Origin of the sequence: Azonexus sp., assembly GCF_047638095.1 — a bacterium.
In the GTDB taxonomy this organism is placed as follows: domain Bacteria; phylum Pseudomonadota; class Gammaproteobacteria; order Burkholderiales; family Rhodocyclaceae; genus Azonexus.
Genome location: NZ_JBLJBW010000004.1, coordinates 1 through 56,445, shown reverse-complemented (window position 1 = coordinate 56,445; position 56,445 = coordinate 1). Strand labels below are relative to the sequence as shown.

The 56,445-nt window shown below is 58.7% G+C and carries 51 protein-coding genes and 1 pseudogene; 28 read left to right on the top strand and 24 right to left on the bottom strand.

The window, feature by feature from the left end:
* Nucleotides 1-154 precede the first annotated feature (154 nt).
* Nucleotides 155-943 carry an enoyl-CoA hydratase gene (locus ACM62Q_RS01855; protein ID WP_415033278.1) on the bottom strand — a complete coding sequence of 263 codons (789 nt, stop codon included), beginning with the start codon at nucleotides 941-943 and terminating at the stop codon, nucleotides 155-157.
* Between the two features lie 163 nt (nucleotides 944-1,106).
* Here ACM62Q_RS01855 and ACM62Q_RS01850 point away from each other — a divergent pair, with 163 nt between their 5' ends.
* Together ACM62Q_RS01850 and ACM62Q_RS01845 are read left to right on the top strand one after the other, a co-directional pair.
* A complete protein-coding gene (locus ACM62Q_RS01850; RefSeq protein ID WP_415033277.1) occupies nucleotides 1,107-1,625 on the top strand; it encodes a hypothetical protein in 519 nt (172 codons plus the stop codon).
* A 2-nt stretch (nucleotides 1,626-1,627) separates the two neighbouring features.
* Nucleotides 1,628-1,825: a hypothetical protein gene (locus tag ACM62Q_RS01845; RefSeq protein ID WP_415033276.1), complete on the top strand. Its 198-nt coding sequence runs from the start codon at nucleotides 1,628-1,630 to the stop codon at nucleotides 1,823-1,825.
* 138 nt (nucleotides 1,826-1,963) lie between these two features.
* Here ACM62Q_RS01845 and ACM62Q_RS01840 read toward each other — a convergent pair whose 3' ends face one another.
* Nucleotides 1,964-2,254, bottom strand: a complete 291-nt coding sequence (locus ACM62Q_RS01840; RefSeq protein ID WP_415033275.1) for a DUF1778 domain-containing protein — start codon at nucleotides 2,252-2,254, stop codon at nucleotides 1,964-1,966.
* A gap of 188 nt (nucleotides 2,255-2,442) precedes the next feature.
* Here ACM62Q_RS01840 and ACM62Q_RS01835 point away from each other — a divergent pair, with 188 nt between their 5' ends.
* Together ACM62Q_RS01835 and ACM62Q_RS01830 are read left to right on the top strand one after the other, a co-directional pair.
* Nucleotides 2,443-2,772 (top strand): helix-turn-helix domain-containing protein, encoded by a 330-nt coding sequence (locus ACM62Q_RS01835; RefSeq protein ID WP_415033274.1) that lies wholly within the window; start codon nucleotides 2,443-2,445, stop codon nucleotides 2,770-2,772.
* Nucleotides 2,772-4,067 (top strand): type II toxin-antitoxin system HipA family toxin, encoded by a 1,296-nt coding sequence (locus ACM62Q_RS01830; RefSeq protein ID WP_415033273.1) that lies wholly within the window; start codon nucleotides 2,772-2,774, stop codon nucleotides 4,065-4,067. Before ACM62Q_RS01835 ends, ACM62Q_RS01830 begins: the two co-directional genes overlap by 1 nt.
* Before the next feature lie 491 nt (nucleotides 4,068-4,558).
* Here the strand turns inward: ACM62Q_RS01830 and ACM62Q_RS01825 are convergent, their stop codons facing one another.
* On the bottom strand, nucleotides 4,559-5,722 hold the full coding sequence (locus ACM62Q_RS01825) for a porin (RefSeq protein WP_415033272.1): 1,164 nt from the start codon (nucleotides 5,720-5,722) through the stop codon (nucleotides 4,559-4,561).
* A gap of 357 nt (nucleotides 5,723-6,079) precedes the next feature.
* Here ACM62Q_RS01825 and ACM62Q_RS01820 point away from each other — a divergent pair, with 357 nt between their 5' ends.
* Entirely contained in the window at nucleotides 6,080-7,162 is a 1,083-nt protein-coding gene (locus ACM62Q_RS01820; protein ID WP_415033271.1) for a Fic family protein, read from the top strand.
* A gap of 84 nt (nucleotides 7,163-7,246) precedes the next feature.
* Here ACM62Q_RS01820 and hrpA read toward each other — a convergent pair whose 3' ends face one another.
* The 6 genes from hrpA to ACM62Q_RS01790 all read right to left on the bottom strand — a co-directional run bounded on the left by hrpA (nucleotide 7,247) and on the right by ACM62Q_RS01790 (nucleotide 22,668).
* Nucleotides 7,247-11,275, bottom strand: a complete 4,029-nt coding sequence (hrpA, locus tag ACM62Q_RS01815; RefSeq protein WP_415033270.1) for an ATP-dependent RNA helicase HrpA — start codon at nucleotides 11,273-11,275, stop codon at nucleotides 7,247-7,249.
* 28 nt (nucleotides 11,276-11,303) lie between these two features.
* Nucleotides 11,304-14,513, bottom strand: coding sequence for a hypothetical protein (locus ACM62Q_RS01810; RefSeq protein WP_415033269.1), 3,210 nt, complete (start codon nucleotides 14,511-14,513; stop codon nucleotides 11,304-11,306).
* 82 nt (nucleotides 14,514-14,595) lie between these two features.
* A complete protein-coding gene (locus tag ACM62Q_RS01805; protein ID WP_415033268.1) occupies nucleotides 14,596-18,111 on the bottom strand; it encodes a hypothetical protein in 3,516 nt (1,171 codons plus the stop codon).
* Nucleotides 18,112-18,123: 12 nt separating this feature from the next.
* Nucleotides 18,124-19,395: a hypothetical protein gene (locus ACM62Q_RS01800; RefSeq protein ID WP_415033267.1), complete on the bottom strand. Its 1,272-nt coding sequence runs from the start codon at nucleotides 19,393-19,395 to the stop codon at nucleotides 18,124-18,126.
* A 193-nt stretch (nucleotides 19,396-19,588) separates the two neighbouring features.
* The gene (locus ACM62Q_RS01795) at nucleotides 19,589-20,884 is read right to left on the bottom strand and encodes a hypothetical protein (protein WP_415033266.1); all 1,296 of its coding nucleotides are present in this window, start codon (nucleotides 20,882-20,884) and stop codon (nucleotides 19,589-19,591) included.
* 2 nt (nucleotides 20,885-20,886) lie between these two features.
* Nucleotides 20,887-22,668 (bottom strand): hypothetical protein, encoded by a 1,782-nt coding sequence (locus tag ACM62Q_RS01790; protein WP_415033265.1) that lies wholly within the window; start codon nucleotides 22,666-22,668, stop codon nucleotides 20,887-20,889.
* A gap of 216 nt (nucleotides 22,669-22,884) precedes the next feature.
* On the opposite strand from ACM62Q_RS01790, the gene ACM62Q_RS01785 reads away from it, so the two are divergent.
* The 5 genes from ACM62Q_RS01785 (at nucleotide 22,885) to ACM62Q_RS01765 (ending at nucleotide 27,939) form a co-directional block, all read left to right on the top strand.
* On the top strand, nucleotides 22,885-24,228 hold the full coding sequence (locus ACM62Q_RS01785; protein ID WP_415033264.1) for a response regulator transcription factor: 1,344 nt from the start codon (nucleotides 22,885-22,887) through the stop codon (nucleotides 24,226-24,228).
* Between the two features lie 93 nt (nucleotides 24,229-24,321).
* Nucleotides 24,322-24,987, top strand: a complete 666-nt coding sequence (locus ACM62Q_RS01780) for a response regulator (RefSeq protein WP_415033263.1) — start codon at nucleotides 24,322-24,324, stop codon at nucleotides 24,985-24,987.
* Nucleotides 24,984-25,820 (top strand): sensor histidine kinase, encoded by an 837-nt coding sequence (locus ACM62Q_RS01775; RefSeq protein WP_415033262.1) that lies wholly within the window; start codon nucleotides 24,984-24,986, stop codon nucleotides 25,818-25,820. The genes ACM62Q_RS01780 and ACM62Q_RS01775 overlap by 4 nt, the downstream gene beginning before the upstream one ends.
* An 89-nt stretch (nucleotides 25,821-25,909) precedes the next feature.
* A complete protein-coding gene (locus ACM62Q_RS01770) occupies nucleotides 25,910-26,218 on the top strand; it encodes a DUF485 domain-containing protein (RefSeq protein ID WP_415033261.1) in 309 nt (102 codons plus the stop codon).
* The gene (locus ACM62Q_RS01765; RefSeq protein ID WP_415033260.1) at nucleotides 26,218-27,939 is read left to right on the top strand and encodes a cation acetate symporter; all 1,722 of its coding nucleotides are present in this window, start codon (nucleotides 26,218-26,220) and stop codon (nucleotides 27,937-27,939) included. The genes ACM62Q_RS01770 and ACM62Q_RS01765 overlap by 1 nt, the downstream gene beginning before the upstream one ends.
* 167 nt (nucleotides 27,940-28,106) lie before the next feature.
* Here ACM62Q_RS01765 and ACM62Q_RS01760 read toward each other — a convergent pair whose 3' ends face one another.
* The 6 genes from ACM62Q_RS01760 to ACM62Q_RS01735 form a co-directional block, all read right to left on the bottom strand.
* Nucleotides 28,107-28,331, bottom strand: coding sequence for a YdcH family protein (locus ACM62Q_RS01760; protein WP_415033259.1), 225 nt, complete (start codon nucleotides 28,329-28,331; stop codon nucleotides 28,107-28,109).
* Between the two features lie 137 nt (nucleotides 28,332-28,468).
* Nucleotides 28,469-29,038: a phasin family protein gene (locus ACM62Q_RS01755; protein WP_415033258.1), complete on the bottom strand. Its 570-nt coding sequence runs from the start codon at nucleotides 29,036-29,038 to the stop codon at nucleotides 28,469-28,471.
* Nucleotides 29,039-29,134: 96 nt separating this feature from the next.
* Nucleotides 29,135-29,689 (bottom strand): phasin family protein, encoded by a 555-nt coding sequence (locus ACM62Q_RS01750; RefSeq protein ID WP_415033257.1) that lies wholly within the window; start codon nucleotides 29,687-29,689, stop codon nucleotides 29,135-29,137.
* Nucleotides 29,690-29,848: 159 nt separating this feature from the next.
* On the bottom strand, nucleotides 29,849-30,463 hold the full coding sequence (lptA, locus tag ACM62Q_RS01745) for a lipopolysaccharide transport periplasmic protein LptA (RefSeq protein WP_415033256.1): 615 nt from the start codon (nucleotides 30,461-30,463) through the stop codon (nucleotides 29,849-29,851).
* Nucleotides 30,460-31,044 (bottom strand): LPS export ABC transporter periplasmic protein LptC, encoded by a 585-nt coding sequence (lptC, locus tag ACM62Q_RS01740; RefSeq protein ID WP_415033255.1) that lies wholly within the window; start codon nucleotides 31,042-31,044, stop codon nucleotides 30,460-30,462. Before lptC ends, lptA begins: the two co-directional genes overlap by 4 nt.
* A gap of 25 nt (nucleotides 31,045-31,069) precedes the next feature.
* Nucleotides 31,070-32,068, bottom strand: a complete 999-nt coding sequence (locus ACM62Q_RS01735) for a KpsF/GutQ family sugar-phosphate isomerase (protein WP_415033254.1) — start codon at nucleotides 32,066-32,068, stop codon at nucleotides 31,070-31,072.
* Between the two features lie 53 nt (nucleotides 32,069-32,121).
* Here ACM62Q_RS01735 and ACM62Q_RS01730 point away from each other — a divergent pair, with 53 nt between their 5' ends.
* Nucleotides 32,122-34,092, top strand: coding sequence for a cation:proton antiporter (locus ACM62Q_RS01730; RefSeq protein WP_415033253.1), 1,971 nt, complete (start codon nucleotides 32,122-32,124; stop codon nucleotides 34,090-34,092).
* On the opposite strand, the gene ACM62Q_RS01725 is transcribed toward ACM62Q_RS01730, so the two are convergent.
* The 7 genes from ACM62Q_RS01725 to ACM62Q_RS01695 are packed head-to-tail and all read right to left on the bottom strand — an operon-like array spanning nucleotide 34,075 to nucleotide 42,570.
* Nucleotides 34,075-34,659 (bottom strand): prepilin-type N-terminal cleavage/methylation domain-containing protein, encoded by a 585-nt coding sequence (locus ACM62Q_RS01725; protein ID WP_415033252.1) that lies wholly within the window; start codon nucleotides 34,657-34,659, stop codon nucleotides 34,075-34,077. The two genes, ACM62Q_RS01730 and ACM62Q_RS01725, sit on opposite strands and share 18 nt — an antisense overlap.
* 34 nt (nucleotides 34,660-34,693) lie before the next feature.
* Nucleotides 34,694-35,395 (bottom strand): type II secretion system protein, encoded by a 702-nt coding sequence (locus ACM62Q_RS01720; protein ID WP_415033251.1) that lies wholly within the window; start codon nucleotides 35,393-35,395, stop codon nucleotides 34,694-34,696.
* Entirely contained in the window at nucleotides 35,376-37,001 is a 1,626-nt protein-coding gene (locus ACM62Q_RS01715) for a hypothetical protein (protein WP_415033250.1), read from the bottom strand. Before ACM62Q_RS01715 ends, ACM62Q_RS01720 begins: the two co-directional genes overlap by 20 nt.
* The gene (locus ACM62Q_RS01710; protein WP_415033249.1) at nucleotides 36,998-38,095 is read right to left on the bottom strand and encodes a hypothetical protein; all 1,098 of its coding nucleotides are present in this window, start codon (nucleotides 38,093-38,095) and stop codon (nucleotides 36,998-37,000) included. The genes ACM62Q_RS01715 and ACM62Q_RS01710 overlap by 4 nt, the downstream gene beginning before the upstream one ends.
* On the bottom strand, nucleotides 38,095-39,321 hold the full coding sequence (locus tag ACM62Q_RS01705) for a type II secretion system F family protein (RefSeq protein ID WP_415033248.1): 1,227 nt from the start codon (nucleotides 39,319-39,321) through the stop codon (nucleotides 38,095-38,097). Before ACM62Q_RS01705 ends, ACM62Q_RS01710 begins: the two co-directional genes overlap by 1 nt.
* Nucleotides 39,311-40,969, bottom strand: a complete 1,659-nt coding sequence (locus ACM62Q_RS01700; protein ID WP_415033247.1) for a GspE/PulE family protein — start codon at nucleotides 40,967-40,969, stop codon at nucleotides 39,311-39,313. Before ACM62Q_RS01700 ends, ACM62Q_RS01705 begins: the two co-directional genes overlap by 11 nt.
* Nucleotides 40,966-42,570, bottom strand: coding sequence for a type II and III secretion system protein (locus ACM62Q_RS01695; protein WP_415033246.1), 1,605 nt, complete (start codon nucleotides 42,568-42,570; stop codon nucleotides 40,966-40,968). Before ACM62Q_RS01695 ends, ACM62Q_RS01700 begins: the two co-directional genes overlap by 4 nt.
* Nucleotides 42,571-42,799: 229 nt before the next feature.
* Between ACM62Q_RS01695 and ACM62Q_RS01690 the strand changes: the two genes are divergently transcribed.
* The 13 genes and pseudogenes from ACM62Q_RS01690 (at nucleotide 42,800) to hisD (ending at nucleotide 51,981) form a co-directional block, all read left to right on the top strand.
* Nucleotides 42,800-43,591, top strand: coding sequence for an ABC transporter ATP-binding protein (locus tag ACM62Q_RS01690; protein ID WP_415033245.1), 792 nt, complete (start codon nucleotides 42,800-42,802; stop codon nucleotides 43,589-43,591).
* Nucleotides 43,584-44,378, top strand: coding sequence for a lipid asymmetry maintenance ABC transporter permease subunit MlaE (mlaE, locus tag ACM62Q_RS01685; RefSeq protein ID WP_415033244.1), 795 nt, complete (start codon nucleotides 43,584-43,586; stop codon nucleotides 44,376-44,378). Before ACM62Q_RS01690 ends, mlaE begins: the two co-directional genes overlap by 8 nt.
* A complete protein-coding gene (mlaD, locus tag ACM62Q_RS01680; RefSeq protein ID WP_415033243.1) occupies nucleotides 44,375-44,845 on the top strand; it encodes an outer membrane lipid asymmetry maintenance protein MlaD in 471 nt (156 codons plus the stop codon). The genes mlaE and mlaD overlap by 4 nt, the downstream gene beginning before the upstream one ends.
* Complete coding sequence (locus tag ACM62Q_RS01675; RefSeq protein ID WP_415033242.1) at nucleotides 44,842-45,561, top strand: VacJ family lipoprotein; 720 nt, start codon at nucleotides 44,842-44,844, stop codon at nucleotides 45,559-45,561. The genes mlaD and ACM62Q_RS01675 overlap by 4 nt, the downstream gene beginning before the upstream one ends.
* Before the next feature lie 15 nt (nucleotides 45,562-45,576).
* Entirely contained in the window at nucleotides 45,577-46,203 is a 627-nt protein-coding gene (locus tag ACM62Q_RS01670) for an MlaC/ttg2D family ABC transporter substrate-binding protein (RefSeq protein ID WP_415033241.1), read from the top strand.
* Nucleotides 46,203-46,481: an STAS domain-containing protein gene (locus ACM62Q_RS01665; RefSeq protein WP_415033240.1), complete on the top strand. Its 279-nt coding sequence runs from the start codon at nucleotides 46,203-46,205 to the stop codon at nucleotides 46,479-46,481. Before ACM62Q_RS01670 ends, ACM62Q_RS01665 begins: the two co-directional genes overlap by 1 nt.
* A gap of 13 nt (nucleotides 46,482-46,494) precedes the next feature.
* Nucleotides 46,495-47,184 (top strand): annotated as a pseudogene (locus ACM62Q_RS01660) (ABC transporter ATP-binding protein); the annotation flags it as partial.
* 29 nt (nucleotides 47,185-47,213) lie between these two features.
* Entirely contained in the window at nucleotides 47,214-47,966 is a 753-nt protein-coding gene (locus tag ACM62Q_RS01655; protein WP_415033239.1) for an ABC transporter permease, read from the top strand.
* Between the two features lie 54 nt (nucleotides 47,967-48,020).
* Nucleotides 48,021-48,263: a BolA family protein gene (locus ACM62Q_RS01650; RefSeq protein ID WP_415033238.1), complete on the top strand. Its 243-nt coding sequence runs from the start codon at nucleotides 48,021-48,023 to the stop codon at nucleotides 48,261-48,263.
* Nucleotides 48,256-49,506, top strand: a complete 1,251-nt coding sequence (gene murA / locus ACM62Q_RS01645) for a UDP-N-acetylglucosamine 1-carboxyvinyltransferase (RefSeq protein WP_415033237.1) — start codon at nucleotides 48,256-48,258, stop codon at nucleotides 49,504-49,506. The genes ACM62Q_RS01650 and murA overlap by 8 nt, the downstream gene beginning before the upstream one ends.
* 214 nt (nucleotides 49,507-49,720) lie before the next feature.
* Nucleotides 49,721-49,924, top strand: a complete 204-nt coding sequence (locus ACM62Q_RS01640; RefSeq protein ID WP_205201796.1) for a cold-shock protein — start codon at nucleotides 49,721-49,723, stop codon at nucleotides 49,922-49,924.
* 104 nt (nucleotides 49,925-50,028) lie between these two features.
* The gene (gene hisG, locus ACM62Q_RS01635; RefSeq protein ID WP_415033236.1) at nucleotides 50,029-50,676 is read left to right on the top strand and encodes an ATP phosphoribosyltransferase; all 648 of its coding nucleotides are present in this window, start codon (nucleotides 50,029-50,031) and stop codon (nucleotides 50,674-50,676) included.
* Complete coding sequence (gene hisD, locus ACM62Q_RS01630) at nucleotides 50,677-51,981, top strand: histidinol dehydrogenase (protein WP_415033235.1); 1,305 nt, start codon at nucleotides 50,677-50,679, stop codon at nucleotides 51,979-51,981. It begins immediately after the preceding gene.
* A 10-nt stretch (nucleotides 51,982-51,991) separates the two neighbouring features.
* On the opposite strand, the gene ACM62Q_RS01625 is transcribed toward hisD, so the two are convergent.
* The gene (locus ACM62Q_RS01625; protein WP_415033234.1) at nucleotides 51,992-52,510 is read right to left on the bottom strand and encodes a hypothetical protein; all 519 of its coding nucleotides are present in this window, start codon (nucleotides 52,508-52,510) and stop codon (nucleotides 51,992-51,994) included.
* Nucleotides 52,503-53,588, bottom strand: a complete 1,086-nt coding sequence (hisC, locus tag ACM62Q_RS01620) for a histidinol-phosphate transaminase (RefSeq protein WP_415033233.1) — start codon at nucleotides 53,586-53,588, stop codon at nucleotides 52,503-52,505. Before hisC ends, ACM62Q_RS01625 begins: the two co-directional genes overlap by 8 nt.
* A gap of 79 nt (nucleotides 53,589-53,667) precedes the next feature.
* Between hisC and hisB the strand changes: the two genes are divergently transcribed.
* The 4 genes from hisB to hisF form a co-directional block, all read left to right on the top strand.
* Nucleotides 53,668-54,255, top strand: coding sequence for an imidazoleglycerol-phosphate dehydratase HisB (hisB, locus tag ACM62Q_RS01615; protein ID WP_415033232.1), 588 nt, complete (start codon nucleotides 53,668-53,670; stop codon nucleotides 54,253-54,255).
* Nucleotides 54,256-54,903, top strand: coding sequence for an imidazole glycerol phosphate synthase subunit HisH (gene hisH, locus ACM62Q_RS01610; RefSeq protein ID WP_415033231.1), 648 nt, complete (start codon nucleotides 54,256-54,258; stop codon nucleotides 54,901-54,903).
* A gap of 39 nt (nucleotides 54,904-54,942) precedes the next feature.
* On the top strand, nucleotides 54,943-55,683 hold the full coding sequence (gene hisA / locus ACM62Q_RS01605) for a 1-(5-phosphoribosyl)-5-[(5-phosphoribosylamino)methylideneamino]imidazole-4-carboxamide isomerase (protein ID WP_415033230.1): 741 nt from the start codon (nucleotides 54,943-54,945) through the stop codon (nucleotides 55,681-55,683).
* Between the two features lie 15 nt (nucleotides 55,684-55,698).
* Nucleotides 55,699-56,445 (top strand): imidazole glycerol phosphate synthase subunit HisF (hisF, locus tag ACM62Q_RS01600; protein WP_415033229.1); only part of this gene is annotated, 747 nt, incomplete at its 3' end.

The following is a 56,445-nucleotide window of genomic DNA, read 5'->3' as shown; positions in this document are numbered from 1 at the left end:
AATGGGTGGATGGACGCGGATAGACGCGGATCCAAGGCGATTCACGGGTTTGTCCGTGTCATCAAATTTGGTTCGCGTAAATCCGCGTTCAATGCCGTTTTCCAGCATTTCTTGCACAGCGGCCAGAAAGCTCGGCGAGTCCGGCGGGCTGGGTTTAGCAGCCTTTGTAGCAAGGTTTGCGTTTTTGCATGAAGGCGTCGATGCCTTCGCCGGCGTCTTCGCTCATCATGTTGCAGGCCATGACTTCGCCGGCGTAGGCATAGGCTTCGGCCAGGTCCATTTCCAGCTGCTGGTAGAACATGCCCTTGCCGGTGCGGATGGCGACGGCGCTTTTCGCCAGGATATTGCCGGCCAGCGCCTCGATTTCCGCATCCAGCGCATCGGCAGGGACGACACGGTTGACCAGGCCCTTGGCGCGGGCTTCCATGGCGTCGATGAAATCGCCGGTGAGCAGCATCTCCAGCGCCGCCTTGCGCCCCAGATTGCGCGCCAGGCCGACGGCGGGCGTGGAGCAAAACAGGCCGACATTGATGCCGGAGACGGCAAATTTCGCCACATCGGCCGCCACCGCCAGGTCGCACATCGATACCAGCTGGCAGCCGGCGGCGGTGGCGATGCCGTGCACGCGGGCGATGACCGGCTGCGGCATGCGGGTGAGGGTGAGCATGACCTCGGCGCATTGCTTGAACAACGCCTGCATGTAGGCCTTGCTGTGATTGGCGCGCATCTCCTTCAGATCGTGCCCGGCGCAGAAGGCTTTGCCGGCCCCGGCGATCACCACCACACGTACCTTTTCATCGGCGGCGATGGCATCAAGCTCTTTTTGCAGCGCGCCCAGCAAGGCTTCCGAGAGCGAATTGAACTGGCCGGGGCGGTTCAGGGTCAGGGTGGTCAGGCCGTCGGCGCGGTCGGCGCGCAGCAAAAGGCTGTCATCGTGATTCATGCGGTCTCCTTGGTGGGTTATTGGTGAGTGGCTGAATGTACCCGAGAGCCGCCGCCTGTGCCAGCCCGCGCCGTCGGTGCGGGGCGCTTTTGCCGGCTTGTGTCTTGGCCTTGCTCATTCTGTCGCGTTGGATGCCGCCAAGAAAAGCTGGTAGCCTACAGCCATGACCAAAGCCAAACACGACGAGTACGACGATATTCGACAAGCCTTCTATGAGTTCTTGCATCTGCGGATTTTGCATTTGACAGGGTTCGTAGTCGAGGTTTCGGCCGCCGAGTATTCCTTAGTGGAACAGGCTATGGATTGGCGTAATCGACGGTATCCGTGGGATTGGTTTGAGATAAAGCGGAGGTTCCGCAATATCCCGGCCCGGTTCGAGCTGGCGGTTAGCGTGAATGGTGAGTTGTGCGGGCTAATGATTGGGAAACCCTCTCGTGGACGAAGGCATGTATCTGCTTACTTCCTGGAGGGGAACTCAGACCAAAACCATCCACTCAAAGGACAGGTGCTCCCCATCCTGTTGGACGGGTTGGCCCTGTACGGCGAGGCGCTTGGTTGTTCGTACATTCGCCTGATTCAGCCGGTCGATGGCTTGATTTCGCGGTACGAACAGGCTGGCTTCACAGTTGCAACCGACAAAATTCATCGCATATACTGCGAGAAATCCCTGAAAAGGAGCTAAACATGGCAGCAGTCTTGGAAAGAACGCCCCCTCCGCAAGCCACTGCGTTTGTGCGGGATGCTGTTGCTCGTATGCAGGCCGCTCCGCGCTTCTTCAATCAGGAAGAGTGGAATGCGCTTGCGTCGTATGATGGCCCTGTTGTTTCTGGTGACCCTGAAGGTCGCATCCCGGAAAACTTGGAAGCAGACGACAACGAGTAAATACTCTACGCAATCTCAAAACCCCCGCGCAGTCTCTGCTGGGGGTTTTTCCGTTTACGGGATACTGGTCAAAAGGGCTAGAATTTGCTGCTTTCATCGGAAAATCCGAAGCCCCAGCTTTTCCTGTCGTGCCTGTCGTCAAGCGGTAGAACCAGCATCGTTCTTTAACCCCAGATAGCGGGCTTGCGCCTGAAGAAATTTTTCATTGCGCGGCGGCGGATTCTCAATCATCTCCAGCAGCCGCAAAGATTCGCGTCGAGTCAGGACAATCGCTGATTCGCTTTCAATGAGTTTTTCAGCCTTTTCGAGAGCCGCTTGAACGACAAACTGGTTCAGCGTCGCGCCAACGAGGTCCGCTGCCGCTTGCAGTTTTTCCTGCACATGGTCAGTGATTCTCGTGGTGAGCCGCTTTCCTGTCTGAGCGAGCATGGCAGCCTCCTTGGTGGGCAATGGTTGATGGCTCTCAGTATAGAGGCGTGGCCTCATTTTGTCGCCATTTGGCGACTTGTGCGGCTGGGGAGTTGCTCTTTTCGGTGTGGATAGGGTTAAGGTTTTTTTCGATATAATGATTCTGTTGAGGCCTTAAAGCCATCATTATCGTTCCAAAGAGAATTCTTATGCTTGATCTCCCTGTCCCTCTTCCTGTCGAGCGGGCCATTCGGAAGCTTGGCAGCGACATTTCGCGCGCGCGCCGGCGTCGCCGCATCTCTCAGGCTTCTCTGGCCGAGCGTATGGGGGCGTCCCTGTCTACCGTGCGCAGGATGGAGAAAGGCGATCTGCGCGTCCCCATCCACTTTTTCGCCCGCGCACTGCATGTTTTCGGCGAGATTCAGGCGCTCGAGCGCCTGCTGGATACGCCGAATGATGAAATCGGCCTGATGCTGATGGACGAGCATTTGCCTCAGCGGGTGCGCAGCAAGTCAGGCAGCGTATCGGGGGCGCTGTGATGGCTGTTGCCGCACCGATTCGCCAGCAGGTTCAGGTCGGCATCGGCAAGGCCGGTCTTGCTTTGGGCGAACTCATCTATGTCCGGCAAGGCCGGCGTGAACATTGTGCCTTTGCCTACGATGAAGCTTGGCTGGCTAATTCGGCACGCTTCAACGTATCGGCCGATCTGCGGCTGGCTTCTGGCCACCAGCCACACAGAGCTGCGTCGGCTCACGATTCCGTGTTCCATGGCGCAATTGCCGATACGGCACCGGATGCCTGGGGCCGGCGCGTCATCGCCCGCGACCATGCCAAACGCCGCAAGTCTGACCCGCATTTGGCACCGCTCACCGAACTGGATTATTTGCTGGCGGTGGATGATTTCAGCCGACTAGGCGCTTTGCGCCTGCGCGATCTGGACGGGGATTGGCAGCGTACAGTGCCTCCGGGGCAGCGCAGCACCTCGCCGATGATCGAGCTGGAACGCATCTATCAGGCCAGCCGGGCCGTCGAGCACGGCCAGGAAACCGCTGAGGATTTACGCTATTTGCAGGGTAAAGGGACTTCCTTGGGGGGGATGCGGCCCAAGTGCACTTTGGTGGATGAAGAGGGGCGGCTGGCCATCGGAAAATTTCCGAGCGTCAGCGACGCGCGTAGCGTGACGCGTGGCGAAGTGCTGGCCTTGAAATTGGCGGCGCTCGCGGGCATCGATGCCGCGCCTGCACGCATCGTCTTGCTCGCGGAGGTACCCGTTGCTGTCGTCCGCCGCTTCGACCGTGACGAATCCGGTGGCCGCATTCCTTATCAGTCGGCCGCCTCGATGCTGCAAGCATCGCGTGAAGAAGATCGCAGCTATACCGAAATTGCCGACATCATTCGTGCCTGCGGCCACAGCCCGACCCGGGATTTGCATCAACTCTGGCGTCGCCTCGTGTTCAACCTGCTGCTGACCAACGTCGACGATCATTTGCAAAATCATGGTTTCCTGCACGTCGAGCACGGCTTATGGCGCATCGCGCCAGCCTTCGATATCAACCCTTTTCCGGATAAGGCGCGGGAGTCCAAAACCTGGTTGTCCGAGGAAGATGGGCCGATCACCGATGTGCCCATGCTGCTGGCCCGCGCACCCTATTTTGCCTTGGACGAAAAACAGGCGATGCTCATTCTGGCCGAGGTTCATGGTGCCTTGGCGAACTGGCGACAAATTGCTCTCTCCGCAGAGGTCGGGCTGCGCCCCAAGGATCTGGATGATTTTACCGCCGCTTTCGAGCATGAACAGATGGATGCCAGCACGGCCCTGCTCCGCCGGGCCTGAGGCGGAACACGGCAGCAAACGTCAATTCGGCCATACACCATGTGGCCCCGCGCCGTCGGCGCAGGGTGATCTTGTCGGCAGAGGTAGTTTCCTGCCGCCAGTTTGGCGCGTTCGGCTGCCATGCAGACATCGCAGTATTGCGCGAGGTTTGCCAAAAGCTGCCGCTGCTCATCGCTAAATGATTGAAAAATCACGGTTTATCCTGTTTTGTCAAGTTTTGCTGTTTTCAGGATAATCTTTGTTTATTCAATTTACTCGCCCTGTGTATCGACAGGCGTTTTCTGCGGGGCGATCTTCTCCAATACGGCAAATGCCGCAGATTCAGGGGGCTGGGGATCGGCTTGCTGTTCAATCCGACCTCTGAGCACTTCAGCCGCCGCGCGGTTCTTCTGCTTGGCGGCGGACGGGTGAGCAGCTTGCTGGCTGGAAAGGTGAACGCAAAACAGCCGCCCGTAGGCGGCTGTTTCTGGTTCTAAGCTAGCAGGGCTAGATTAGAAGGCGTGACGCAGGCCGACGCCGTAGTAGTTGGCGTCCAGGCGGTTGGCGGTACCGGGAGCAATACCATTGACGACAACCAAGGAGCCGTTGTACTGGCTGTTGTTGAAGTCTTGGGTTGCGAAGGCGGCGTAAGCCGTGGTGCGCTTGGACAACGAATAGGTGGCAGCCAGGCTGAATGCCTTGTCCTTGTTGTCGCTCAGGTTGTTAGCACGCTCCACCTTGGCTTGGGCGTATTCACCGATGACGGCGATCTTGGCGGTGACCGGCACGGTGGCCGAAACGACCCAGCGCTTGTTCTTCAGGTTGCCCTGGCTGACACCAAGCCCATTGAGACCCTGCTCAAGCTTGGCTTGCTGGTAAGCAGCTTGCAGTTTGACGACGCCAAAGTCGTAACCCGCACGCACACCCCATTCTTTTGCATCAGAGTTTTTGGCATTGGCTACGCCGAAAGCATTGAGCGGGGTCAGGGCGGTAGCAGCACCGGTTTTTTCAACAGAAACCAAACCGTACACCAAACCAGCGGTCAGCGGGCCGCCGTCGTAGTTGACAGCCAGCAGGGTGGCGCTATTGTCAGCGCGGTCGTCTGCGGCAGCGCTTTCGCTCAGGCGAGCATGATTGATAGCAAAGGTCGCGCCACCGAAGGAGGGCGAGATGTAGGCAACGGCGTTGTTGGCACGGCTGACGGCGTTGAGCAGCGGGAAATTGTTGGCACCAGCAACAGGACCGCCAACCAAGTTGACTGCGCCGATAGCGGTCGAGCCCGCCAGAGCCGAGCCGGCAACGGTGAAGTCCAGGCCGGCGGTTTGCAGACGGCCGGCAACGGCGGTACCGAAGCCGCCGGTCAGGCCGACGAATTGTTGGCGAGCATTGGCAACGCCGCCGTTAGAGACACCGATACCGGTGTTGTTGTCCAGCAGCAGGCCGTATTCCAGGGTGAAGATGGCCTTCAGGCCGTTGCCCAGGTCTTCTGCGCCCTTGAAGCCGATGCGCGAGGTGGACAGCACGCCGGAGTTGATGTTGTTCTGGTACTTGAAGTGGTCGCGGTCGACACCGACGTAACCGACGTCAGCGATACCGTAGATGGTGACATTGGTTTGCGCGAAGGCAGCGCCGGAAGCGGCAGCGGCGATGGCCAGAGCGATGAGTTTCTTTTGCATCAGAAGATCTCCTAGATGGTTAGTTTTTGGTGGCTAGCGAAAAGAAGTTTTCGTTATCCACCAAGCTTTACCTCTCAGAACGAGAAGTTGAGGGGCATTCTGCAAGCATGGGCCGGGGGCGGCAAGGCCAAAGCGCGGTGTTCGGGATGTTTTGTTAAGTTTTGTTGTGCGAGCGCAACAGGTTTTTTTGCTTAGTCTGCTTTCAGCCGAAAAGCGCACTCCTTTACGACGTGGTATGCCTCAAGCACAAAATTCATGACGGGCTCCAAGGCGGCAACGCCCCTTGCAACACGTTCTTGCTGCAATGTTGCAATTTATGTTGCAGAGATGCAACATCTCACGCAACATCATTAGGGGATGAATATGCCGCTTACTGAGCGTCAGCAAAAAATCATCGATGCGTTTCTTGAAGCGCCGGAGGAAACAAGGTCTGTTGCAGACTTTGCGGAATTCGGCGTGGAGAGGACTACGGTCTTTCGTGACATCAAAAAGCTCGTACAGGCCGGATTGCTTCAGCTTGAAGGGAAAGCATACCGTGTCAATACTGACTCAGATGCTTACCTGCGTTGGGATTTGTCTCGCGCTCCGCATCATCGGGAGACAGTGCGCTACAACCCAAGGCTGCTTGGCGATTACCGCCCGAATTCGACGTTTCTGCTAACAGACAATCAGCTCTTGGCGCTTGAACAGGCAGGCAAGGTAGAAGGAATTGCAGAAGCCAAAGAAAAGGGCAAGCTGTATGAGCGTGTGTTGGCATCCTTGTTGATAGATTTGACCCACGCATCAAGCAACTTGGAAAACGTCAATATTTCATGGCTCGACACCAAAACCCTGATTGAATTCGGAGAGCGCCCTGAAGGCTTGACGGAAAAGCAGATGCGAATTGTGCTCAACCACAAGGAAGCGATTTCGTTCCTGAAGGAACATGGCTCAGGCTTGTCCTTTGCAAAACGAGATTTGCTGGACATCCATTCCTTACTCATCAAGGGCTTGCTCGGTGACACCTCTGCGGTGGGTGCTTTGCGTTCGGTTGTGGTTAAGTTTGACGACAGCAAATACCTGCCGCCAGATAATCCGCACCAACTCAAGGCGATCTTCGACGAGTTCTGCGAAAAGGCTGACGCTATTGCAAACCCATATGAACAGGCATTCTTCGCCATGGTGTTCATCTCTTACATCCAGCCGTTTCAGGATGGCAATAAGCGAACATCACGCATTGCGATGAACATTCCGCTGGTGAAGCATGCCCTTGCGCCGTTCTCGTTCTCAGACATTCGGGGCCGGGATTACACGTTTGGGTTGTTGGCGTTTTACGAAAGAGGAAAGCACAGCTTTTTGGCCAATACTTTTACGGCAGCCTACCAAAAATCTGCGGCTCGTTACGGTGACCTTGTGTCGCACATCAATGACGGTGGCCTGCTGGGCACTATCTCAACTTAACTTTTCACCCCGCGCGTAGTTTTGTGGCTGGAAGCCCCTCCGTAAGTTGATCACAGCGAGCGAAGCGCAACTGCAAGGTGCTCTTCACAGAAGGTAGGATGTCAAGCCTTCCCACTGTTTGTGCAGCCGTTTGACCGATACCGGCACCGGCGTGCGCAGCTCTTGGGCGTAGAGGCTGACGCGTAATTCTTCCAATAGCCAGCGGAATTGTTCGAGCTTGGGGTCGATATTGCCCAGCTTGGCCAGCTGTAGGGCGCGCCGTTCGTAATTGCTCCACAAGGGGGCGTAGTCCTTCATGGCCTGGGCATCGCGCGCCAGGTCGTTGCTGCCGCCGGCCTTGAGTTTGTCGAGGCGCACACCAATGGCTTTGAGGTAGCGCGGGTAGTGCTGCAGGCGTTCAAACGGCGTTTCCAGAATAAAAAACTTGCCCATGAGCCGTTTCAACTGCGCATCGATATCTGCAAACAGCGCAGCCTGCGTCTTGAAGGCGGGCAGGCGTTTGACGAGGGTTTGCCATTCGCTGAGCACCGTGCCGACTAGGCGGCTGATTTCTTGCAGGATCAAGCCCAGGCGCGCCTTGGCTTCGTTGCAGCGCGCTTTGAAGGCTTCCGGCCCTGTCGGCAGGGGCTCGGCCAAGCAGGCGCGAGCAACGCTGAGTTTAATGATCTGTTGTTTCAATTCATCGCTCGTCCCGAGGCTCATGAATTGCATGGCCATGGCGGTGAGGCCAGGAAGGTTTTTGTCGAAATATTTGAGCTGCTCACGAAACTGCAGCATGAAAAGACGGGTCAGGCCCTGGCGATGCACGGCGGCGGCTTCTTCGGCGGAATCAAAGACTTTCAGGCTGAGGCTTTCGCCCTCGTCGATCAGGGCGGGGTAGCCGATGATGCTTTGCTTGGCGCTGCCGTTGCCGACCTGAACCTCCATCAATTCCGGCAATTCGCCAAAGGTCCAGTCGGTCAGCTGGGTGTATTCCGACGGCGTTTCGTGCAGTTCGGCGAATTCTTCCTTGGCGTCCTTGCCCCATGCGCTGCGCAAGGCGAGCAGGCTGCGGTTCATGTCGAGCTGCCGGCCGTGTTCGTCGATTAGCTTGTAGTTCATTAAGAAGTGCGCCGGCAGGGCGTCCGGGCGGAAGGCGTCGGGCGTTACCGCCCAGCCGCGCGCGTTCAGGCCGCGCGCGGTGAGGATGAATTCGATCAGCGGGGGGATGATGCCTTGGTTGAGCTTGCGTTCATTGCCGGCCAGGGCGCTTAAAAATTCTTCGACAAACTCCGGCACCGGCACCAGCTTGGCGCGGATTTTTTGCGGGAGGGTCTTGATCAGCTGGGTGAGTTTTTCTTTGATCAAACCGGGCACCAGCCATTCCATGCGGGCTGCCGGAATCTGGTTGAGCTGCGCCAGTGGCAGCGTGAGCGTGACGCCATCCTTGGGCGAGCCGGGTTCAAAATGGTAAGTGAGCGCGTACTCCATGCCGTTCAGCTTGAGCTTGTGGGGAAAGGCTTCGCTGGTGACGCCGGCCGCCGAATGACGCATGAGATCGTCTTTGGCGAGAAATAGTAATTTTGGCTCGTCCTGCTCGGCGCTTTTACGCCAATGGTCGAAGCTGATGCCGTTATGAACGCCTTCTGGAATCAGTTGATCGTAAAAAGCAAAAATCAGTTCGTCGTCGACCAGAACGTCTTGCCGGCGCTGTTTGTGCTCGATTTTTTCGATCTCGCGGATCTGCTTCTGGTTGTGCTGAAAAAAGGGCCAGCGCTTGGCAAAGGATTCTTCGATTTCCTCGCCGACCAGGCCTTGGCGGATGAAAATTTCACGCGCTTCCGCCGCGGCCAGCGGCCCGTAATGGATGCGCCGTTTGGGGTTGAGCACCACGCCGTGCAAGCTCGTGCGTTCCCAGGCGGCGACCTGCATGGCTTTCTTTTCCCAATGCGGATCGAAATACTGGCGCTTGATGAGGTGAGCGCCCACTTGCTCGATCCAGTCCGCTTCGATGCGGGCGACACAGCGGCCAAAGAGGCGGGTCGTCTCGGTGATTTCGGCCGCCATGATCCATTTGCCGGCCTTTTTCTGCAAAGGCGAGGCGGGATGGATGAGGTAACGAATGCCGCGCGCGCCGAGGTAGTAGCCGGATTCGTCGGACTTGCAGCCGATGTTGCCGAGCAGGCCGCTGAGCAGCGCCATGTGGATTTGCTGGTAGCGGGCCGGGGAAAGGGGGGAAGGAGGGGCAGGGAGGGGCGCGGCCTCAGCCTTTTCGGCTCCCAACCAGCCTAATTCGGCCACCATGGCGTGCAACTGCCCGTGCACCTCGCGCCATTCGCGCAGGCGCAGGTAGGAGAGAAAATGGGCGTGGCAGCTGTCCACCAGCGATTTGTTCGATTTTTTGTGTTCGACGGCGTGCTGAAACCAGTGCCAGAGTTTCAGCCAGCTGAGGAATTCGGATTTTTCGTCGGCGAATAATTTGTGTTTTTCATCCGCCGCCTGCTGGCGTTCTTGCGGGCGCTCGCGCGGGTCTTGCGTGGATAGGCCGGCGGCGATGATCAGCACTTCCGGCAGGCAGGCAAGATCGCGCGCGGCGACCAGCATGCGGCCGATGCGCGGATCGAGCGGCAGTTTGGCCAGCGCTTCGCCGACCGGGGTGAGCTTGTCCGCCGCATCGAGCGCGCCGAGTTCGTGCAGCACGGCATAGCCATCGCCAATCGCCTTGGCGGGCGGCGCTTCAATGAAAGGAAAATGCTCGACCTCGGTCAAACGCAGCGATTTCATGCGCAAAATCACGCTGGCGAGTGAGGAACGCAGAATTTCCGGATCAGTAAATGCGGGCCGGGCGTTGAAATCGGCCTCATCATACAAACGGATGCACACGCCGGCCGCGACCCGGCCACAGCGCCCGGCACGCTGGCGGGCGGCGGCCTGGGAAATTTTTTCGATCTGTAACTGCTCGACCTTGTTGCGGTAGGAATAACGCTTGATGCGCGCCAAGCCGGTGTCGATGACAAAACGGATGCCCGGCACGGTGAGCGAGGTTTCCGCCACATTGGTCGCCAGCACGATGCGCCGCTGGTTACCGGCAGGCTTGAAAATGCGATCCTGCTCGCCGGCGGACAGGCGGGAAAAGAGCGGCAGAATCTCCGGCGCATGCCCCCGGCTCAAACCGGGCCGCGCCAGCGCGTGTTTGCGTAAAGCCTCCGCCGCCTCACGAATTTCGCGCTCGCCGGGCAGAAAGACGAGGATGTCGCCGGAACCCAGGCGGGCCAGTTCATCGGCGGCATCGACAATGGCGTCGTAGAGGTCGCGTTCATCGTCTTTCTGGTCGATATCCTCGACCGGGCGGTGGCGCAGCTCGACCGGGTAGAGCCGCCCGGAGACTTCGATCACAGGGGCGGGTTTGCCGTGCCGGCTGAAATGCTGCGCAAAACGCTCGGCATCGATGGTCGCCGAGGTGATGATCAGCTTCAGGTCCGGGCGCTTGGGCAGCAGTTGTTTGAGATAGCCGAGTAAAAAGTCGATATTCAAACTGCGCTCATGCGCCTCGTCGATGATGATCGCTTCGTAGGCGTTGAGGTAGGGATCAGACTGCGATTCGGCGAGCAGGATGCCGTCCGTCATCAGCTTGATCCAGCTCTCCGGCGTCGATTTGTCGTGAAAACGAATTTTCACGCCCACCCCCGCCCCAACCTGGGTCTTCAGCTCCTGCGCCAGACGCGTCGCCACCGAACGCGCCGCCAGCCGGCGCGGCTGCGTATGGCCAATCAAACCACGCGCGCCAATGCCGAGATCAAGGCAAATCTTCGGCAACTGCGTGGTTTTGCCCGAGCCGGTTTCGCCGCAGACGATGATGACCTGGTTGTTGGCAATCAGCTCGGCGATATCTGCGCGCTTTTCGTTAACCGGCAGATCGGGCTGGAATTCCGGCTTGGGCAGCTTCTCGCGCCGTGCCGCAAGCGCCGCCTGCGACTGCGCCAGAGCATCGGCCAGCGCCGCCTCTGCCGCCTGTCGCGCCGCGCCTGTGGCGCGCCCCGCGTCCCGCCGCAGACGGTGCAAACGGCGCGCATCGGCGGTGAGGGGGGGCAAGGTATCTGCTATAGGTCGTGAACGAAAAGTCTGCTGCGCCATGGCGCGCGATTATAAGCGCAGCCCCTCTTCAGCGAATCCACTGATTACCACTCAAGGTGCGCAAGATGCGCGGCTTGCCATCAACCAGGCCGACGATTTCGACAACCGCAGATTCCTCGACATGTTCCAGATTCTGGCGGCGGTTGTGCCCGATGATCTTGAGTTGATAGCTGACCTGGCTGGTGCCGTCGTTCAGCGCACGGACATTAAACCCGGAAACGCGGTACTGAATCTGTTCAAACACCTTGAAGCTATTGACCAGGGCATCTTCTGCGTCCCGTTTGTCGGCACCGTCACCACCGGTCCAAGCATCATCGAGCAAGGCCATCAAGCTTCGATGGTTGCCCTGCCCATAGGCGGTGATGAACTCTTGGTACAGCTTCTGGATTTGTTCATTGCTGGCGGGGTGGAACTTGCCGGGCGTGGGCGTTTCGTGTCCGCTCAACTGTTCTTCAATTTCCTCCAGCAAGCGCTGAATTTGCGCTGCTTCGTTGTCTACCAGGGATTTTTTGCTGTTTCCATATTTTTTTCTGGCCTCGTCGAGCGCCTTGCGCAAACGCTCAACTTCCTGCCGGTAGGCAGTCCCTTCACCGATTGCAAAATTGTGCACTTGCGCCTTGAGTGCATTCAAAGTGGAGAGCAAATTCGCGGCCGAAGTGTATTGGGTTTTTCTGGCCAGTTTCTCCAGCACTTTTTTGAGTTCTTTCAGGCGATTCAGGATGGTCAGGTTGAACGCATGCTCCGGTTCAAAACAGCCAAAATCCTTTTCGTGCGTATCGAGAAGGGTTTTGTACCACTCCTGCAAGCGTTTGAGGTTGTCTGCATCGACCCCGTTCTGATCGAGCATGTTTTCGGCCTCCGCCAAAGCCGCCTTGCTCATCGCATCGCTTTCCCTCAGGGCTTGTTGCATCGTGTTGAAAAAATCAGGCAGCGTCATTTGAAGACTATTGCCCGTCGTCATTGCATCCAGGAATGAAATCAGCGCATTGCGCCCCAGCAAAGGCGGGCCTTGCGCGATCTTGTTCAGTTCTGCCTGGATTTTATTGTCCATGGCATCTACTTGCTGATGCAGAGCAGGCTTGTTGATCTTGCTCCACTCCGACTTCGGTGCATCTGGTATTCCCGTCGAGTTGCTGCCCGAATGGGTGCCTTGTGCTGTGTTCAGTTTCTCCGCTGAACGATCGGCCAGGGGGGAAAGCCGTTCTCTGAGGCGATCAAGGCCTTGGCAGGTCTTGGGAGTGCCGCTGAGCGTTTTTTTTATGTAGGTCGGAGTGATCCGATAATTTTCTCCGCCTGTTTTTTCCAGAACCCCGGAATTGACCAAAGATTTCAAGTCGCTGAAATAGGCGTCACGCGCAACCGAGGCTTCTTCCAGAAGTTTTAGATGATCCGGGCCAAGCGCCAGAAATTCGCGGGCCGCCGCCTCATAACTGGCGCGGCGATCCGCAATTTCTTTTTTTGCGTCCGCCAAGGTTTTCTCTTGTTCTTTCTTTTCCTGCGCTAAGGCAAGAGCTTGTCGCTGATGTTCTTGGCGCTGACGTTCCACCTCTTCCTTGAGGCGCGCGAGCACTTGGCTCACGAGGGAATGGAGGGGGGCAGACACGTCGCCTTGATCAAATTTGAAACCTGCGCTTCTGGTGTACGAGCTCTCTGGTAAAGGCTGGGCCAGCAACTGCTCGAGTTCGGCTTTAAGTACCTGCATCTGTCCGCGCCGCCCCTGCCCAGGGGGGGCATCTTCTTTGATCAAACGCTGGAGCTCTCCCTCAATCGCATCTTGCGCTTGGCCGCCAGCCTTGCTCACCGCATTACGAAGAGTCTCCTCCGAGAGATAGTCATGCGGTGTGGTGTTGAACGTGCGCTCAAGGTTGGCGAGCGCACTCTCAATTTCTAACAGGATTTCACCCCGCTCGACCAGGTGTTGATCATGAGCTTTCGTCCACTCGTTTTGGTAGCGCTTGAGATTGTCAAGGGCTTCAAGATCGGTTTTTTCCCCTGAGTACGGGTACATGGCCGTTTCATTGGCTTTGCTGACCACTTTTTCAATTTCTTTTTCCTGTCGCTCGCGCGTGCTTTTACGTTTGACGAGCAGGGTTTCCAGGGGGGCAAGCTCGCCTTTGACGCGTTCTGCCTGTGCCGCAAATGAAGAAGTCTCGGACATCAATTTGTTGCGCAGGGTTTTATGATTCACTACCTTTTGTTCCGGGCTGGTGTTTTCTGACGTAGAGGTCACCTGGCCGAGTTTTGTTTCCAGTTCGGAAATCTTTTGCCTGAGTGCATCGCGCTGCAGCAGCAGCGGGGCAATTTGCGCCGAGAGAAGCCTCTGTCGCTCCTGATTTGCTTTCCGCTCCGGGGATTGAAGATCCCGTTCTTTCTTCTTGACATCAACCAGACGCAGCTCGATTTCCGCGAGGCGCTCACGCATGTTTATGATATCTACTTCAAACGATTTGGCGTCCCGATCCTGCTTGTTGTAAAGACGAACCAGGCTCCAAAACGCTATGTCGGCCTGTTCGAGGAGTACCCGCACCTTGCCCAGGATCAGTCCTGTGCTGCCCTGGAGGTCTTTGTCCTCATACTTGGACATGTAGCTGCGCCAACCTGCCAAAGAGAGGCCGCTCAGGTCTTTGAGTCGCTGCATTGCGGGCGCGGTTGCCGCGGCTTCTTCGGAAAGTTTCTGCATTTTCCGGGTGTAATACTCAGGGGCACCATGGTAAACGATGCCCTTGACCACGGGGTCCGCAGCTTTTTCTGCAGCCCATTTTGCAAATTCGACGGGTTTGCCAGAAACACCCACAGTTGACTGTATTTCCTGTGCTGTTTCCATTGCCATGGCCAAGGTGGTTTTGACAAGGTTTTGGGTCTGCAGACGCTCCAGGCGCGCGATATAGTCTTTCAGCTCTAAATAACTTTCACGCGTCCGATCTGCCCCCTTGGCCACTATGGGTTGCAGCTGTTCAATAATGGGCAGCGCTTTGCGGATCTCGGCCCTTTCCTGCTCCAGCTTCGCAATTTCCGGGGAAATTTCCTCTTTGCGCAGCGCACCGGCCTCCTTACGATCGAGCGCGTCGATCTCTGCCTGCAAGCCGCCAATTTTTTGTTCCACCAGCAGCAATTCCGCCACCGCCTGCGCCTGCTCCGCACGCTGGCGGGCTTGTTCCGCATAACTCTGCGCCTGGGCATGGCCGCTACTCAAGAGTGCGCAGGCAAGAACCACGCAGGATAAGGAAAAAGATTTCATGACGCCTTACTCCTCAATAGACAACCGCACTGCTAAATTGCGTAAAAACACGGCGCAGCCGGGTGGATCAAAAACATTCTCATCATTTGGCGCGCAACCACTGGCTACCGCTCATCGTTTGCAGTATTCGCGGCTGCCCTTGGATCAGACCGACACTTTCAGTAATCTGGCGCTCTTCTCGGTGTGGCTTCAAGCGACGTCGACTGTTTTCCCCGGTGATTACGACGGAGTAGCTCACCTGCATCGTCCCGTCGCCCCGTTTTTGTGCAGTGAAACCGCTGATTCGATACTGGATGTGGGTGAATACCTTGAAGGAATTGTTCAGATAATTTTCGACATCCCGGCTATCGGCACCATCTCCGCCACGCCAGTTGGGGGCGAGTAACTGCAGGATGCCGCGCACATCCCCGCGAGAATAGGCGTCAACGAATTGCTGATAGAGCTGTTGCACCTGCCCATCACTGATTTGCCCACTCGCCTCTGTACGCTCCTTTTCCGCTCGCGCATGCGTTTCAAGCATCTTTTGATGCTCGGCTGCCAAGGCTTTCAACTGTTCGCTGAGTTTGCGCCACTGCGGATAGAGGGGGGAGGCGCTTTCGTTATCGAAGAAATGCCCGAGATGGACACCGATCTGCGCCGTTTTTTGCAGGAAATCCTCGGCACCCGGGCGTAACTGACCGATCTGTTGTGCCGCCTTGTCCAGACTGGCAAAGGTAATCGGCCGATCTGGCGCATAGGCCCATTTATTTTCAACAAAAACAGCTTGATTCTGCCAGTAAGCCATGAAGGGTTCGGCCACTTTCGCTAACCATGGCGCATGCATCTGGCTGAATTTTTGCAATCCTGATTGCTGCCATTGGGAAGAAAGGTCGGCAACGATCGAATCGCGTTCACTTTGCGTCAGGAGGTGGGGGTAGGGCTTGGCGCGCAAGAGATAGGTCTTCCCCTCATATGTGGTTTCCGTGAATGCATGCGGGTTGACTCTCAGTTTTCCAGCATCGAATAGCAGCATTTCGTGTTTCTGCACGGCGATCTGCAGCCAGTCCTCCCATGCCAAAGTTATGCCTCGCAACTGGCCCTCCAGGCGCAAAGCATCTGCGCGTTCGTTTTGCGCTTCATCCTCCAGCGTATCCGCCTTGCGGCACACACTCTCGGCAATGGGCTTTTGTTGCCGGGCATTTGACAAGGGGGATTCATCGAGCTTGAACTGAGGATCGACCATCCGGATGATGTCAGCCAGATGCGGCTTCACCGCCGTAAATTGATCGACGATTCGCTCAGATTCAGCCAAAGCCCGGGAGCAAACATAACGCAGATGAGTAATATGCTCTCTATAAGCGAGTTCATTCTGGCCGCCTGCAATGCGCAGAGTTGAAGCATTTTTGTTCAACGCGCCGGCTACGGATTCAGCATCGTATTTTTCCGGGTCAGAAATCTTGCCCACCGCCAGCAGCCCTGCAGTGGCACCGGGTACCGACATGCGCAGCAGGGTGTTCAGCTTATCTGGAGAAAGTTCCGGCTCGGCCTTGAGGCGCATGCCGGAATCAAAGCGTTCTTTCGCCTGTCTCGCTTCATCAAACATTGCGGCGTAACGCTCGCGGGCTATGGCCATCCACTCGCGGGTCCGCGCCAATTCCAGTTGAGCCATGGTCTTCTGGGCATCGATAGCGTTTCGCAATAGCGCCAACGCGCCTGTTCTCGCATTCGACCAAAAAGCATATTGTTTTTGTAATGGGCTTAATTCTGCTTCGGCGCTGGCTATCTGCGCATCAATACGCGCCCTCTCACGGATTCGTTCTTCGTCAGATCCGGTAAGCTCCCACCACCGTTTTTTTAATTCTGCAATACGCAAGTTGATGGTATTTATTGCCTCCTGCAGGGAGTGCATGGTCGCCGGCCTGGGTTTGCTGGCTATCTTATCGGCCAAGTCAAAGTAATAACCCGATATTTTCTCCTCGGATTTTGGTGTACCTAAATTGAGGCTGATTGCCGCTTGATAGTCTTCATTATGGAGAGCTGTTTCAAGGATTTCGGCCAATGCCTGACGACTCGCCGGCAATTTCTCACCCCTAAAAAATTCAAACTGGCCACGCTCGAGCAGTTGAATATATTTCTCCCGAACAGGAGCTAGGCTTTCGAGCCCGCCCCAGTTGAATGGCTTGAGTAGCGGGCGAAATTCCGTTTCGTAATAGCGAGCGGCATCGATATTTTCAGATGCCGCTTCAGAGGGGATGGGTTTTTCTGCCGGCGCTTCAATTTTTGGCTGCTCAATTTTCTTGCGTAATTCACCAAGAATTTCAGCCTGCGCACTGGTCGTAGTACGCGAGTACAGGGTTTTCAGGCTGGCATAGTACTGGTCGCGTCGCTTGCCAACTTCGCCGATTCTCGGAACCCAGGCGATGACGTCTTTCGTGTAGCCAACGATGGTGCGGCGTTCCACTTCCAGCGCGGTAAAATCTTTGGCGGCGATCGCCTTGTCGATAGCGGCAGGTGCCTTCTTGAGGTGAATCTCAAGGACTTCCAGCATGGCAATCGCAGAAACAATCCGCTCCTGAACCGCTTGTTGTGATGCCCCCATCCGATTCAATTCAGCGCGTACGGCTTCCAGTGCTTTGCGTGCCTCAGCCGCCAAGTAGGCGCGATTACCTTCTTCGTTCAGCATGACAAGCAAGCTGGCAACATGAGATTTAAGTACATTCTCATCAGCCTGCATCATTTTTTGATCGTTTTTTTCGATCAGCTTGTCTGCATCAAGCTGAAATGCCGAACCGACATAGGCGGCTTTGGCACCCAAACGATCAAACCAACTTGATTCCGGGAAATAATCGCGACCGAGAATATCTGAAACATAAACCTTGAATAGGGCGCGGAAATTCTGGTCGCTTAATATCCGCTGCCATAACTTTTCAACGTTATCCGAAGTGGGTGGAAACGGATCTTTTCCCCGCTTGCCGGAACGAAGCATTCCTTCTACCTGGCCGTAGAACGCTTCAGCCTGGGCAGAGCGTGTTTGGGTCTTTTTCTCTTTTTCCGAGGCCCACCAGATCTGTACCGCGAGCACGGCGGTCGTGAATACTGCCGTTCCGCTCAAACCAAGGGCTTTCATTGCTGCAGCATCATTGGCCCCAGCCAATTTGCCCAGGATGGCGAGCGTGCTGGAAATGGCGGCTTCCGTGTATTCCTCGGTATAGACCTTGCCGCCAACATCCAGCAGCGTCGACAGATCACCTACGGCATCAAGAATTCTTTTCAGGCTGTCCCGTAGGGCGTACTGGCTGGCCAGTTTTGCGGCGTCGCCACTTCCGGATGCGGCGGCGCTGGCCGATGCGTCTTTAGCCGAATCAACCAGCGCCCCCAGCAGTTCGCCATAGCCTGCCGGCAAGCCTTGCGACACCAGTTGATCCAGGAAAACGGCATCGCCGGCCGTTTGCGCCACCTTGTATTCCCCCAGGATGATGCCCGCCGTCGCAGTCGCTTCTTCTGCACCGATCAGACTTCCACAGGGAAAGGCCAGCGCAATGAGCAAGGCAAGGTGGCGGGGGCGAAAAATCAAGCCTTGAGTCACGATGCTCTCCTTCAAGTCATCCATTGGCTTCATGACACATGCCACTCACTCGACCTTGACCACATTGCTGGGCGGGCTCAACTCACCCGTGCTCAATTTCTTGATGCGAACGCGGTAAAAGGTCACCGGCCCCTGCCAGTCCTCATTCATAAAGAAAACGTGGTGCAGGTGATTAATTTGTCTGGCGACCTGCCAGGGTCCGTTTGCTGTTCTCGCTGATTCGAGAACCCGGCCGTAGCCGTTGATCACTGACTCTGCATTTGTATTCAGCCCGGGAATATCGAATATCAGATCGACGAGGCGATTCTGATTTTTCGCGTCAAGCCGTAAATTGCTTGGCCACCAGTTTTCAGGCCCCCTTGGTCCGCTGGCGCTCGCCGTGCCGCTGGTGTCGCTCCTCGCGCCCAGGACGTCCATGCTCACCCCGCCGTTTTCATCGACCAGAATGATTTTGTGACCGGCGGCGGCAGCTTCGTTGTAGGTCGTCACGTCTGCGCCACCGGATAGGCCGAAGATCAAGGGAGTCGCCAGTTCGCGTAGTTTGAAACCATCGTTTTCGCGCACCAGCACCAGTGAACTGACGCTGTTGTCGTTGAAGTTTTTACCGCTACGAATTTCCCGCATTTCTCGGTTATAGCCGAACTGGATCGACCAGCGTCCCTCGCTCTCCGTTGCCCGGCGCGGTGTGGCTTGAATGCGGATGGCGTCAAAGATGCGAAAATCATTGCTGATCGCACTATCCAGGGCGCTCAAGTTGCCCGCAAAATCCTGCGCCACCAAGGCCATGAATCCACTGTGGTCGCGCGCCGCGTAGCGTTCGATCAATTTGTGCAAGGCCGCCAGGGCCAGAGCCTGCCCCTTTTCAGCGCTGACCTTGAAATCAAAACTGTGCACGGCTTCATTGCTGCTTTCGCCGGTGGTGGAAAAAGAACGAATGCGAAAACGATAGACCTGCTCGTCTTGCGGTTGGAATTCGAAGGCAAACAAGCCTTGCTCATTGAACGGAATTTCGATCCAGTTCTGCCCCCCATCCAGTGTCGCTTCGACATTGCCTATCTCCCCCTGCTGAATTTCCACCCGGCCACGCACCTGCACCCGGCCATTGTTCAGTTCATCTTTGCCCAGCGTAAGACTGCGATCGACGCGCAAGGCATTCACTCGGTTGAACAGCAAATCGGAGAAAACGGGTTCGTCGCTATCCGCACCGAAGCGCCACCACTGAGCATGGGCTGTTGAAAAGAAAAGAAACAGGACACAACACAGGCCAACTTTCTGCCAAAGCGGGTGCTTGAAAAACTGGCGGTGGTTGATGCGCATGGCAAGGCTCCTCGTAAATTTCTCGCTCAATGAATTTCTGTGCTGCACGGGCTGGCAAGAGCAATCCGACGCTTTTTGGTGTGCCTGTCGCCGAGCGCACGGGAAAAATAAAAACCCACCGTGCCGTGCCGGCCAGCGGTGGGTTTACGCGTCATTTTTGCGCCAGCCGGTGGTGGCTGCGGTGAATCAGCGCTTAGCGAAAATGACGGTACTGGATGTTGGCGGTGGTGATCGCTCCAGGAGGTATAGCCCCCGGACCGGTGCTGCCAGAAACGTACTTGATCACAAACGTAGTGCCGTCACTCAATTTGACCCCATAGAGTTTGCCGAACTGCGGAGCAACTGAAGATTGCTCGCTCCCTTGCAGAGGCAGTTGTACTGCATCCAGTGAACTATCAGCAAGTATAAAGATATCTCCATCCGCATCACTGCCAGGATGAAAATTGCCATCCCAGAGACCGATGGCGCCATTTGGGTGATTTTGAATGTGGTACGACACCACGCTGCCACTGCTCGTTATACCTTGCCCCTGAAGGATGCGAGCATCGCGGATCGAGCCTCCCGCGGCTCCGGTGCTGGAACGCAGCTGTTTGGCCGTGCTGGCATTGCCCGCGTCATCCACCGTGAGCACCGACCTGCCGGCGCTGCCTTCTGCGACATAGGTCGCCACGTTGCTTGGATCGGAGACGCCGAAAATCAGCGGTGCAGCCAACTCGACGAGTTTGTAACTTTCGCCATCACGGACCAGCGTTACCGCACTTTGCGCCTGGTCCTTCAACATCTGCCCGGTTTTGGTCGAGCGGACCTGACGGGTAAAGTTGAAATGGATGATCCAGCGATTATTGCTGGCGGCCATTTGGCGGATGACGGGTTCGATGCGAATTGAATCAAAGAACCTGAAGTCGTTACTCAAGGCACTGTCGAGGGCCACCGCATCGCCTGCAAAGCGGTTCGATACAAGCTGCATGAAGCCCGCACGGTCACGCGCCATGTAGCGCTGCAACAGTTTCTCGAAGGTTTCCCGGGCCAGCTGGCGACTATCATCTTTCACCAGTTTGAATTCGAACGCGTTGTCTGCTTCTTCACTCACCTGTCCCGTGGTTGACAGACTGCGAATCCGGAAGGGATAGGCGCGGCCGATTTCCGGCGTGAACTCGAAAGCAAACAGCCCCTGCTCACTGAAGGGGACGGCTGTCCAGGTCACACCGTTGTCCAGGCTGGCCTCTACCCGGCCGACTTTGCCCTGGCCGACTTCGGTCCGACCGCGCACGGTAATCTTGTTTTGCTGCAGATCTTCTGGCGACATGTAAAGCTGCCGCTCAACACGCAGTGCGCTGACGCTGTTGAACAGCAACTCGGAAATGACAGGGCGGTTGCTGTTGCTGCCAAAACTCCACCATTGCGCCTGCGCACCGAGAGGCGCCCACAGGAAAAACGCGGCAAACAACACAGCCCACAGTGTGCGCAGTTGGGAAAACTTGAATTTCATGCTCATTTCTCCAGCGAAAACGGTACATCCAGCATCACACGGAAATAACGTTCGCGGTAATCATCGTTGCTACCGGTAAAGTCATAGTGTGCTTTGCCGATTTCAGCTCGGACGTTGCCGCCATTGAGCAGGGCAGGGCGCGCAGTCACACTCAGGGCATAGCGCATCAGTTCATTGCTGACCTGGTTGGGAATCCGGTTGTCGGTGTAGCGACGCTCGAAATTCAGAGCATAGGTCAGGTTGTGCGGTGCCATCAGCCGGAAATCCACCAGTGCACCATTGGTAAGAATGGTTTTTCCAGTCAAGGGGTCTTCTATGGTCTGGCGTTCCAGTGTCAGATAGGGGCGAAAATCGTAGCGTCCCTCCTGGAATACGTGGCGTGAATCAAGGCCGATGCGGTAGAGGTAGTCGTCATTTTCCGTGCGTACTTTCAGATTGTCCTTGCGCCGATTGAGCAAGGCCTCCACTTCGCCGCGTACCGATAGCTCGCCAAAACGATCCGCCAGGCTGACATAAATACGATCCGAGACCTGTTTGTTGTAGTTGGGTTGGTCGGTCTCCACCCGGCGCTGGCGCAGACCAAGGCTCATGTTCATGTTGCGCCGCTCAAATAAGCCGCGTGCTGTCACCCCGGCTTCCGGAATGTAAGTCCGGGTCGTTGCCGCCAGTTGACCATCGAGATTGTTGCGATACCAGTCGTTGGCCAGATAGACGCCCCAGATCTTGTTAAGGCGGTAATCGCCGCGCAAGTAGTAGCGTAAACGATCGATTACCGCCCCGCCACCCATGGTGTAGAAATCGGAAGATACCCGCTCGCTACGCAAGCGCCAGCGGATATCACCAAAGCTGCCATCGCCTTCGATGCGGTGGGCCGTGCCGGATAGATCCTTGGCTACGCCATTTACATCCTTGCGCCGTGTGCTGGCCTGTGCGTGTTCCCCACTCCAGCGGATGCCGCCGGCACTGCGATATTCCCAATCAACTGCTGGCAAGGTTTGGCGATAGCTGTCAAAGGCTGCCGGCCGGGATGAATAGCGATGATCCGAAGCCGATACCAGGTTGAGGCCCACACGGTAGTTCTGCCCGGCATTTTGTACGCGCACCCCGGTCACGTCACGGCGGATGCTCTCATCCCACTGCTTGCCCCACAGGTAATCCCAGCGAGGTGCGAAAGTTCCCCCCAGGACCCGGACATAGGTCGTTTCGTTGATGTTGCGCTGGTAGCCTATTCCCTTGATGGATTGATTCAAGGAGTATTGCGACAGGGTGGCGTAATAGTCACCGAGCGTGAGATGGTTTTTGTCATCTGTAGCAATGAATTGCAGGCGCTGCAGACTCCAGAATGCCGGATCGTAGCGGCGTGAATCCGTGTAGCGCAAGGTGGCATTGAATTCGGTTTTGAAATCACCGATCGGGTTACGCGTGTTGAGTTCTAGGTCGTGCAGCCAGTGTGAACCTGGTTCAAGAAAACTGTTGGCACGCCCCGGGCCGCTCGTGCGGTTGTCTTCAAAGGTGCTGCGCAGGGTGGCATCGAGTGAGCGCTGTGAAACGCTGTCATCGTATTGGAAGTTGCCAAATACGGCTTTTTTATCGAGCTGCGGCCCCATCAGGGTTTCCGGTGGCGACAAGGGAACGATGACCCCCGGCCCGGCCGCTCGGATTTCGGTTTTTCCTGTTGCCGGCGCTGATTCCGTGCCTTCCCCACCCTGCTGCGCCCACGCACTCGAGATACTGCTCGCCAGTATGCTCAGTACGCCACAAAAAGTGATTGTGTGTGAATTCACGGTACCCAAACCCCTTTAAATCGTTATCCGGCGATTTTTCCACACATACGCTCAGGGCGCACCGAGGCGTGGCGTCGTCTTTTTCTTTTGGCGTCATCTTTCTCGTAGTCTTTTGTTTATACTATTGATTCAACGATGGTTTTTTGTTTGCAGCAAGAACCATCGGAGTAGGTCCATGATAAATTCTGCCCCCCTCCCCTTGAGCACATGCCAGCCATGTCCCTGCTTCCTGATCATTTGACGCGCACCATAGGTTTTACGCTCTATGTTTTATGGCTGGTCGCTTTTCCTATGTCCGGTCCGCTTCTGGAAGGAAGCACGGCGGGCTTGTCTCACTTTCTGTGGCCGCAGGTCATGGGCCTGCTTGCCTGTACCTGGTGCACCCCACGCGTGTGCATTACCGTGCTGCGCATCAGCACCTTGAGCACATCGCTCATCACGCTGCTTTGGCTGCCATTACTCAAGTTTGTCCCGGATACATTTTTGTACGCTGCCCTGGGCCTCGTGTCCGCCCCCCTTTCAATACAAGCGGCACTGCTGCTCAAAGGCTGTCATCACTTCATCGCTGCCGCCGCTACCGGTTTGGTCGCCGGCAATCTTGGTCTGTTGGCACTTGATGCCTTGCCTCTTGATAACGCCGTCAAGCGAGCGCTGCTGGCTGGAATACTGGCGGGTTTCCTGCTCGCCCCGCCCATCGCACGCAGTGTGCTGCACGGAGCTACCCCCTATATTTACCGTTACCTGCCCTTTATTTTTCTTTTCCAGCTATTGAGTGGGCTGATGTACGGGCATTTGCTGCCCAGCTATACGGCAGATGCCCGTTGGCCGGGTAGCGAGTTGCTGTTCTACATAGGCGGCGCGCTGTTGGCCATTCCTTTGCTTCGCCGGCGGCTCGAAATCACCTTGCTGACCGCAGTATGTTGTTCCTTACTGGCATTTTCTTCCCAGCAGACACTCCCTTCGCCCCTGGCTGCGCATGTCTCGCTGTATTGCATGATGTTGGCAGCGGGTTTGGTCGATGTATTTGCCCTTGCATTCGCCCTTTCCTTTACCAACGCTTTGCGCGCCTACGGCTTGACAGCCGCTACGCTGGTTGCCGGAATAGCCGCCGGCCACCATCTGGCAGTTGCCTTCACGCCCGGTAACACCACTTTGAATCTGCTCGCACTGATCACGCTGAATCTGGCGGTCTTCACACTGATTTTGCAGGCAGGCGGTGGACAAACCAATCCATTGCGCCCCCCATCTTCCTTGCCTCAAGGCGATGCTGCGCCAGCAGAAAAAACCGGCGCAGACGCATTGCCGGCAACAGCGATATTCAAGCAAGAGCTTCCTACTTCCTTATCTGCCCTGCTCTCCGAACAGGAGTGTGAGGTTCTCGCCTCGGTGCTGCAGCATCACCCCTATAAGCAGATCGCCCTGCGCATGAATATTTCAGAGTCTTCCGTAAAAACGTATGTGCAGCGTATTTATCGAAAAACGGGGGTATTCAGGCGCAGCCAGCTGCTGGCTATGGTGCATGAGGCAAGCGCTAGCCATACGCCTGACCGCCCGGGGTAATAAGCGCTCAAAGCTGTGCGCAATGCGCGTTGCGGGCTTGCTGCGTGCGTTATCATTGCTTTTTTTCCTGCAGGGAAAATCTACTGACCCGCCATGAGAATTTTGCTTGCCGAAGATGATGAACTGATGGGGAATGCCATTCTCACCAGTTTGCGCAAACTGGATTTTTCCATCGATTGGGCGCATGACGGGCGCGATGTGGAGTCGGCTTTGGCGACCCACGATTACGGCATGCTCATCCTCGACCTGGGTTTGCCGCACGTTGGCGGGTTGGAGATTCTCCAGCGCCAGGCGAAATCGAACAAGCGCGTTCCCGTGCTGGTGATTACCGCGCGCGGTGCGCTGGAGGATCGGGTGGGCGGGCTCAATGCCGGGGCTGATGATTATTTGGTCAAGCCGTTCAGCCTCGACGAGTTGGTGGCCCGCGTTTTTGCCTTGCGTCGACGTAGCCAGGGCTGGGTGAGCAGCGAGCTCGTGCTCGGTGCGCTGAACGTCGATTCGCGGCAACGGCAGGTGCGTCTGAACGGGGAGGAAATTCATCTTTCTGACCGGGAATTTCGTTTGTTGGTGGCGCTGATCGAAGTGCCGGGCAGCGTACTCAGCGTCGCCCAGCTCGAAGAGCGCCTCTACGGCTGGGGGGAAGAAATCGCCAGCAATTCCATCGAAGTTCAGCTGCATCGCCTGCGTAAAAAACTCGGTAAGGAATGGATACGCAATGTGCGTGGCATCGGTTTCAAACTGGTCGATCCTGCGGCATGACCGATCCTGCCTTGCAACTGTGTGCCGATCTGGCGGCGCGCTCCGCCCGCCAAGCTTGGCCGCTCGATGCCACGGCTTACCCCGCAGATTGGGCGCAACCCGTAGACAGCATTAATCGGCTCTTGGCCGATATGGCGCAGCAGCTCGATGCCCATCAACGGTTCATCGCCGAGGCGGCGCATGAATTGCGCACCCCATTGGCGGCGATTCAGCTTTATGCCGATATCGCCACGGCAGAAAACGATCCGCAAACCTGCCAGCAAGCCTTGCGGCATTTGCAAGAAGCCGTCGCGCGCAGCACGCGCTTGTGCCAGCAGCTGTTGGATCACAGCCGCCTGCAAGTTTTGCTGGGTGAAAAACGCCCCTGTGCGGCAATCGATTTGAGCGCACTCGCCCGCGAAGCCGTCATCGCGCACGAGGCATTGGCTTTTCGTCGGCACATCGATCTGGGTTTGCAGGCTCCGGCGAGTACGCCCCTGTGCGGCGATGCGGCGGCACTGAGTACCTTGCTCAACAATTTGCTGAACAATGCCTTGCAGCACGCGCCGGAGCAGAGCGCGGTGGATGTTCGTATCGAATCCTTACCCGGAAGAACCCGGCTTTCGGTGGTCGATCATGGTCCAGGGATTGCTGAAAGCGAATGGCCGCAGGTGTTTCGTCTCTTTTGGCGTGCCTCGGGAAAAAACGGCGGGCACGGCCTGGGTTTGACCATTGTTCAGCACATCGTCAGCCTGCACCGAGGCCGGATTGATCTTGCCCACACCCCCGGCGGCGGCTTGACCGTGCGGGTTGAACTGCCGCAGCAGACATTTTCCGAGGCAGCAATTTCTTAAGTTTTCTTAAGTTATTTGTAAGGCTGACTCGCGGATTATGCAAACCGTTACGCAAATGTAACCGTTCACATCACGCGAGGAGGAAGACTATGTCACAAGATGTATATGCTCGCATACGAGCAAACCCGAAGTACCAGCAGTTGGTCAAGACGCGCAACGGCTATGGCAAGATCATGACCATCATCATGTTCATCGTCTATTACGGCTACACCAGCCTGATCGCCTTTGACAAGGAATTGCTGGCCACCCCCTTGAGCAGTACCGGCGTCACCACGCTGGGCGTGCCCATTGGCATCGGCGTCATCATTTTTACCATTGCCATTACGGCCGTTTATGTTCTGCGCGCCAACGGCGAGTTTGACCGGCTCAAAGCAGAAGTCATCAAGGAGGTGCAGTAATGCGCAATCTGAGTAAATATTTCGGCGCGCTGGCGCTGCTCGCCTTGGCGGGCGGTGCACTGGCTGCCGGCGGCGATCTCGGCCAGGCCGAGAAGCAGGCCACCAACTGGACGGCCATCATCATGTTCGGCGCTTTCGTGGCCGGCACGCTGTGGATCACCAAATGGGCGGCAGCCAAAACCAAATCGGCGGCGGATTTCTACACCGCCGGCGGCGGCATCACCGGTTTCCAGAACGGTCTGGCCATTGCCGGTGACTACATGTCGGCCGCCTCCTTCCTCGGCATTTCCGCCGCGGTCATGGCCAACGGCTACGACGGTCTGATCTACTCGATCGGCTTCTTGGTCGGCTGGCCGGTGATCATGTTCCTGATGGCGGAACGCCTGCGCAACCTCGGCAAATTCACCTTTGCCGACGTCGCCGCCTACCGCTTCAAGCAAACTCCGATCCGCGCCTTTGCCGCTTCCGGCACGCTGATCGTGGTCACCTTCTACCTCATCGCCCAGATGGTCGGTGCCGGTCAGCTGATCAAGCTGCTCTTCGGCCTGGAATACTGGATGGCCGTGGTGCTGGTGGGTATTCTGATGATGGTGTACGTGCTCTTCGGCGGCATGACGGCAACCACCTGGGTGCAGATCATCAAGGCTTGCTTGCTGCTCTCCGGCGTTACCTTCATGGCCTTCATGGTCATGGCGCAGTACGGTTTCAGCCCGGAAGCCCTGTTTGCCAAGGCGGTTGAAGTGAAAACGCAAATTGCTGCCAAGGGTGGCAAGGATGCAGCCGAAGCAGCCAAGGCCGGTCTGGCCATCATGGGCCCCGGCGGCTTCATCAAGGATCCGATTTCCGCCATTTCCTTCGGTATGGCGCTGATGTTCGGTACCGCCGGTCTGCCGCACATCCTGATGCGCTTCTTCACCGTGCCGAACTCGCAAGAGGCACGCAAGTCGGTGATGTGGGCCACCACCTGGATCGGCTACTTCTACATCCTGATCTTCATCATCGGTTTCGGCGCTATTACCATGGTGTTGGGTGATCCGGACGGCAAGTATCTGGATGCCAATGGGACCTTGATCGGCGGTGGCAACATGGCTGCGGTGCACGTTGCCAATGCGGTCGGCGGTAACGTCTTCCTCGGCTTCATCTCGGCCGTGGCCTTCGCCACGATTCTCGCGGTGGTGGCGGGGCTGGCACTTTCCGGCGCCTCGGCCGTGTCGCACGACCTCTATGCGACGGTGTTCAAGAACGGTAACGCCGATTCGGCTTCCGAACTGCGCGTCTCGCGTATCACCACGGCCTGCCTCGGCATCGGCTCGGTGATCCTGGGTATTGCCTTCGAGAAGCAGAACGTCGCGTACATGGTCGGCATGGCCTTCGCCATCGCGGCTTCCGCCAACTTCCCGGTGCTCTTCATGTCGGTGCTGTGGAAAAACTGCACCACCAAGGGTGCCGTGATCGGTGGCTTCCTCGGCCTGATCTCCTCGGTCGGTCTGACCGTGGTATCGCCGGCCATCTGGGAAGCCGTGCTGGGCAATCCGAAGGGTTCCGCACTCTTCCCCTACACCTCGCCGGCGCTCTTCTCGATGACCATTGCCTTCGTCAGCATCTGGCTGTTCTCCATCATGGACAACAGCGAGCAGGCGCAAAAAGAACGCGAGATTTACCCGGATCAGGAAGTCCGTGCCGAAACCGGCATCGGCGCTGCCTCGGCCAGCTCGCACTAAGTTTCGACAAGCAACACCCCGGCCGCTGCGGTGGCCGGGATTACCCAGGGAAAGCTTCGGTTTTCCCTTTTTTTATTCGTTGCCGGCGAACGGTAGACAACAAAAAAGGTGGACGACAAAAAAGCCGCCATCCCGTACAGGATGCGGCCTCTGGGGGCTGCTGCGGTTTATTCGGCGCGGGCTTCTGCCTTGCGCAAAATGTCGTACAACTCGTCCTTCATCGCCAGTTTTTTCTTTTTCAGCACTTCGATTTCATACGGCGTACCCGGTTCAATGTGGGTTTCCATATTCTTGATCTGTTGATCGAGCTCGTTATGTTTGTCAAAGACACTCAGAAAATGACGATCCGTGGTTTTCAGCTGGGTAATGAGGTCGCGGTACTCGGGAAACATGGGGCACTCCTTTTTGCTGTTGATTTCCCGCTCATTTTACATCGGCCGTCGGCGGTAGGTGTAGGAAAACCAAGGCGTAAAAAAACCCGCGCTCGAAAGGCGGGTTTTGTCGTGGTTTTGTCGTATTTGCGGCCAAATTACTTGGCAGCACCTTTCTTGGCGGCAGCACTGGTCGCCGTGGGTTTGGCGGCGCTGGTGGCCTTACCGGCGGCTTCGAGGTTGGCTTCAGCGATGCCGGAGAGTTGTTTGGCGATCGAATTCATTTGGTCGAATGCCTTGGTTGACGCGCCGAGCATGGATTGCATGGCGGCAGCAAAAACATCGCCCCCCACCGGCGTGGCGCTCTTGGCTTTTTCCACGGCACTGTTGGCATTTTTGGTGAACGTGCTGTACTGGGATTCGATGACGGCGGTGACTTCTTTTTGCATGTCGGCCATCAGGTCGTAAATGCTGCGTGAGTAGTCCATCATTTTTTCCATGCCCGGCTGCGCCAGTTCGCTTTGCAGCTTACCCAGGGCATTGGCGTCCTTGGCGGCGAGCATTTGTTGCGTGCTGCTCATGGAGTTGTTGAGGAAATCGCGCGTTGCCGCCATATTCAGGGCAGTGAGGCGTTCCACGCCATTCAGGGCGGTACGCATGAGAGCAGTCATCACTTCGGCATTGGCTTTTTGGGCGCTGGCGAGTTGTTCGAAATTCGGGCTGGACATGGTTGTCTCCTTCTCGGTTACTGTCGTGGAATCAAGTGCGTAGTATAACAAAACCCCCAAAAATATGGGGGTTTTGTTAAACAATGAGAAACACTGTTACTTTTTCTTGGCGCTTGCGGCGGTTGCGCCCACGGCCTTGACCGTTGCATTGGTGGCGGCAGCGACATTGGCTTCGGTGATTTCGGCCACTTGCTTGGCGGCCTTGTTCATGTTGTCGAAGGCCGAATTGGCGGCGGCAATGGCGCTCTTGACGGCGGCAACGGCAACATCGGAACCGGCCGGGGCCGATTTGGCGGCTTGGTCGAGCAGGCCGGCGACCGATTTCTGGAATTCGGCGTATTGCGCTTCGACCATCTTGGACAGTTCTTCTTGCGTTTGCGCGGAAATTTCATAAACGCTGCGCGAGTAAGCGACTGCCTTTTCGACATTCGGCTGGGCCAGCGAGGCCTGAATGGACAGGGCTTCTTGTACGTCCTTGGCACCCATCAGGGCCTTGGCACCGGAAACAGAATCTTCCACCAGCGAACGGGCGGTGTTGAGGTTCAGGGCGGCGATGCGCTCGGCAGAAGCGAGGGCGCTGTTGGCGAGCGACAGCAGGGAATCGACGGTGGCTTTGTTGGCGGCGGCGAATTGTTCCGGGGTCTTGATCATGAGTGTCTCCAAGTAGGCGAAATGAAATGAGGAATCAGGCAGCGCTGCCGGGGTTCGGTCGTAAATTGCTGCGCTGCATCATTTCTGGATTATAGGCAAGGTTTTGCTGCTGTCAAGCCTTTTTTGTGCGCCGCACAAAACAAAATAAAGTCTTGAAAATCAGCGTCCTGCAGGGCCGGGATCAAATTCGGTGGAAATCCCTTGCGCGCCGCGCAATTCCAGCTGTTCGCCGCGTTTTTCGTTGCTTGGTGCGCTGCCTTTGCCCTTCGGCTGGATGATGGCGCGCACCCGGGGCGGCGGTGCGCCTGCCTCGCTTGCCGTGGCGGCATTGGCGAGATATTTTTCATTGAGCGCGTCATACCAGACGTAATCACCGCGCAATTCATCTTCGCCGCTGCGGATCCACGCTTTGTGGAACAGCTCTGCCACTTCACTACGCGTGTCATACTCGATGCGCTCGGCTTCGCCTTCGATGTAATCCTCACGCCCTTCGCGTTTCTGGCGGAAAGTGGCTTTCGCGCCGGGGGCGGCAAAGGCTACGCCTTTCTGGAAACCGTAAGCATCTTCGGTCACCACCACGCGGGCCGCTTTGAGCACCATGGTGCCCTTGGTAATGATGACGTCACCTTCGAGAATCTGGATTTTTTTCAGATCATCGATGGAGATTTTGCTCGCTTCAAGCAGCATGGGTTTGTCGCGGTCGGCTTTTTCAGCCGATGCCGGGGCGGCAAGACAGAGCAGGGTGGCGAGGCAAACGGTAAGGCGCAAAATCATGGCGTGGCTTTCTGGGCAACGTAGCGGCCACTGACCTTCGCCAGCAGGGAGAAGGTTTGTGCCGTGTTGTCGATGCGCGCTCCGGTTCCCTCGAGTTCCGAAGCGCCTAAGGTCATGTGAACGTGCTCCTCGGTGCTCGCCAGGCCGGCATCCGGCAAGACGGTGAGGTTGCTGGTGCGGGCGTGCATGGCCTGATTGACCGGGCTGGCAGCGCGATCAATATCGACCTGTCCCGGGAAAAATACGGTTTCTCCTTTGGCGCTGACCTGGGCGTGTTTTCCGAGCAGGGTCAAGGGGGCTCCGGTCGGACGATAAAGCGTGATGTGCGGGGTCGTCACCTCGGTGCTGTCGTCATCCGGATAATGCACCAGGTGCGGTGCTTTGAGCCGGTAGCGCAGTGCGCCTTGCGCATCCAGGCGGCGAATCTCGAAGTCGTCGACCAAGGTATCCGGCTGATGTTCCTTGCGCCAGTCGGGGCGGCTTGTTGGCGGCGTGAGGCGGGCGTCCAGCCAATAGGTCAGCGCCGCCACCAAAGCAAGGAGGGCAATCAGAAAGAGTTGGCCGCTATGAGGTTTCAGCATGGGCGCAGGTAAAAACGAGAAGGCATCAGATCACTTTGGCGGCAAATAGATCATGCATATTGAGCGCGCCGCACAAGACGCCGTCCTCTGTGCACACCAGCAAGCCGTTGATGCGCCGCCCCTCCATGATTTCTACCGCCTCTACCGCCAGACGGTCGGGATGGATGCTGGCTGGCTGCGGGTGCATCAGCTCGCCAATGGTTTTGCCGCGTAGCTCAAGGCCTTGCGCAAAGGCGCGGCGCAGGTCGCCGTCGGTAAAAATCCCCAAGGGGCGTTGCGCGGCATCGACAATGGCGACAAAACCCAGGCCGCCGGCCGACAAGGTGACAATGGCGTCGCCCAAGGGGGCCGTGGCGTGAATCTGCGGCACGGCGTCGCCCGCGCGCATCACATCGCGCACATGGGTGAGCAGGCGTCGCCCCAGAGCGCCGCCGGGGTGTGAGCGGGCAAAATCTTCTGCGCCAAAGCCGCGTGCATCGAGCAAAGCCACGGCCAGCGCATCGCCCAAGGCCAGGGCGGCGGTGGTGCTCGCCGTGGGGGCGAGATTGAGCGGGCAGGCTTCCTGGGCGACACCGGCATCGAGGTGTACATCGGCCTCGCGCGCCAAGGTGGACGTCGCCACGCCGGTCAGCGCGATCAGGCGTGCGCCCTGGCGTTTGAGCGAGGGCAAGATGTTGAGCAGCTCATCCGATTCGCCGGAATTGGAGAGCGCCAGAAACACGTCGTCACGGGTAATCATGCCCAAATCGCCGTGGCTGGCTTCTGCCGGATGCACGAAATAGGCCGGTGTGCCGGTGCTGGCCAGGGTGGCGGCAATTTTACGGGCCACATGCCCTGATTTGCCCATGCCGCTGACGATGACCCGGCCCCGGCTCAATAATATGCATTCGACGGCGCGGGAAAATGCCTCGTCGATGCGTGTTTTCAGGGCAAGAATGGCGGCCGCCTCGATGTCCAGCGTCTGCCGTCCCAGCAGTTGGGCGCGTTGGGCGGAAAATTCGGTGTAGGACGGTGTTGGTTTCATGACAAGTCAGCGGTTATCATCGCCCGAGTATACCTGACTTCAAGAAGCCCGCTTTGAGCGCACTGTCCCTCGTTTTACTCCTTTTGGGTGCCTCGGTTTTTGCCGTGGTGCTGTTTCGCCGCTTCAATCTGCCGCCGGTGCTGGGTTATCTCGCGGTGGGCAGCATCATCGGCCCACACGCCTTGAATCTGATGACGGATATCAAGCGTTTGTCGGCGCTGGCTGAATTTGGCGTGGTTTTTTTGATGTTCTCCATCGGCCTGGAGTTTTCGCTCTCGAAGCTGCATACGATGAAGCGCATCGTCTTCGGCTTGGGCTTGCTGCAGGTTGTCGTGACCATGCTGGCGGGCATGGGGCTGACGTTGTTGTTCGGCTTTGGCTGGCAGTTGGGCATCGCCCTGGGCGCGGTGTTTGCCATGTCGTCCACCGCCGTGCTGACCAAACTGCTGGCCGAGCGCATGGAGTTGGACGCCGTGCATGGCCGCCAGGTGATCGGCGTTTTGCTCTTTCAGGATTTGGCCGTCGTGCCGCTGTTGGTGCTGTTGCCGGCCTTGACGCAACCGCCGGAAAAGCTTGCGATGCTGATGGGCGTGGCGATACTCAAAGCCATTGCCGTACTCGCTCTGATTCTGGTTTTTGGCCAGAAATTGATGCGCAAGTGGTTCCATCTGGTGGCGCGCGCCAAATCGGCGGAAGTGTTCGTGCTCAATGTGCTTTTGATTACGCTCGCCATGGCCACCGTCACGGAGCTGGCTGGCTTGTCGCTGGCGCTCGGTGCTTTTGTCGCCGGCATGCTGATTGCCGAAACCGAATTCCGGCTGCAGGTGGAAGAAGACATCAAGCCTTTTCGCGATGTGTTGATGGGACTTTTCTTCGTCACCATCGGCGTCAAGCTCGATCTGCATATTCTCATCGACCTGTGGTGGCAGGTTTTGCTGGTGCTACTGCTGCTCTTCGCTGTCAAGGCGCTGGTCGTCGGCGTGCTCGCCTGGCGCTCTGGCACTTCACCCGGCAATTCGGTGCGCTCGGCGCTGTGGCTGTGTGCGGGCGGTGAATTCGGTTTCGTCTTGCTCGGTGAAATCGTGCGTCTGCCCAAGGGTGTGGAACAGGTGGCGCTGACCGCGCTCGTGCTCTCCATGTTGCTCGCGCCGTTCATCGTGCAGTATTCAGAGCGTTTGGTGCTGCGTTTCGTGGCCAGCGAATGGCTGACCCGTTCCATGCAACTGACCCAGATTGCCGCGCAATCGATGAACTCCGAGAAGCACGCCATCCTTTGCGGTTTTGGCCGCAACGGCCAGTACATGGCGCGTTTTCTGGCGGAGGAAGGGGTGCAGAGCATTGCGCTTGACCTCGATCCGGACCGCGTGCGCGAGGCCGCCGCCGGCGGGGAAAGCGTGGTCTTTGGCGATGCCGGACGCAAGGAAGCCTTGCTGGCGGCTGGTTTGCAGCGGGCAAGCGTGGTCATCGTGACGGTGAGTGACACCGCTTTATCGGAAAAAGTGCTGCACCATGTTCAGCTTTTGCGCCCGGAACTGCCGGTCGTGGTGCGTACTGCCGACGAAAAAGACATGGCCCGCCTGACCCGCGCCGGGGCCGCCGAAGTGGTGCCGGAAACCCTGGAAGCCAGCCTGATGATCGCCTCGCACGCCCTGGCGCTGGTTGGCGTGCCGATCAATCGGGTGCTGAAACGGGTGCGCCAGGTGCGTACCCAGCGCTACCGTCTGCTGCGCGGTTTTTATCGCGGCATGAGTGACCGCGACGACGAAAGCGGCGAACAGCCCCGTCTGCATTCGGTCTGGCTCAACGCCGGGGCCTGGGGCATCGGGCATCACCTGCACGAATTGCAGCTCGAAAGCCTGGGTTGTGAAGTCACTGCAATTCGCCGGCGCGGCATCCGGGCGGTAGAACCGGCACCGGATACCTTGCTCGAAGAAGGCGATATCGCCGTCCTCTTAGGCGAGCCCGCCACCGTGGCCGCCGCTGAAGAGCGCTTGCTGCGCGGCCTGTCAGAGGATTTTGCATAGGGTGTATACGGTGCTTTCTTCTGTGTCGTAGGTTGGCAGGGGAGTGCTGAAGACAACTGTTTCTCCTGTCTTGAAGATGCGTAAGCGCCCCTTGTCGAGTTTGCCGTCATCTTGATGGGTGTCGATGATTTCCGTGAATTTTCGCGGTAAACCCTGCGCACAAAGGAGCAGGCTGCCACTCTCCCCTTGTATGCTGAAGATGCCCCCCGCGCCATGTTGTGGCGCGCTCGTGCTCTCCGGGTCGCCGTGCAGCAAGCCGGCGTAACGCAAGTGGTTCCAGAAAGCGAGGCTTTCATCATCGCTGCTGCCGCTGGTGATTTTTCCGTCACCGTTGCCGCCTTTGGCTTTCCAGCGCGTCGCGCCTGGGTCATCCCCCGGTAAGGCCTTGTAACGGTCCTGATAGGCGTAGACCGCTGCGGCGATACCGTCCATGTCCTTTTCGATATTGCGAATCTTGGCCTCGTTGATCATCTCCTGCCCCTTGAGCACCCCGCCCAGGAGCAAGCCGATGATGACCAGAACGATGGAAATTTCGATCAGGGTAAAACCACGTTGTCTAGAAAACATTTTGCTCTCCTCGTGAAAAATACGGTTGCTCGCCTCAAGGCAGACGCCCGGCGTGAATCAGGCGTAGTTTCAAAACGGTCGGACTGAGCCAGCGCACCAGGTCGTCGTACTCCGGAGTGGGCAGATGGTCGACAAAACTGCGGCTGGCTTTGCCGTTGTCGATTTCATCCGGACTTCCCCCGCCTCGGCGCGGCGCATCCGGACGCCAGGCCTGTTGCCCGTTGCGCCCGTGGCTGACGAGCAGTGCCGGCAGCTGGCTGGCCAGGCGCGCGCCGCCCGATGCACTAAAAACCTCGGCCCCGCCTTCGCTGTCCAAGCGAAAACCTGCTCCCGCGCCCACGGGTGGCGCAGTGGTGAAATTTTTATCCGCGAAATAGCTGATGTAGTTCCCCCAGGGGTCAAGCGCCGCCAAGCCCAGGGTTTGCCAGGGCAGTACACCGTATTCTCGCGGGCAAGCCGCCGCGCCAGCCTGCGCGTCGCTCGTCGGCAAGGCGGGGTCGGCCGGGCAGGGTAAATGGCCATAGACCACGGCGTGGGCGTAGAGGGCTTCGATCGCCTGTTCGAGTTGTTGCGCCGCGCGTAAGTCTTCTTGCTGCTGGCGCTGCCCGCCGGCCAATGGCAGCAGGCTGCCCGCCAGCAGCGCAAATACGATGAGCACGATGCTCAATTCGATCAGGGAAAAGCCATGCGCACGCTGACTTGCCATGCGGCGGGAATCAATAGGCGATCTGGTCATTGCCTTCTGCCGCTTCGCGCCAATACAGCAGGCTCTCGTCTGTCTCACTTGCTGTGCCATGTTGTCCCTCCAGATAGTCAGCCCATGTTTGTCCCGGTCTTTGTTGTCCGGGAAGCGCCGCGCCGCCGGCAATGACGAGCCGCGCCACCGGGCCAAGGCCGGCCACCTGCGGCCCTTTGGCTTGGCCGTCTGGGTTGCTCGTCGGCTCCCCGCCGGCAGGTGGGGCGAAGTGATAGAACACGCTCTCCGTCCAGTGGTTTTTCGCCCACCAATCATTTTCATGGCTTAGAAAATCGCAGGCCGCTGCGCCCCACAGGGTCGGCCAGCGCGCGGCGGCGCTACTTTCGCCCGCCGGGCTAAGTGTTTGCAGTGCATGGGCCAGGGGTGAAAGCGGCAGATCGGCTTTGGCGCAGTCGGAGGGCAGGAGGCTTTCTGCTTGCGTCAGCCGTGCTTGCAATGCCGCCAGCGGTATCTGCCAGGCTGCGCAGTGTGCCTGCAGCGCGGCGCGTGCTTCGCTGGTCGGCGTGGCGGATGAAAGCGCGTTTTCCTGTTGCGCCAAGGCCTGACGCCACGCCGCACTGGCCAGCCCGCCCGCGTCAACTTCGGCGCGCAGCGCTTGATAGGTCGTCGCCAGATTTTTGCCGTGGGCTTGCGCACTGGTCAAACATGTCTCGCTGTGCTGCAGGGCACGCGTTTGCATGCGCTGTGTCGCCTGTAAAAGATTTTTGGCGCGGTGGCACGCGGCCACGCGTGCCTCCGGCAAGACCGCCTGCTGGAGAATGGCGGCACTGGCCGTGGCCAACTGCGTCAGACTGGCGATTTCCTGCGTCGCCGGCACGCGCCCTCGATTGCGCCCGCTTTCACCGTGTTGTCCGGCGGAGTTTAGCGGTGCCGCCCAGGGGAGTTCGCCGGCACTGTACTGGGCATGCGCATGCAGACAACGCAGTACGCTGCCGATGACGCGCCGTTCTACGGCACGCATGATTTCGCTGCGGCGTATCGGGTACAGACGGTCGTTACTGTGCGCCGCTAAAACGAACTGGCGCACGCTGCCTGGCGGGCTGAGCGTGAGCTCTATCTCGTCGGCCAGGGTTTTTCCCGGGCGTTGCTGTCCGGGTAGTGCCGGGCCGGGGGCGATGAGCAGGGCGGCGATGGGGTCGGTAGTATCAAGATCATTTGCCCCGGGTATTCCCGGTGTTGCCTCGCTCAAAGCAGTGGGATGGTCGCTGTTGAGTGGGTAATTGGCGTCGCTGTCTTGCATGCCGGGTGCGATCAAATACCGCCAAGGGGTGAATGAACGGTCCAGCGGCGCGCTGATTTTCAGGGTGCTCCAGGGGAGGCCGGCCAGGAGTTGTGGGCAACTCTGCCCGGCGAGCAAAGGCGCAACACCGTCCACGCTGGGGCAGGGCAGGCTTCCGGGGCGATTGTTGTCATTCACCGCACGCGCAATCAGCGCTTCGCGCAGCTGGGCAAATTGCCGGCGCTCTTGTGCCAAATAGGCCAATTCGCCGCCTGGTAGACGGATGCTGGCGAGTGCCAAGGTCAGGCTCAGCGCCCCCAGCAACAAGAGTGCGAGCAGAGTTTGTCCGCTTTCCGAGGCTCTCATGGCGTTGGCTCGCGATGAATGCGTAAACTCCCCGCCGGCAACAGGGGCTGCTGCGGGCTGTCGCCCACGGCCAAGGCGGCATTGGGCGCTGTTTCTGCTGCGCCTTCTCGCCATTCTTGAATGGTGCCGCGCGCCCCGCTGACTCGCCCTTCAAGGCGCGGCGCAGGCGGACTTTCTTTTTCTGGCAATTCCGCGATCGGCGTAACGGGTTCTGGAGCGGGCGCTTCTGCTTGCTGTGGCGCAGAAGGGAGCGGTGGCGGGAGGGGCTGCGCAACGGGTCGCCAACTCTGCGCCCAGACCGTTGCCGTGAGCGCAGCGCACATTCCCAAAGCACCCAACAGAGCAACGCGTGTGCGCCGGCGCGCCCGCGTCAGCTGTTCCGGGCGGGCGAATTGTTGCTTTGGCCAGCGCCGCCGCTGGGTCAGTAGCGGCCGCAAGCTCTGCGCAGTGGCGGGTAAAGGGGTGAGGCCTTCCGGCAAAAGCAGCGTCTGACGCCAGGCGGTGCTGCCCAAAAGCAGCAGGGGCAAATCCTTGTGACGCGTACGCGCCATAAACTGGCGGATCTCGTGCCGGTAATCCTCTGTGGCGGTGATCAACTGGCTGGCACGCACGCTACCCTCGGCGATCAAGCTGCAGCGTACATACGGCCCATGCTCACTGAGCAAAAGATGCGCCCCTTTGTGCCAATCGGTCGGTAGCAACTGCACCAGGCTGTATATGCCGAGCAAGGCTGCGCCGCTTTCGTTAAAGGCGGCTAAAACCTGACGCAAGACCGGTGTTTCGCTCAAAGCCAACCAGCTGACATCGCTCTTTACGCCCTGTCGGGCTTGCGGGGCGACGCTACGCCAAGGCGTCTCGGGAAAAAGACGCTGCAAACGGCTGGCCATGAACAATGCCGCGCTGCCGCGCAGTGCCGTGGGCAGCGTTTCCGGGACGATCTGCTCGCGGCTTTGGTTAATCACCAAACGGTAGTTGCGGCCTATCTCTGCGCGCAGATAGGCGGCCAGTTCAGCCAGCGGCAGCGCTTGCGCCGCCAGCCCCTGCCAGACGAAGAGCTGCTCTTCTTCGAGATAAAGGCAGCGCCAGGGCCACATCACAGTGCCTTGCCGATCAATGCATACAAAGGCTGTAGGGTCGCCAGTACCACCCAGCCGAGAAAAATGCCGACCAGCAGGGTCAATGCCGGTTCGATCAAGAGGTGCACGCGCGCCATGGCCGCGCAGGCCGTGGCGTCATAGTGTTCGGCGAGGTGGCGCAGGCTGTGTTCGAGCTGCCCGGTTTTTTCGCCGGCGCGCAAAAGCTGCAGAAAGAAGGCCGGAAACAGCGCCGAATTTCCCCCCGCAGACAGCCCGCGCTCTGCTTGGGTAAAAGCCAGGCTCAGGCCTTGGCCCTCCTGCACGGCGTCCTGAATCGCCGTGAGATTTTCTGCCAAGACCCGGTTGCGGCAACTCGCCGCGCAGCAGCCCAAGGCTTGCGCCAGCGGAATGCCTGCGGCGTACAACAGGCCCAAAAGGTCTGCCAGTTGCGCCAAGTGCAGGGCTTGGGTGATGCGTCCGAACAAAGGCCAGCGCCACTGAGCGCGCGCTAGCAGATAGGGTAGTTGCGGCAGGTAACGCGGCGCAGTGAAAAACAACACCAGGATGGCAAGTGGCAACAAAAGAAAAAATTTGCCGTAGTCACGTACCCAGCCTGCCACGGCAAATAGCGCGCGGCTATGCCAGGGCAGGGTTTGTGCGCTGGCGTGCAAAAAAACCTCGATTTGCGGCACCAGAAACAGCAGAAGAAAAAGGCAGGCCGCCCCGGCCACCCCGCCGGCCAGGCAGGGGTAGAGCAGGGCGCGCCGCGTCTCTTGACGCCAGCGCGCGCTGCGCTGCAGAGCTTCGCTCAAGCGCTGCATCAATTCCGGCAAGCTGCCGCTGTGCTCGCCAGCGGCGATGGTTTCTGCGACATAGGCTTGCTCAGGGCGCAAGAGCGGTCGTAAGGCCTGCGACACCGCCTGTCCGTTCTCTACCGCCTGCGCCAAATTTTGCCCCAACTGGCGCAGTGCGGGCGTTTCGGCATGTTCGGCCAAATCCTGCAAGGCTTCACTCAGGTGCAAACCGGCGCGTAAATAATGCGCCAGATGCTGCGTCAAGCCGTGTACATCCTCCGCCGTCAAACCTGTGCTAGGGCTCCGGCCACCGAACCAGCAACGGCGCAGACGCAGCGGGTCGAGCCCGCGCGCGGCAAGCATGGCGCACAATACCGCCCGTCCGGCGGCTTCTTGCCGCCCGCGCACGAGCTGGCCCTGGGGGTCGAGTGCGAGATACTCAAAGTGCATTATCCGCAGCCTTTTCTGGTGGCAGCATTTGTGTTTGTGTTTGCGTCAGGTCGAGCATGCGCGCCATTTCTTCGAGGCTGGTGCTGCCGCGTGCAATTTCAGCTTGCGCGGCTTCTGCCAAGCTAACGAAGCCTTGCGCGCGTGCTGCGCTGAAAATTTGCGCCGGACTCGCATCGGCCGCCAGCAAGGCATCGAGCGCTGGCGTGACGGGCAAAATCTCCAGCAAGGCGCGCCGCCCCCGGTAACCGCTGTGCCGGCATAAAGAGCAGGCCTTGGGCGTGGCGTTTGGCTGCGTTTGACAGGCGCAGTGCGTGCGAAACAGGCGCTGGGCGATGATGCCGACCAGGTTGCCGTGCAGTTGGCGTAAATCGACACCAAGTTCATGCAGGCGGGAAAACACCGAAAAAGCGCTACCGGCGTGCAAGGTGGCGCAGACCAGATGTCCGGTGAGGGCGGCACGCAAGGCCATGCGGGCAGTTTCGGCGTCGCGGATTTCGCCGATCAAAATCACGTCCGGGTCTTGCCGCAATACGGCGCGCACGCCGTCGGCAAAATTCGCCTTGGCGTTGTCGGTCAAGGACACCTGACGCAGCAGGGGGAGCTGGTATTCCACCGGGTCTTCCAGCGTCATCACGTGAATGCCTTCGTGATTGATCGCCTGGATCATGGCGTACAAGGTGGAGGTTTTGCCGCTGCCGGTCGGCCCGCTCACCAGCAAAAGGCCGCTGGGACGAGCGAGCATCTGGCGCAACATGGCCAGTTGTTCGGCGGGGAGTTGCATGGCTTCCAAAGACAAGACGCCGCGCTGGCGCTCGAGAATGCGCAGCACGATGTTTTCGCCATGCAAGGTCGGCTGGCAAGCGGCGCGAAAATCGATCTGCCGCCCCAAAATGTTCTGACTAAAATGCCCATCCTGGGCCAGCCGGTTTTCAGCGATATTCATGCCGGCCAGAATTTTCAAGCGTCCCGCCAACGCGGGCCATAAAGACAAATGCACGAGACGCACCGTGTGCAAGATGCCATCGATGCGGTAACGGATGCGCACACAGGCGCGCTCCGGCGCGAAATGCACGTCAGAAGCCCCCTGGCGTACGGCATCTTGCAAAAACGCCGCGACCAGCCGCACGGGCGCGGCTTCTGCCGGCGGATAGGCCGCCTGTGCCGCCGGGTTGGCGCAGTCATCGAGCAAGGCGTCGATTTCGCCAGGGGGCGGATAGTGCCGGCTGATCGCCTGGGCGATTTCGTCGGTGCCCGCCAAAAACACCGTGCAGCGCATTCCCGGTGGGCAGGCCGCTTCACCCGCGCTGCGCGCTTGCGGATCCTCCGGGAAAGCCATGGCCAGTGAAAAAGTCTGTGTCACCGGATCGACGGCCAGCGGCAAAAGATGGTGGCGGCGCGCCAAGGGTTCGGCGATCAAGGCCATGGCTTGCGCGCTCGGAATCTGTGTTGCCGCCGCAAAGCGCGCATAGGCCAGTTGCTCGGCCAGTACGTCTTGCACACAGCTTTCATCGGCAAAACCCAGTTCGGCCAGCAGGCAGCCGAGCGGGCGGGTTTCTGCCTGTTGTTCCTGCAAGGCAATGCGTAGCTGGTCGGAGGAAATCATCCCCTGGTGCAACAAGCGCTCACCCAGTAGCCAGCGTGCGTTCATGGCCAGGCCTCGTGCGGCGATGCCTGGCCCGGCAGGCGAAAAGGCTGCCCGTGTGCAGGCGCATCGAGAAAGGCCGGGTCGGGCAAGTGACGGGAGTAAGCCGCATAGTCACCCGCCAACCCAGGTTCGCGCACCACCACCGGGCGCAGAAAAATCACCAGTTCCGTTTTTTGCGTGCGGTTGTTGCGATTGTTGAATACTTCGCCGGCCAGCGGCAGTTGCCCCAGGCCGGGTAGACGCGCCGTCTGGTAGTCGATGCGATCTTCCATCAAGCCGCCCAGGACGGCGATTTGCCCATTGGCGACGCGCATGACCGATTCGATTTCCCGCGTCCGTATCATCGGCACGAGGTTTTCGATGCCGTTTTTGCGCAACTCCGGATTCGGGTCCGGCACTTCGCGGCTGATGCTGGTGATGCTTGGGCGGATATTGAGAATCACCGAATCGTCCGCGGCGATTTGCGGCGTCACCCCCATCACCAAGCCGACCGCCACCGTCTGCGGCGTCGTGGTGTAAGTGACTGTGGTGCCGACATTGGCCGTGCTCGTGGTGTCGGCTTTGACGTTGAAATAAACGTAGTTCTCCACCACTTTCAACAAGGCCGCTTGGTTGTTGAGCACCGACAAACGCGGGCTGGACAAAACCTTGCTGGTGCCAAAGCGCTGTAACAAATTGATCAGGGCGCGCGGATTGTCGCCCCGCGTGTAGCGCAGATTGACCGCGTTTTTCAAAGGGTTGCCGGCGTATTCAAAAACCCCGCCGCGCACCAGCGAAGTCCAGTCTATGCCCTGTTCGTAGCCTTCGTTCAGGCTGACTTCGACGATGCTCGCTTCGATCAAAACCTGCCGCCGCACGGCACCGCTCATTTGGGCGATCAGGCGTGCAATTTGGCGCTGCTGCGCTTGCGTGGCAAATACCGAAACCAGCCCCGCCTCAGGGTGTACGGCAAGCCGTTGCGGTGCGCCTGGCACCGCCTTCTTGCCAGCATTTTCTTCTTGCAAAACGTGGGCGATGCTTTTTTCCAGCTTTTCCCAAAAACGATGCTGTGTGGTGTTTTCGATACGCGTCGAGGAGAGGTTGTCGTTGGTTTTTTCGCCGTTCTGCAAAGTGCCGATCTGCATGTTGTTGGCCACCGTGGTGCTGACGCTGCGCCCCAAATTGACGTAATCGACCGGGTAATGCTGCAGATAGGGCGCATCCGGCACGACCAAAAGGCTGTGGGCGAGAAATTCATAACGCAGCGGTACCTGGCGCGCGATGCGTTCGAGCAATTCCAGCAGTGGGCGGCGCTGGGCATTGAGCGTTACATTGCCCGTGACCTGCGGCGCAATATCGATTTCCAGGCGGGCATCGCGAGCCAGTACGAAAAGCAAGTCGCGCACCGGCACATCGCGCACGCTGACGCTGTAGGTTTCTGCCGGCCAGCTAAAAGGCGCTGCCGGCGCGCGGGGTGTTTCCTCCGTCGACGGCATCGGGTCTGCCTCCGGCTGGGCCTGGGCGGGCGCCTGCAAATGCGCCGCCAGATCCGGGCGCGGCGCGGGTTGGCTGCAAGCGGCCAGAATCAGCAACAGGAAAGCGAAGGAAAACATCGATTGGCGCATATCGTTTATGCAAATGACAATATGCGTACCGTAGCAGGAAATTATTTGTTTGTCATTATTTTGTGTCGTGTTTTACGCCTTTACGCCAAAATATCTGCAACAGCCGACGTTTTGCCTCGGCGCCTATGCCGCAGGCAAAATACACGGCGGCGCACGCCGGGGCTTTTCTGAGTTCTGATAGAATCCGCCCTTCAAATTCGGGGGGCATGTTTTGCTAGACGACAGCCTGGTGAATATCCAGGATCTTCACTTCAGTTACGGCGAGCGGCCCTTGTTGCAAGGGATCAATATGCGCATCCCGCGCGGCAAGGTGGTGGCCATCATGGGCGGCTCCGGCTGCGGTAAAACCACGCTGCTGCGTTGTATCGGCGGTCAGTTGCGGCCGACCGGCGGCAGCGTGCGCCTGGGCGAACACGTCGTCAGCCAAATGTCGGAAGCCCAGCTCTATCGTCTGCGCCGGCAAATGGGCATGTTGTTTCAATTTGGCGCGCTCTTCACCGATTTGTCAGTCTTCGAGAACGTCGCTTTTCCCCTGCGGGAACACACCGATCTGCCGGAAAGCATGATCCGCGACCTCGTCTTGATGAAGCTTGAAGCGGTGGGGCTGCGCGGCGCGCATCATCTGATGCCGACGGCGCTCTCCGGCGGCATGGCGCGGCGGGTGGCCCTGGCGCGGGCGGTCGCGCTTGATCCGGCTTTGATCATGTACGACGAGCCGTTCACCGGCCTCGATCCCATTGCGCTCGGCGTTATCGGCCGCCTGATTCGTACGCTGAATGATGCCCTGGGCGCGACCTCCATCATGGTCACGCACGACGTGCAAGAGTCGCTCCTGATGGTCGATTACATTTATTTCCTCAACGGTGGGCGAGTCGTCGCCGAAGGCACGCCGGATGAAATTCGCGCTTCGCGCGATCCTTTCGTGCACCAGTTCGTTTATGCCGAGGCCGACGGCCCGGTGGCGTTTGACTATCCCGCACCCTCGGCGGCGGAGGATTTCCTTGGGGCGGCGCATGTTTAAACCGCTCGACTGGATCCGCAAACTGGGCCACGGCGCAGTAGAAAAAATCTGGCAACTGGGTTTCGCCGCGCGTTTCTTTTTTGCCATTTTGCGCCATTCCGGCACCGCTTTTCGTCGCCTGCCGCTGACCTTGCGCGAGATTTACTTCAGCGGCGTGCTCTCCTTGCTGATCATCCTCGTTTCCGGGCTTTTCGTCGGCCTGGTGCTCGGTCTGCAGGGCTTTGAAACCTTGCAGCGCTTTGGTTCGACGGAAGCGCTCGGCATTCTGGTCGCCCTCTCGCTGGTGCGTGAATTGGGCCCGGTGGTGGCAGGTTTGTTGTTCGCTTCGCGCGCCGGTTCGTCGATCACCGCTGAAATCGGTTTGATGAAAACCACCGAGCAGTTAAAAGCCATGGACATGATGGCGGTCAATCCCATCGCCCGCGTCGTCGCGCCGCGTTTTTGGGGCGGCGTCATCGCCATGCCGCTTCTTGCAGCAATGTTTTCGGCGATGGGCGTTTTTGGCGGCTGGTTGATCGGCGTGGTTCTCATCGGCGTGGACGACGGCGCTTTCTGGTCACAAATGCAGTCCAGCGTCGATTTTCGTTACGACATTGTCAATGGCATCATCAAGAGCGTGGTCTTTGGCTTTGCCGTATCCTTGATTGCCGTTTTTGAAGGCTATGACGCGCAACCCACCGCCGAAGGCGTGTCGCGGGCGATTACGCGCACCGTGGTGACCTCTGCCATGACCATACTGGCGCTGGATTTCGTTCTCACTTCGTTCATGTTCCGGGGGACTTCGTGAACCGTACTGTTCTTGACCTGTGGGTCGGTTTTTTTGTTGCACTGGGCATGGCCGCAGTGTTGTTTTTGGCGCTCAAAGTGGGAAATCTATCAGCGGCGCATTTGTCCGAGACTTACACCCTGGAAGCGCGCTTTGATAACATCGGCGGCCTGAAGGTGCGTGGCCCGGTGCGTAGCGCAGGTGTTCTGGTAGGGCGGATTACCCATATCCGTTTTGATCCGGAAAGTTATGACGCAGTGGTCACGATGCAGATCGACGGACGCTACCACTTCCCGCGCGACACCTTCGCTTCGATTTTTACGGCAGGCTTGTTGGGTGAGCAATACATCGGTTTTGATGCGGGCGGCGATGAAAAAATGCTGCAAGCCGGCGAAACCATCCGCAAAACCCAATCGGCCGTCGTGCTGGAAAAACTGATCAGTCAATTTCTCTTCAACAAGGCAGCCGAGGGGCAAGACGCTAAATGAAGACCAACCACCCCACCCCGGGTTTGCTGTCCCGCCTGCTCGTTTTGGCTAGCGCCCTGGCCCTGTCGAGCGGCCTGTGTGGCGCAGCGGAAAACCCGCACGACCCCTACGAAAATTTCAATCGCACGATGTATTCGGTGAATAAGACGCTGGATACCTACGTCACCCGCCCCGTTGCCCAGGCCTACGATGCCGCCGTGCCGCTGCCGGCCAAGGCAGGTGTCGGCAATTTCTTTGGCAACGTCGGAGAGGTCTGGATTAGCGCCAACAGCCTCATGCAAGGTAAAGCGGGTGATGCTGGCGACAGCGTGGCGCGTTTTCTCGTTAACTCCACCGTCGGTATTTTTGGTTTGTTCGACGTCGCCAGCGAGCTGGGCATCGAGCGGCACAACGAAGACCTGGGGCAAACCTTTGCCGTGTGGGGCGTGAAAGAAAGCAACTATCTGTTTTTGCCGGTCATCGGCCCGCGTACGCTGCGTGACGCCGGCGGCTGGGCGATTGAGTTTTTTACCGATCCGCTGATGGGTATCAAGAACTATCACACCCGCTACGGCGCGGTGACGCTGCGCTTTGTCGACGTGCGCGCCGGCTTGCTGCCGGCCGATAAAATTGTCGAAGAAGCCGCCATCGACGAATACGCCTATGTCCGCGACGCTTACCTGCAGCGCCGCCAGAACCTGATTTACGACGGCCGCCCGCCGCGTCTGGAAGATTGATCGAGAACGCCAACCATGATGAAACGCTTGCTCACTTTTTGCGCCGCCGCGCTCTTTGCCGCCCAGGTGTTTTCCGCGGAGGCCCCCGACGCCCTCGTCACCCGGGTGTCTACCGAGGTGCTGGAGATCGTCAAGAAAGACGAGTCCATTCGTAACGGCGACATTCAGAAAATTACCGCCCTGGTCGATGCCAAGGTGTTGCCGCACTTCGATTTTCAGCGCATGACGGCGCTCGCCGTCGGGCGCGACTGGCGTAGCGCCAACGCTGAGCAGAAAAAACGTCTCACCGAAGAGTTCAAAGCCCTGCTCGTGCGCACCTACGCTAACGCGGTGAGCAGTTACAGCAACCAGAAACTCGTCGTTAAACCCTTGAAGATGAAGGCTGGCGAGAGCGAAGTTTTGGTGCGCAGCGAAATTCAGCAACCAGGCGCGCAGCCGGTGCAGCTCGATTACTGGCTGGAATTGCAGGGCGAAAGCTGGAAAGTCTTCGATGTCGTGGTCGCCGGTATCAGCCTGGTGACCAATTATCGTGAGCAATTCGCCAAAGAAGTGCGCGAACACGGGATCGACGGCTTGATCGGCGTTTTGGTCAGCAAAAACAAATCCCTGGAAAGTGGCGCGGCAAAAACGGCGCGCAAATAATGGCGCACTCCGGTGAAACATTTCGCATTCAAGGCGCGATGCGTCTGGAGCAAGCCAAGCAACTTTTGGCTGACGGCGAACAGGGGATCAAAAACGGCGTGCGCCACTTCGATCTGGCGGCAGTAGAAGCGATCGATTCTTCCGCGCTGGCCGTGCTGCTGGGCTGGCGACGGCAGGCCGAAGAGCAAAAACTGCCCATTCGTTTTACCGGTGCCCCCGCCAATATCCGCGCCCTGGCCGAGCTCTACGGTTTGTCCGAGCTGCTGTTCGCTGCTTGAACGCGGCACCTCTATGTCGCAAGCCGCTGTTTCTTTCGTTGACGTGCGCAAGGCTTTTGGACGCCTGCAAGCCCTGGCCGGCATTTCGCTCGACATTGCGCCGGGAGAATTCTTCGGCCTGCTCGGCCCCAACGGTGCCGGTAAAACCACGCTTATTTCCTGTCTGGCCGGCCTGACCCGGCCTGACCACGGCAAGATCAGCGTACTCGGTTGCGATGTGGTTCGGGATTTTCGTGCTGCCCGCCGTCTGCTGGGCATCGTGCCGCAAGAACTGGTGTTCGATCCGTTTTTCAATGTGCGCGAAACCCTGCGCATCCAATCCGGTTATTTTGGTTTGCGCCACAACGATGACTGGATCGATGAAATCCTGCACCACCTCGATCTCACCAGCAAGGCCGAGGTCAACATGCGCCGTCTCTCTGGCGGCATGAAACGCCGGGTACTGGTGGCGCAGGCGCTGGTGCACAAACCACCGGTGATCGTGCTCGACGAACCTACCGCCGGGGTCGATGTGGAATTACGCCAAGGTTTGTGGCAGTTCGTCCGCCGCCTGAACGACGAGGGCCACACCATCATCCTCACCACGCACTATCTGGAAGAGGCCGAAGCCCTGTGTCACCGCATCGCGCTGATGAAACAGGGCCGGTTGGTGGCGCTGGAACGCACGGCGGATCTGCTGGCGGCGCATCCCGGTGCTTCACTGGAGGATATTTTCATGCGGACGCTGCGCGCATGATCGGTTTCTGGACGCTCTTCTACAAGGAAGTGCTGCGTTTCTGGAAGGTCGCCTTCCAGACCGTGGCCGCGCCGGTGTTGACGGCCATGCTCTACCTGATGATTTTCAGCCACGTGCTGGCCGGCCGGGTGCAGGTGCATGGCGTGGATTACGGCAGTTTCCTGATTCCCGGCCTGGTGATGATGCAGATTCTGCAAAATGCCTTTGCCAATTCATCTTCCAGCCTGATCCAGGCCAAGATCACCGGCTCCATCGTTTTCGTGCTGCTGCCGCCGATTTCCCCCGCCGCCTTCTATGCGGCCTACGTACTCGCCGCCGTTTTGCGCGGACTGATGGTGGCCGTCGGTGTCATTCTGGTGGCTGCCTTCTTCGTCGAACTGCGCGCCGCAGCGCCGTTGTGGATCGTGGTTTTCGCCCTTCTCAGTGGCTTTCTGTTCGGCACCCTGGGCTTGCTGGCCGGCATCTGGGTGGAGAAATTCGATCAACTGGCTGCTTTTCAGAACTTCCTCATCATGCCGCTGACCATGCTCTCCGGCGTGTTTTACTCGATTCACAGCCTGCCCACAGTCTGGCAGACCCTCTCCCGGTACAATCCTGTTTTTTACATGATCGATGGCTTTCGCTACGGCTTCTATGGCGTTTCCGACGTTGCCCCTGAATTCAGCTTGACGGTGGTTCTGCTCAGCCTCGTCCTCGTCGCCGGCTTGTGCATTCATCTTCTACAGCGCGGCTGGAAGCTGCGCAATTAAACCCTTGCGGTGCCTTTGCGCCGCCCATTGCCCCTTTTTCCCCCAAAAAATCTTATGGATATCGAACGCATCAAACAGCGCCTGTTGGCTAATCTGCCGTGTGAATACTTGCAATTAGACGGTGATGGCCGCCACTTTCAAGCCCTCATTGTGAGCGCCGAATTTGCCGGCAAAAATCGCGTACAACGCCAGCAGCACGTGCATGCGGCGCTGGGCGAGTTGCTCGAAACTGGCGAATTGCACGCCCTGTCCTTCAAAACCCTGACCCCGGAAGAGTGGAGCGCCCAACGTGGATAAATTACTGATCGAAGGCGGCGCAGTGCTGCGCGGTGAAATTGCCATTTCCGGGGCCAAGAATGCCGCCCTGCCCATCCTGTGTGCCGCCCTGCTCACCGCCGAACCGCTGGAATTGAGCAATGTGCCGGACTTGAACGACATCGCCACCATGCTGCGCCTGCTCGAAGACATGGGCGTCAAAGTTGAGCGCGACGGCCATCGGCTCACCCTGGATGCCCGCCAGATCAGCAATCCGGTTGCTTCCTACGAACGGGTCAAGACCATGCGCGCCTCCATTCTCGTGCTCGGCCCCCTGGTCGCCCGTTGTGGCGAGGCGCGCGTATCGTTGCCCGGCGGCTGCGCCATTGGCGCGCGCCCGGTCGATCAGCACATCAAGGGTTTGCAGGCGATGGGCGCGGAAGTCAGTGTCGAACAAGGCTATGTGCATGCGCAAACCCGCCGTCTCAAAGGGGCGCGCATCTGTACCGACATGGTCACCGTCACCGGCACCGAGAATCTGATGCTCGCCGCCACTCTCGCCGAGGGTGAAACCATCATCGAAAACGCCGCCCGCGAGCCGGAAGTGGTCGATCTGGCCAATTGCCTCATCGCCATGGGGGCGCGCATTTCTGGTGCCGGCACCGACACCATCCGCATCCAGGGCGTCGAGCGCCTGCACGGGGCGCAGCACCGGGTGATGCCGGATCGCATCGAAACCGGTACCTACCTCTGCGCCGCAGCCGTCACCGGCGGCGACGTGCGCCTCACCCACACCTCTGCCGCCTATCTGGACAGCGTCGTCGATAAGCTCATGGATGCCGGCTGTGAAATCACTCTGGAACGCGAAGCTATCCGCCTGCAAGCCCCGCCGCGCCTGCAAGCAGTCAGTCTGCGCACCGCGCCCTATCCGGCTTTCCCGACCGACATGCAGGCGCAATTCATGGCCATGAACTGTGTGGCCGAGGGCGTGGCCACCATCCGCGAAACCATTTTTGAAAACCGCTTCATGCACGTCAATGAGTTGATGCGCCTGGGGGCCAATATCCAGATCGAGGGCAATAACGCCATTGTGCGCGGCGTGGCGCAACTGCAAGGCGCAAGCGTCATGGCCACCGATTTGCGTGCCTCGGCTTCCCTGATCGTCGCCGGGCTGGTTGCCCAGGGCGAAACTTTGATCGACCGGATTTATCACCTGGATCGCGGTTACGAGAAGATCGAAGACAAGCTGCGCGCCCTGGGGGCCAAGGTGCGTCGGGTGCGTTAAACACTGGGGCAAGCCGCCTTTCGTAGCAAATACCCCCTTTTTTTCACCACTTTGCACAAAAATACGCAAAAACCCCTTTGCAAGCTAAAAACTCTGGCCCATACTGCGCGGCACGGGATTTCTAGGCAGTGTGTTGTTCCTGCGCCGGTTACGGTTTGTCAGCTTCTCGCTCTTGATTCTCGGATTTATCAATTTTTTTGCAAGGATGTATCAAATGGCAACCGGTACCGTTAAATGGTTCAACGACTCCAAGGGCTTTGGCTTCATTTCGCCGGATGGCGGTGGTGAAGACCTCTTCGCTCACTTCTCCGCCATTCAGGGCGGTGGCTTCAAGAGCCTGGCCGAAAACCAGAAGGTGTCCTTCGACATCGTCGATGGCCCCAAAGGCAAACAAGCGGCAAACATCAACAAGATCTAAATCGCGTCTTGTTTTGAACAAAGCCCGGTTCGCCGGGCTTTTTGCTGCCCGGTCGGCAGCCAAGGCTTGCGGTAGAATGCGGTTTTTGCATTCAGGCCATGCCCGTGAGTACCATCACCATTGCCCTTTCCAAGGGCCGCATTTTTGACGAAACCCTGCCGCTGCTCGCCGCCGCCGGTATCGTCCCGGTCGAAAATCCGGACACCTCGCGCAAACTCATTATCGACACCAATCAGCCGCATGTGCGGGTGGTCATCGTGCGCGCCTCCGACGTGCCGACCTACGTTCAATACGGGGCGGCCGATATCGGCGTCGCGGGTAAAGATGTGCTGATCGAACACGGCAGCGATGGGCTCTATGCGCCGCTCGATTTGAAAATTGCCAAGTGCCGCATGATGGTCGCCGTGCCGGAAGGTTTCGATTACGCCCATGCCGTGCGCCAGGGGGCGCGCCTGAAAGTGGCGTCGAAATACATCAAAACGGCGCGCGAACATTTTGCCGCCAAAGGTGTGCACGTCGATCTGATCAAGCTCTACGGTTCGATGGAGCTCGCCCCGCTGGCCGGGCTGGCCGATGCCATTGTCGACCTCGTATCCACCGGCGGCACGCTGAAAGCGAACAAACTCGTCGCTTGCGAGCACATTCTCGACATTTCTTCGCGTCTGGTCGTCAATCAAGCCGCGCTCAAGGTCAAGCGCGAAAGCCTGCAACCCATCATCGATGCCTTTGCTCAGGCCGTGGAGGATAAATAAATGCCCCTTGCCATTCGCCGCCTGGATACGCGCGCCCCGGATTTTTTGCAGCAACTCGACACCCTGCTCGCGTTTGAAGCGGCGGCTGATGAAAACATCGAGCGCCGCGTGGCCAGCATTCTCGCCGACGTGAAAGAGCGCGGCGATGCCGCCGTGCTCGAATACAGCCAGCGCTTTGACCGGGTTGGCGCGCAGGCCATGGCGGAACTGGAAATTTCCCGCGATGAACTGCACGCCGCACTCGCCCATTTGCCCGCCGAACGCCGTCAGGCGCTGGAAATTGCCGCCCAGCGCGTGCGCGCCTATCACGAGCGACAAAAGCTCGAAGGCTGGTCCTATAGCGAAGCCGACGGCACCCTGCTCGGGCAGATGATTACCCCGCTCGACCGAGTCGGACTCTACGTTCCCGGCGGCAAGGCGGCCTATCCCTCATCGGTCTTGATGAATGCGCTGCCGGCCAAGGTCGCCGGCGTCAAAGAACTGATCATGGTCGTGCCGACGCCGGACGGCGAAAAGAACGCACTGGTGCTGGCCGCTGCCGCGCTTGCCGGTGTCGACCGGGTATTTACCATCGGTGGCGCGCAAGCCATCGGCGCGCTCGCTTACGGCACGCAAACCGTGCCGCAGGTGGATAAGATCGTCGGCCCCGGTAATGCCTATGTCGCCACCGCCAAGCGGCGTGTGTTCGGTATCGTCGGCATTGATATGGTGGCCGGACCTTCGGAAATTTTGGTCCTCGCCGACGGCTCCGGCAATCCGGATTGGGTGGCGATGGATCTTTTTTCGCAAGCCGAGCACGACGAACTCGCCCAATCCATTTTGGTCTGTCCCGATGCGGCTTTCATCGACCGTGTACAGGCCAGCATCGATGCCCTGTTGCCCAGCATGCCGCGCCAGGAGGTCATCCGCGCCTCGCTCAGCCATCGTGGTGCCTTCATTCTGGCGCGCGACATGGCAGAAGCGGTGGAAATCGCCAACCGCGTCGCGCCGGAGCACTTGGAGCTGGCGCTCGATAATCCGGACCCCTGGGTGGAAAAAATTCGTCACGCCGGGGCGATTTTCATCGGCCACTACACCTCAGAATCGCTCGGCGATTACTGTGCCGGGCCGAATCACGTTTTGCCCACCTCCGGTTCGGCGCGCTTTTCTTCGCCGCTGGGTGTGTACGACTTCCAGAAGCGTACCAGTTTGATCAAGGTGTCCGCCGCCGGGGCGCAAACTTTGGGCCGCGTGGCATCCACCCTGGCGCACGGCGAAGGCTTGCCGGCACACGCCAAATCGGCGGAACTGCGTTTGCAGGATTGAGGTTTTTCCTTCAGCGCCGGCGCGCTTTAGTACGGCGTTTGAAGGAAAACTCGAGCAAAAAAGGAAAGTCCGGATCGGCGCTTTGCCGCACCAAAACCTGCGGCCCCAGCGCCTGCTGCAAGCTTTGGCGCAAAGTATCCGCGTGCACGGCCTCGCAACGCAAGTCGGCGATCACGACACCGCCGTCTTCGTATACCGGGAAGTCGCTGCAGCCTACAGGTTTCAAGGCTTGGTCGTAAATCCGGCAGCCCGGGCGGGTCGCGTCATAGGCCGGGCAGGGTTTTTGGTGTGCGTAATAGCGCCCTTCTGCGCGGCGGATTTCTTGCGGGCCGCAGCCCGCATCCAAGCGGGCATCGAAGGCGGCGCGGGCCTCTTCGATCCGCCACAAAACGCGCACCTGCCGCCATTCCAGATCGAGTACCAGTTTGTCGAGTTGGCAGCAGGGCGCGCGGCACACGGCGCAGTGCGGAATCACTGCCGTCGCCTGGTAATGCGCGGCGACGGCGGCCAGGGCGTCGGTTTTAGCCAAGAATGTCTCGTAAAGCAGTAACCAAGCTCAGACACTCTTCTTCTGTGCCGATGCTGATACGCAAAAACTGCGCGATGCGCGCCTGCTTGAAATGGCGCACGATGATGCTACGCAGGCGCAGCGCCTGTGCAAGCTCTGCCGCGTCACGCTGCGGGTGGCGCACAAAAACGAAATTCGCGGCGGAGGGCAAGACCTCGAACCCCAAGCCCTGCAAGGCGCTATCGAGGGCTTCACGGCTGGCGATGACCTGCGCGCAGCGCGCTTGGAAATAGGCTTCATCCTCGATGGCCGCCACGGCGCCGGCCTGCGCCAGACGATCCAGGGGGTAAGAATTGAAGCTGTTTTTTACCCGTTCCAGTGCTTCGATCAACTGTTCATGACCGAGTGCGTAACCGACGCGCAAACCGGCCAAAGCGCGCGATTTGGATAGTGTGTGAATGACCAGGATGTTGTCGTAGCGCTGTGTCAAGCCGACGGCGCTGATGCCGCCGAAATCGATATAGGCTTCATCGACCACGATGACGCTATCCGGACGCGCCTGGGCCATTTGCTCGATTGCCGCCAGGGGCAGCAAGCGCCCGGTCGGCGCATTGGGATTGGGGAAAATGATGCCACCCACGGCATGGGCCGGATCGCAATAGGCCGCCGGGTCCAGGCTGAAATCCTCGGTCAGCGGCACGTTGCGGTAGCTAATGCCGTACAGGCCGCAATACACCGGGTAAAAACTGTAGGTGATATCGGGAAAGAGCAGCGGCGCATCGTGTTTTAAAAGCGCCTGAAAAGTGTGCGCCAGCACTTCATCGGAGCTGTTGCCGACAAAAACCTGCTCCGGGCGTAGCGCATAACGCCGGGCGATGCTTTGTTTCAGTAGGTCGGCATTGGGATCGGGATAGAGGCGCAGGCGCGCCGCATCTGCAGCCGGTTCGCCCAATTCGGCCAGAATCGCCGCCCGCACGCGCGGCGAAGGCGGGTAGGGGTTTTCGTTGGTGTTGAGCTTGATGAGGCGGGCCAGCTTAGGCTGCTCGCCCGGGACATAGGGGGTAAGGTCGTGGACGACCGGGCTCCAGAAACGGCTCATGCGGCACTCGACAAGGCGTAAAAACAGGGGCAAATGGTATCATGCCGCCCTGTTCCAACCTCCCCGAAAGCCCGCCACCATGCGCCAAGCCGAAATTGCCCGCAATACCCTGGAAACGCAGATCACCGCCAAGGTGAACCTGGACGGCAGCGGCCAGGGCAAGCTCGCTACCGGCGTCCCCTTTCTCGACCACATGCTGGATCAGATCGTGCGCCACGGCTTGATCGACATCGACATTGCTGCGCACGGCGATTTGCACATCGACGCGCATCACACCGTGGAGGATGCCGGCATCACCATCGGCCAGGCGCTCGCCAAAGCCTGGGGCGACAAAAAAGGGCTGACCCGTTACGGCCACAGCTATGTGCCGCTCGATGAAGCGCTGACGCGTGTCGTCATCGACCTTTCCGGGCGGCCGGGGCTTTCCTTCAACGTCGAATTCACGCGTGCCACGATTGGCGGCTTCGACGTTGATCTGATCGCCGAATTTTTCCAGGGCTTGGTCAATCATGCCGGTATGACCCTGCACATCGACAATCTGCGCGGCAAGAACGCGCACCATCAGGCGGAAACCATTTTCAAGGCATTTGGTCGGGCGCTGCGCATGGCGGTGACGCCGGATGAACGCATGGCCGGCAGCCTGCCATCGACCAAGGGAGCGCTGTAAATGCCGGCCAGCAGAAGCATTGCCGTGATCGACTACGGCATGGGCAATCTGCGCTCGGTCGCCAAGGCCATCGAGCATGTTGCCGCTGGCCTGCCTGTTGTCGTTACGGCCGATCCGGCCATCGTGGCCAGAGCCGAGCGTGTTGTCTTCCCCGGCCAAGGTGCCATGCCCGACTGCATGCGCGAACTGGAAGCACGCGGATTGCGTTCCGCCGTGTTGGAGGCGGCGCGCAACAAACCTTTTTTGGGCATTTGCATCGGCGAGCAAATGCTTTTTACCCGCAGCGAAGAAGGTCAAGCCGCTGGGCTGGGGGTTTTTCCCGGCACGGTAGAGCGCTTCCCCGCCGCCCACCGCGATCGCCTCAGCGGCACCCGTCTGAAAGTACCGCATATGGGCTGGAACCGTGTCGCACAGACGCAAGCCCATCCCTTATGGGCAGGTATTGCTGACCACAGCCGCTTTTATTTCGTGCACAGTTATTGCGTGCAAGCGCCGGACAGTCCTCTGTGCGCCGGCAGCACCGATTATGGCTTGCGCTTTACCTCGGCAGTGGCAGCAGATAATATCTTTGCGGTTCAGTTCCACCCAGAAAAAAGCGCCCGCGACGGCTTGCAGCTCTTGCACAATTTCGTTGGCTGGCGTCCCTGATTTTTGCCCTTTTCTTTCTGACTGACATTTTCTCCCACCATGTTGCTCATCCCCGCAATCGATCTGAAAGACGGACACTGCGTCCGCCTCAAGCAAGGCCTGATGGAACAGGCCACCGTGTTCTCCGACAGCCCCGCCGAACAGGCCCGCCACTGGCTCGACCAGGGCGCACGTCGCCTGCATCTGGTGGATCTGAACGGGGCCTTTGCCGGCAAACCGAAAAATGCTGCCGCAATCAAGGCCATTCTGGCGGAGGTCGGTGACGAAATTCCGGTGCAGCTGGGCGGCGGCATCCGCGACCTGGATACCATCGAAGCCTGTCTCGACGGCGGCCTGTCCTACGTCATCATTGGCACGGCAGCGGTGAAGAATCCCGGCTTTCTCGCCGATGCTTGCGCCGCCTTTCCCGGCCACATCATCGTCGGCCTGGACGCCAAGGATGGCAAGGTGGCGACCGATGGCTGGTCGAAACTGACCGGCCACGACGTCATCGACCTGGGTAAAAAATTCGAGGATTACGGCGTCGAATCCATCATTTACACCGACATCGGCCGCGACGGCATGCTGACCGGCCTCAACATCGAGGCTACGGTGCGCCTGGCGCAGGCCCTGAGCATTCCGGTGATTGCTTCGGGGGGGCTGTCGAATTTCGACGATATCCGCGCGCTGTGCGCCGTGGAAGGCGAAGGCGTCATCGGCAGTATCGCCGGGCGTGCGATTTACGATGGTTCGCTCGATTTTCAAGCAGCGCAAGCGCTGGCCGATACGCTCAAAAAATAAACTCCGGAACCCTACATGCTCGCCAAACGCATCATTCCCTGTCTCGACGTTACCGCCGGACGCGTCGTCAAAGGCACCAATTTCGTCGGTCTGCGCGATGCCGGCGACCCGGTCGAAATCGCCCGCCGCTATAACGAACAGGGCGCGGATGAACTGACCTTTCTCGATATCACCGCCTCCTCCGACCAGCGCGACATCATTTTGCACATCGTCGAAGCCTGCGCCGAGCAGGTCTTTATTCCGCTCACCGTCGGTGGCGGCGTGCGCAAGGTGGAAGACGTGCGCCGTTTGTTGAATGCCGGGGCGGACAAGGTGTCGATGAACACCGCGGCCGTACTTAATCCGGAACTCATCCACGAAGCTTCGAGCAAGGTCGGCAGCCAGTGCATCGTTGTTGCGATTGACGCCAAACAGATCGCTCCCGGCCAATGGCACGTCTACACCCACGGCGGGCGCAACGATACCGGCATGGACGTGATCGCCTGGGCCAAACAGGTAGAAACCCTGGGGGCGGGCGAAATTCTGCTGACCAGCATGGACCGCGACGGCACCAAGAATGGCTTCGACCTGCCGCTCACCCGCGCCGTGGCCGATGCGGTCGGCGTGCCGGTGATCGCTTCCGGCGGCGTCGGTAATTTGCAACACCTGGCCGACGGCGTTTCCGAAGGCGGGGCGGATGCGGTATTGGCCGCCTCCATCTTCCATTTTGGCGAATACACGGTGCGCCAGGCCAAGGAATACATGGCCGCGCGCGGTATCGAA

Coding starts and splice junctions, on each gene's coding strand:
- ACM62Q_RS01855 (WP_415033278.1), bottom strand. CDS start 943: ATGAATCACGATGACAGCCTTTTGCTGCGCGCCGACCGCGCCGACGGC.
- ACM62Q_RS01850 (WP_415033277.1), top strand. CDS start 1,107: ATGACCAAAGCCAAACACGACGAGTACGACGATATTCGACAAGCCTTC.
- ACM62Q_RS01845 (WP_415033276.1), top strand. CDS start 1,628: ATGGCAGCAGTCTTGGAAAGAACGCCCCCTCCGCAAGCCACTGCGTTT.
- ACM62Q_RS01840 (WP_415033275.1), bottom strand. CDS start 2,254: ATGCTCGCTCAGACAGGAAAGCGGCTCACCACGAGAATCACTGACCAT.
- ACM62Q_RS01835 (WP_415033274.1), top strand. CDS start 2,443: ATGCTTGATCTCCCTGTCCCTCTTCCTGTCGAGCGGGCCATTCGGAAG.
- ACM62Q_RS01830 (WP_415033273.1), top strand. CDS start 2,772: ATGGCTGTTGCCGCACCGATTCGCCAGCAGGTTCAGGTCGGCATCGGC.
- ACM62Q_RS01825 (WP_415033272.1), bottom strand. CDS start 5,722: ATGCAAAAGAAACTCATCGCTCTGGCCATCGCCGCTGCCGCTTCCGGC.
- ACM62Q_RS01820 (WP_415033271.1), top strand. CDS start 6,080: ATGAATATGCCGCTTACTGAGCGTCAGCAAAAAATCATCGATGCGTTT.
- hrpA (WP_415033270.1), bottom strand. CDS start 11,275: ATGGCGCAGCAGACTTTTCGTTCACGACCTATAGCAGATACCTTGCCC.
- ACM62Q_RS01810 (WP_415033269.1), bottom strand. CDS start 14,513: ATGAAATCTTTTTCCTTATCCTGCGTGGTTCTTGCCTGCGCACTCTTG.
- ACM62Q_RS01805 (WP_415033268.1), bottom strand. CDS start 18,111: ATGAAGCCAATGGATGACTTGAAGGAGAGCATCGTGACTCAAGGCTTG.
- ACM62Q_RS01800 (WP_415033267.1), bottom strand. CDS start 19,395: ATGCGCATCAACCACCGCCAGTTTTTCAAGCACCCGCTTTGGCAGAAA.
- ACM62Q_RS01795 (WP_415033266.1), bottom strand. CDS start 20,884: ATGAAATTCAAGTTTTCCCAACTGCGCACACTGTGGGCTGTGTTGTTT.
- ACM62Q_RS01785 (WP_415033264.1), top strand. CDS start 22,885: ATGTCCCTGCTTCCTGATCATTTGACGCGCACCATAGGTTTTACGCTC.
- ACM62Q_RS01780 (WP_415033263.1), top strand. CDS start 24,322: ATGAGAATTTTGCTTGCCGAAGATGATGAACTGATGGGGAATGCCATT.
- ACM62Q_RS01775 (WP_415033262.1), top strand. CDS start 24,984: ATGACCGATCCTGCCTTGCAACTGTGTGCCGATCTGGCGGCGCGCTCC.
- ACM62Q_RS01770 (WP_415033261.1), top strand. CDS start 25,910: ATGTCACAAGATGTATATGCTCGCATACGAGCAAACCCGAAGTACCAG.
- ACM62Q_RS01765 (WP_415033260.1), top strand. CDS start 26,218: ATGCGCAATCTGAGTAAATATTTCGGCGCGCTGGCGCTGCTCGCCTTG.
- ACM62Q_RS01760 (WP_415033259.1), bottom strand. CDS start 28,331: ATGTTTCCCGAGTACCGCGACCTCATTACCCAGCTGAAAACCACGGAT.
- ACM62Q_RS01755 (WP_415033258.1), bottom strand. CDS start 29,038: ATGTCCAGCCCGAATTTCGAACAACTCGCCAGCGCCCAAAAAGCCAAT.
- ACM62Q_RS01750 (WP_415033257.1), bottom strand. CDS start 29,689: ATGATCAAGACCCCGGAACAATTCGCCGCCGCCAACAAAGCCACCGTC.
- lptA (WP_415033256.1), bottom strand. CDS start 30,463: ATGATTTTGCGCCTTACCGTTTGCCTCGCCACCCTGCTCTGTCTTGCC.
- lptC (WP_415033255.1), bottom strand. CDS start 31,044: ATGCTGAAACCTCATAGCGGCCAACTCTTTCTGATTGCCCTCCTTGCT.
- ACM62Q_RS01735 (WP_415033254.1), bottom strand. CDS start 32,068: ATGAAACCAACACCGTCCTACACCGAATTTTCCGCCCAACGCGCCCAA.
- ACM62Q_RS01725 (WP_415033252.1), bottom strand. CDS start 34,659: ATGTTTTCTAGACAACGTGGTTTTACCCTGATCGAAATTTCCATCGTT.
- ACM62Q_RS01720 (WP_415033251.1), bottom strand. CDS start 35,395: ATGACCAGATCGCCTATTGATTCCCGCCGCATGGCAAGTCAGCGTGCG.
- ACM62Q_RS01715 (WP_415033250.1), bottom strand. CDS start 37,001: ATGAGAGCCTCGGAAAGCGGACAAACTCTGCTCGCACTCTTGTTGCTG.
- ACM62Q_RS01710 (WP_415033249.1), bottom strand. CDS start 38,095: ATGTGGCCCTGGCGCTGCCTTTATCTCGAAGAAGAGCAGCTCTTCGTC.
- ACM62Q_RS01705 (WP_415033248.1), bottom strand. CDS start 39,321: ATGCACTTTGAGTATCTCGCACTCGACCCCCAGGGCCAGCTCGTGCGC.
- ACM62Q_RS01700 (WP_415033247.1), bottom strand. CDS start 40,969: ATGAACGCACGCTGGCTACTGGGTGAGCGCTTGTTGCACCAGGGGATG.
- ACM62Q_RS01695 (WP_415033246.1), bottom strand. CDS start 42,570: ATGCGCCAATCGATGTTTTCCTTCGCTTTCCTGTTGCTGATTCTGGCC.
- mlaE (WP_415033244.1), top strand. CDS start 43,584: ATGTTTAAACCGCTCGACTGGATCCGCAAACTGGGCCACGGCGCAGTA.
- ACM62Q_RS01675 (WP_415033242.1), top strand. CDS start 44,842: ATGAAGACCAACCACCCCACCCCGGGTTTGCTGTCCCGCCTGCTCGTT.
- ACM62Q_RS01670 (WP_415033241.1), top strand. CDS start 45,577: ATGATGAAACGCTTGCTCACTTTTTGCGCCGCCGCGCTCTTTGCCGCC.
- ACM62Q_RS01665 (WP_415033240.1), top strand. CDS start 46,203: ATGGCGCACTCCGGTGAAACATTTCGCATTCAAGGCGCGATGCGTCTG.
- ACM62Q_RS01655 (WP_415033239.1), top strand. CDS start 47,214: ATGATCGGTTTCTGGACGCTCTTCTACAAGGAAGTGCTGCGTTTCTGG.
- ACM62Q_RS01650 (WP_415033238.1), top strand. CDS start 48,021: ATGGATATCGAACGCATCAAACAGCGCCTGTTGGCTAATCTGCCGTGT.
- ACM62Q_RS01640 (WP_205201796.1), top strand. CDS start 49,721: ATGGCAACCGGTACCGTTAAATGGTTCAACGACTCCAAGGGCTTTGGC.
- hisD (WP_415033235.1), top strand. CDS start 50,677: ATGCCCCTTGCCATTCGCCGCCTGGATACGCGCGCCCCGGATTTTTTG.
- hisC (WP_415033233.1), bottom strand. CDS start 53,588: ATGAGCCGTTTCTGGAGCCCGGTCGTCCACGACCTTACCCCCTATGTC.
- hisB (WP_415033232.1), top strand. CDS start 53,668: ATGCGCCAAGCCGAAATTGCCCGCAATACCCTGGAAACGCAGATCACC.
- hisH (WP_415033231.1), top strand. CDS start 54,256: ATGCCGGCCAGCAGAAGCATTGCCGTGATCGACTACGGCATGGGCAAT.
- hisA (WP_415033230.1), top strand. CDS start 54,943: ATGTTGCTCATCCCCGCAATCGATCTGAAAGACGGACACTGCGTCCGC.